Annotated in this window: 61 protein-coding genes (2 of these 61 cut by a window edge); 42 read left to right on the top strand and 19 right to left on the bottom strand. The window is 50.6% G+C overall.

Going from position 1 to position 56,373, the window contains the following annotated elements:
• Both DB847_RS11090 and DB847_RS11095 read left to right on the top strand, forming a co-directional pair.
• Positions 1-277: the 3' end of an ABC transporter substrate-binding protein gene (locus DB847_RS11090; protein WP_159084544.1), read on the top strand. It extends 560 nt beyond the left edge of the window; the window shows 277 of its 837 coding nt (coding positions 561-837); the start codon falls outside the window, past its left edge; it ends in the stop codon at positions 275-277.
• A gap of 62 nt (positions 278-339) precedes the next feature.
• Positions 340-519 carry a hypothetical protein gene (locus DB847_RS11095; RefSeq protein WP_108650737.1) on the top strand — a complete coding sequence of 60 codons (180 nt, stop codon included), beginning with the start codon at positions 340-342 and terminating at the stop codon, positions 517-519.
• An 18-nt stretch (positions 520-537) separates the two neighbouring features.
• Here DB847_RS11095 and DB847_RS11100 read toward each other — a convergent pair whose 3' ends face one another.
• The 3 genes from DB847_RS11100 to rimO form a co-directional block, all read right to left on the bottom strand.
• Complete coding sequence (locus tag DB847_RS11100) at positions 538-1,848, bottom strand: ATP-binding protein (RefSeq protein ID WP_159084545.1); 1,311 nt, start codon at positions 1,846-1,848, stop codon at positions 538-540.
• Positions 1,849-1,907: 59 nt separating this feature from the next.
• On the bottom strand, positions 1,908-2,582 hold the full coding sequence (locus DB847_RS11105; RefSeq protein WP_108650739.1) for a response regulator: 675 nt from the start codon (positions 2,580-2,582) through the stop codon (positions 1,908-1,910).
• 266 nt (positions 2,583-2,848) lie between these two features.
• Positions 2,849-4,177 (bottom strand): 30S ribosomal protein S12 methylthiotransferase RimO, encoded by a 1,329-nt coding sequence (gene rimO, locus DB847_RS11110; protein ID WP_108650740.1) that lies wholly within the window; start codon positions 4,175-4,177, stop codon positions 2,849-2,851.
• Positions 4,178-4,471: 294 nt separating this feature from the next.
• Here rimO and pheS point away from each other — a divergent pair, with 294 nt between their 5' ends.
• From pheS to DB847_RS11140, 6 genes are all read left to right on the top strand, one after another.
• Positions 4,472-5,455 (top strand): phenylalanine--tRNA ligase subunit alpha, encoded by a 984-nt coding sequence (gene pheS / locus DB847_RS11115; protein WP_108652959.1) that lies wholly within the window; start codon positions 4,472-4,474, stop codon positions 5,453-5,455.
• A gap of 15 nt (positions 5,456-5,470) precedes the next feature.
• Complete coding sequence (pheT, locus tag DB847_RS11120) at positions 5,471-7,858, top strand: phenylalanine--tRNA ligase subunit beta (RefSeq protein ID WP_108650741.1); 2,388 nt, start codon at positions 5,471-5,473, stop codon at positions 7,856-7,858.
• A gap of 2 nt (positions 7,859-7,860) precedes the next feature.
• Entirely contained in the window at positions 7,861-8,157 is a 297-nt protein-coding gene (gene ihfA, locus DB847_RS11125) for an integration host factor subunit alpha (protein WP_108650742.1), read from the top strand.
• 97 nt (positions 8,158-8,254) lie between these two features.
• On the top strand, positions 8,255-8,551 hold the full coding sequence (locus tag DB847_RS11130; RefSeq protein ID WP_108650743.1) for a hypothetical protein: 297 nt from the start codon (positions 8,255-8,257) through the stop codon (positions 8,549-8,551).
• Positions 8,552-8,562: 11 nt separating this feature from the next.
• Positions 8,563-9,084, top strand: coding sequence for a response regulator (locus DB847_RS11135; protein ID WP_108650744.1), 522 nt, complete (start codon positions 8,563-8,565; stop codon positions 9,082-9,084).
• Positions 9,081-9,551 (top strand): hypothetical protein, encoded by a 471-nt coding sequence (locus DB847_RS11140; protein ID WP_108650745.1) that lies wholly within the window; start codon positions 9,081-9,083, stop codon positions 9,549-9,551. The genes DB847_RS11135 and DB847_RS11140 overlap by 4 nt, the downstream gene beginning before the upstream one ends.
• A gap of 1,146 nt (positions 9,552-10,697) precedes the next feature.
• Here the strand turns inward: DB847_RS11140 and DB847_RS11150 are convergent.
• Genes DB847_RS11150 through DB847_RS24360 form a run of 6 tightly spaced genes read right to left on the bottom strand, consistent with a single transcriptional unit; the run spans position 10,698 to position 14,712 of the window.
• The gene (locus DB847_RS11150) at positions 10,698-10,913 is read right to left on the bottom strand and encodes a hypothetical protein (RefSeq protein WP_108650747.1); all 216 of its coding nucleotides are present in this window, start codon (positions 10,911-10,913) and stop codon (positions 10,698-10,700) included.
• Positions 10,910-11,818, bottom strand: coding sequence for an ABC transporter substrate-binding protein (locus DB847_RS11155; protein WP_159084546.1), 909 nt, complete (start codon positions 11,816-11,818; stop codon positions 10,910-10,912). The genes DB847_RS11150 and DB847_RS11155 overlap by 4 nt, the downstream gene beginning before the upstream one ends.
• Entirely contained in the window at positions 11,818-12,585 is a 768-nt protein-coding gene (gene potC / locus DB847_RS11160; RefSeq protein ID WP_108650749.1) for a spermidine/putrescine ABC transporter permease PotC, read from the bottom strand. The genes DB847_RS11155 and potC overlap by 1 nt, the downstream gene beginning before the upstream one ends.
• Positions 12,578-13,438 (bottom strand): spermidine/putrescine ABC transporter permease PotB, encoded by an 861-nt coding sequence (gene potB, locus DB847_RS11165; protein WP_108650750.1) that lies wholly within the window; start codon positions 13,436-13,438, stop codon positions 12,578-12,580. The genes potC and potB overlap by 8 nt, the downstream gene beginning before the upstream one ends.
• Positions 13,425-14,531, bottom strand: a complete 1,107-nt coding sequence (potA, locus tag DB847_RS11170) for a spermidine/putrescine ABC transporter ATP-binding protein PotA (RefSeq protein WP_108650751.1) — start codon at positions 14,529-14,531, stop codon at positions 13,425-13,427. The genes potB and potA overlap by 14 nt, the downstream gene beginning before the upstream one ends.
• Complete coding sequence (locus DB847_RS24360) at positions 14,512-14,712, bottom strand: hypothetical protein (RefSeq protein WP_159084547.1); 201 nt, start codon at positions 14,710-14,712, stop codon at positions 14,512-14,514. Before DB847_RS24360 ends, potA begins: the two co-directional genes overlap by 20 nt.
• Before the next feature lie 206 nt (positions 14,713-14,918).
• Here DB847_RS24360 and DB847_RS11175 point away from each other — a divergent pair, with 206 nt between their 5' ends.
• Positions 14,919-15,716, top strand: a complete 798-nt coding sequence (locus tag DB847_RS11175; RefSeq protein ID WP_199911806.1) for a glucosaminidase domain-containing protein — start codon at positions 14,919-14,921, stop codon at positions 15,714-15,716.
• Between the two features lie 326 nt (positions 15,717-16,042).
• On the top strand, positions 16,043-16,492 hold the full coding sequence (locus tag DB847_RS11180; RefSeq protein WP_108650752.1) for a hypothetical protein: 450 nt from the start codon (positions 16,043-16,045) through the stop codon (positions 16,490-16,492).
• A 6-nt stretch (positions 16,493-16,498) separates the two neighbouring features.
• On the opposite strand, the gene DB847_RS11185 is transcribed toward DB847_RS11180, so the two are convergent.
• The gene (locus tag DB847_RS11185; protein ID WP_108650753.1) at positions 16,499-16,999 is read right to left on the bottom strand and encodes a spore coat protein U domain-containing protein; all 501 of its coding nucleotides are present in this window, start codon (positions 16,997-16,999) and stop codon (positions 16,499-16,501) included.
• A gap of 13 nt (positions 17,000-17,012) precedes the next feature.
• Positions 17,013-17,540: a spore coat protein U domain-containing protein gene (locus DB847_RS11190; protein ID WP_108650754.1), complete on the bottom strand. Its 528-nt coding sequence runs from the start codon at positions 17,538-17,540 to the stop codon at positions 17,013-17,015.
• A gap of 645 nt (positions 17,541-18,185) precedes the next feature.
• Here DB847_RS11190 and DB847_RS11195 point away from each other — a divergent pair.
• The 6 genes from DB847_RS11195 (at position 18,186) to DB847_RS11220 (ending at position 23,108) form a co-directional block, all read left to right on the top strand.
• On the top strand, positions 18,186-18,659 hold the full coding sequence (locus DB847_RS11195) for a spore coat protein U domain-containing protein (protein WP_108650755.1): 474 nt from the start codon (positions 18,186-18,188) through the stop codon (positions 18,657-18,659).
• 163 nt (positions 18,660-18,822) lie between these two features.
• A complete protein-coding gene (locus DB847_RS11200; protein WP_108650756.1) occupies positions 18,823-19,563 on the top strand; it encodes a fimbrial biogenesis chaperone in 741 nt (246 codons plus the stop codon).
• A 91-nt stretch (positions 19,564-19,654) separates the two neighbouring features.
• Complete coding sequence (locus tag DB847_RS11205) at positions 19,655-20,404, top strand: fimbria/pilus outer membrane usher protein (RefSeq protein ID WP_159084548.1); 750 nt, start codon at positions 19,655-19,657, stop codon at positions 20,402-20,404.
• 11 nt (positions 20,405-20,415) lie between these two features.
• On the top strand, positions 20,416-22,059 hold the full coding sequence (locus tag DB847_RS11210) for a fimbria/pilus outer membrane usher protein (RefSeq protein ID WP_108650758.1): 1,644 nt from the start codon (positions 20,416-20,418) through the stop codon (positions 22,057-22,059).
• Entirely contained in the window at positions 22,056-22,535 is a 480-nt protein-coding gene (locus DB847_RS11215; RefSeq protein ID WP_108650759.1) for a hypothetical protein, read from the top strand. The genes DB847_RS11210 and DB847_RS11215 overlap by 4 nt, the downstream gene beginning before the upstream one ends.
• A gap of 48 nt (positions 22,536-22,583) precedes the next feature.
• A complete protein-coding gene (locus DB847_RS11220) occupies positions 22,584-23,108 on the top strand; it encodes a spore coat protein U domain-containing protein (RefSeq protein WP_159084549.1) in 525 nt (174 codons plus the stop codon).
• A 34-nt stretch (positions 23,109-23,142) separates the two neighbouring features.
• Here the strand turns inward: DB847_RS11220 and ttcA are convergent, their stop codons facing one another.
• The 4 genes from ttcA to rne all read right to left on the bottom strand — a co-directional run bounded on the left by ttcA (position 23,143) and on the right by rne (position 29,082).
• On the bottom strand, positions 23,143-24,054 hold the full coding sequence (gene ttcA / locus DB847_RS11225; protein WP_108650761.1) for a tRNA 2-thiocytidine(32) synthetase TtcA: 912 nt from the start codon (positions 24,052-24,054) through the stop codon (positions 23,143-23,145).
• 88 nt (positions 24,055-24,142) lie between these two features.
• Positions 24,143-25,066: a universal stress protein UspE gene (uspE, locus tag DB847_RS11230; RefSeq protein WP_108650762.1), complete on the bottom strand. Its 924-nt coding sequence runs from the start codon at positions 25,064-25,066 to the stop codon at positions 24,143-24,145.
• Between the two features lie 43 nt (positions 25,067-25,109).
• On the bottom strand, positions 25,110-25,874 hold the full coding sequence (locus DB847_RS11235; RefSeq protein ID WP_108650763.1) for an FNR family transcription factor: 765 nt from the start codon (positions 25,872-25,874) through the stop codon (positions 25,110-25,112).
• 115 nt (positions 25,875-25,989) lie between these two features.
• Positions 25,990-29,082, bottom strand: coding sequence for a ribonuclease E (gene rne / locus DB847_RS11240; RefSeq protein WP_108650764.1), 3,093 nt, complete (start codon positions 29,080-29,082; stop codon positions 25,990-25,992).
• Between the two features lie 373 nt (positions 29,083-29,455).
• On the opposite strand from rne, the gene rluC reads away from it, so the two are divergent.
• Together rluC and DB847_RS11250 are read left to right on the top strand one after the other, a co-directional pair.
• Complete coding sequence (rluC, locus tag DB847_RS11245; RefSeq protein ID WP_108650765.1) at positions 29,456-30,415, top strand: 23S rRNA pseudouridine(955/2504/2580) synthase RluC; 960 nt, start codon at positions 29,456-29,458, stop codon at positions 30,413-30,415.
• Positions 30,415-31,056: an HAD family hydrolase gene (locus DB847_RS11250; protein WP_108650766.1), complete on the top strand. Its 642-nt coding sequence runs from the start codon at positions 30,415-30,417 to the stop codon at positions 31,054-31,056. Before rluC ends, DB847_RS11250 begins: the two co-directional genes overlap by 1 nt.
• Positions 31,057-31,231: 175 nt before the next feature.
• On the opposite strand, the gene DB847_RS11255 is transcribed toward DB847_RS11250, so the two are convergent.
• Positions 31,232-31,651: a hypothetical protein gene (locus tag DB847_RS11255; RefSeq protein ID WP_108650767.1), complete on the bottom strand. Its 420-nt coding sequence runs from the start codon at positions 31,649-31,651 to the stop codon at positions 31,232-31,234.
• Between the two features lie 180 nt (positions 31,652-31,831).
• On the opposite strand from DB847_RS11255, the gene DB847_RS11260 reads away from it, so the two are divergent.
• Positions 31,832-32,608, top strand: coding sequence for a substrate-binding periplasmic protein (locus tag DB847_RS11260; RefSeq protein WP_108650768.1), 777 nt, complete (start codon positions 31,832-31,834; stop codon positions 32,606-32,608).
• A gap of 77 nt (positions 32,609-32,685) precedes the next feature.
• Here DB847_RS11260 and DB847_RS11265 read toward each other — a convergent pair whose 3' ends face one another.
• The 3 genes from DB847_RS11265 to DB847_RS11275 all read right to left on the bottom strand — a co-directional run bounded on the left by DB847_RS11265 (position 32,686) and on the right by DB847_RS11275 (position 37,990).
• Positions 32,686-34,740: a two-partner secretion domain-containing protein gene (locus tag DB847_RS11265; protein ID WP_234418561.1), complete on the bottom strand. Its 2,055-nt coding sequence runs from the start codon at positions 34,738-34,740 to the stop codon at positions 32,686-32,688.
• A 298-nt stretch (positions 34,741-35,038) separates the two neighbouring features.
• Positions 35,039-37,099, bottom strand: coding sequence for a filamentous hemagglutinin N-terminal domain-containing protein (locus DB847_RS11270; RefSeq protein ID WP_234418562.1), 2,061 nt, complete (start codon positions 37,097-37,099; stop codon positions 35,039-35,041).
• Positions 37,100-37,393: 294 nt separating this feature from the next.
• Entirely contained in the window at positions 37,394-37,990 is a 597-nt protein-coding gene (locus DB847_RS11275) for a Maf family protein (protein WP_108650771.1), read from the bottom strand.
• Positions 37,991-38,114: 124 nt separating this feature from the next.
• On the opposite strand from DB847_RS11275, the gene DB847_RS11280 reads away from it, so the two are divergent.
• The 23 genes from DB847_RS11280 to DB847_RS11390 form a co-directional block, all read left to right on the top strand.
• On the top strand, positions 38,115-38,636 hold the full coding sequence (locus DB847_RS11280) for a YceD family protein (RefSeq protein WP_108650772.1): 522 nt from the start codon (positions 38,115-38,117) through the stop codon (positions 38,634-38,636).
• Between the two features lie 20 nt (positions 38,637-38,656).
• Entirely contained in the window at positions 38,657-38,830 is a 174-nt protein-coding gene (gene rpmF, locus DB847_RS11285; protein WP_108650773.1) for a 50S ribosomal protein L32, read from the top strand.
• Between the two features lie 9 nt (positions 38,831-38,839).
• Positions 38,840-39,865 carry a phosphate acyltransferase PlsX gene (gene plsX / locus DB847_RS11290; protein WP_108650774.1) on the top strand — a complete coding sequence of 342 codons (1,026 nt, stop codon included), beginning with the start codon at positions 38,840-38,842 and terminating at the stop codon, positions 39,863-39,865.
• A gap of 6 nt (positions 39,866-39,871) precedes the next feature.
• Entirely contained in the window at positions 39,872-40,831 is a 960-nt protein-coding gene (locus tag DB847_RS11295) for a beta-ketoacyl-ACP synthase III (RefSeq protein WP_108650775.1), read from the top strand.
• A gap of 12 nt (positions 40,832-40,843) precedes the next feature.
• Complete coding sequence (gene fabD, locus DB847_RS11300; RefSeq protein ID WP_108650776.1) at positions 40,844-41,782, top strand: ACP S-malonyltransferase; 939 nt, start codon at positions 40,844-40,846, stop codon at positions 41,780-41,782.
• A gap of 11 nt (positions 41,783-41,793) precedes the next feature.
• Positions 41,794-42,528 (top strand): 3-oxoacyl-ACP reductase FabG, encoded by a 735-nt coding sequence (fabG, locus tag DB847_RS11305; protein WP_108650777.1) that lies wholly within the window; start codon positions 41,794-41,796, stop codon positions 42,526-42,528.
• A gap of 153 nt (positions 42,529-42,681) precedes the next feature.
• Positions 42,682-42,918: an acyl carrier protein gene (gene acpP, locus DB847_RS11310; protein WP_108650778.1), complete on the top strand. Its 237-nt coding sequence runs from the start codon at positions 42,682-42,684 to the stop codon at positions 42,916-42,918.
• An 81-nt stretch (positions 42,919-42,999) separates the two neighbouring features.
• Positions 43,000-44,238, top strand: a complete 1,239-nt coding sequence (fabF, locus tag DB847_RS11315; protein WP_108650779.1) for a beta-ketoacyl-ACP synthase II — start codon at positions 43,000-43,002, stop codon at positions 44,236-44,238.
• Between the two features lie 235 nt (positions 44,239-44,473).
• Complete coding sequence (gene pabC, locus DB847_RS11320) at positions 44,474-45,265, top strand: aminodeoxychorismate lyase (protein WP_159084552.1); 792 nt, start codon at positions 44,474-44,476, stop codon at positions 45,263-45,265.
• Positions 45,247-46,257 (top strand): endolytic transglycosylase MltG, encoded by a 1,011-nt coding sequence (gene mltG, locus DB847_RS11325; RefSeq protein ID WP_108650780.1) that lies wholly within the window; start codon positions 45,247-45,249, stop codon positions 46,255-46,257. Before pabC ends, mltG begins: the two co-directional genes overlap by 19 nt.
• Entirely contained in the window at positions 46,254-46,877 is a 624-nt protein-coding gene (gene tmk / locus DB847_RS11330; RefSeq protein WP_108650781.1) for a dTMP kinase, read from the top strand. The genes mltG and tmk overlap by 4 nt, the downstream gene beginning before the upstream one ends.
• Positions 46,871-47,845 (top strand): DNA polymerase III subunit delta', encoded by a 975-nt coding sequence (gene holB, locus DB847_RS11335; protein WP_108650782.1) that lies wholly within the window; start codon positions 46,871-46,873, stop codon positions 47,843-47,845. The genes tmk and holB overlap by 7 nt, the downstream gene beginning before the upstream one ends.
• A gap of 91 nt (positions 47,846-47,936) precedes the next feature.
• Entirely contained in the window at positions 47,937-48,359 is a 423-nt protein-coding gene (locus tag DB847_RS11340) for a bacteriohemerythrin (RefSeq protein ID WP_108650783.1), read from the top strand.
• Positions 48,360-48,807: 448 nt separating this feature from the next.
• A complete protein-coding gene (locus DB847_RS11345; protein ID WP_108650784.1) occupies positions 48,808-49,602 on the top strand; it encodes a TatD family hydrolase in 795 nt (264 codons plus the stop codon).
• A gap of 159 nt (positions 49,603-49,761) precedes the next feature.
• Positions 49,762-49,953 carry a hypothetical protein gene (locus DB847_RS11350; protein ID WP_108650785.1) on the top strand — a complete coding sequence of 64 codons (192 nt, stop codon included), beginning with the start codon at positions 49,762-49,764 and terminating at the stop codon, positions 49,951-49,953.
• Between the two features lie 217 nt (positions 49,954-50,170).
• Positions 50,171-51,850, top strand: a complete 1,680-nt coding sequence (locus DB847_RS11355) for a DUF2813 domain-containing protein (RefSeq protein ID WP_108650786.1) — start codon at positions 50,171-50,173, stop codon at positions 51,848-51,850.
• Positions 51,851-51,917: 67 nt separating this feature from the next.
• Positions 51,918-52,148 carry a hypothetical protein gene (locus DB847_RS11360; protein ID WP_108650787.1) on the top strand — a complete coding sequence of 77 codons (231 nt, stop codon included), beginning with the start codon at positions 51,918-51,920 and terminating at the stop codon, positions 52,146-52,148.
• A 50-nt stretch (positions 52,149-52,198) separates the two neighbouring features.
• On the top strand, positions 52,199-52,630 hold the full coding sequence (locus tag DB847_RS11365; RefSeq protein ID WP_159084553.1) for a hypothetical protein: 432 nt from the start codon (positions 52,199-52,201) through the stop codon (positions 52,628-52,630).
• Between the two features lie 110 nt (positions 52,631-52,740).
• Positions 52,741-53,436 carry a septal ring lytic transglycosylase RlpA family protein gene (locus tag DB847_RS26375; protein WP_108650789.1) on the top strand — a complete coding sequence of 232 codons (696 nt, stop codon included), beginning with the start codon at positions 52,741-52,743 and terminating at the stop codon, positions 53,434-53,436.
• A 772-nt stretch (positions 53,437-54,208) separates the two neighbouring features.
• Positions 54,209-54,460 carry a Flp family type IVb pilin gene (locus DB847_RS11375; protein ID WP_108650790.1) on the top strand — a complete coding sequence of 84 codons (252 nt, stop codon included), beginning with the start codon at positions 54,209-54,211 and terminating at the stop codon, positions 54,458-54,460.
• Between the two features lie 32 nt (positions 54,461-54,492).
• Positions 54,493-55,038 (top strand): A24 family peptidase, encoded by a 546-nt coding sequence (locus DB847_RS11380; protein ID WP_159084554.1) that lies wholly within the window; start codon positions 54,493-54,495, stop codon positions 55,036-55,038.
• A gap of 41 nt (positions 55,039-55,079) precedes the next feature.
• Positions 55,080-55,940 (top strand): CpaB family protein, encoded by an 861-nt coding sequence (locus DB847_RS11385; RefSeq protein WP_108650792.1) that lies wholly within the window; start codon positions 55,080-55,082, stop codon positions 55,938-55,940.
• 234 nt (positions 55,941-56,174) lie between these two features.
• Positions 56,175-56,373, top strand: partial view of a type II and III secretion system protein family protein gene (locus tag DB847_RS11390; protein ID WP_108650793.1) — the start only. The gene runs 1,034 nt beyond the window's last position; the window shows 199 of its 1,233 coding nt (coding positions 1-199); it begins with the start codon at positions 56,175-56,177; its stop codon lies beyond the right edge, outside the window.

Consider the following 56,373-nt stretch of genomic DNA (forward strand, 5'->3'; position numbering starts at 1 on the left):
TCGACTCGCAGATACAGACTGGAGTAAGGCTGAGTCATATAGGAAGTCGATGCAGTTGCTTGATCGCTACCCACAGACAAGTATCATCTGGAGCGCCAGTGATCTCATGTCCCTGGGAGCTGTCAAGGCGATCAAGGAGTTCCACAAATCTCTGGGCACAGAGATCTTAACCGGTGGTATCGACTGGACGGCACAGGGGATCCGTGCTCTGCAGTCCAAGGTGATCTCAGGGACTGTGGGTGGCCATTTCATGGAGGGGGATGGGCTCTGGTTCTGATCTATGATTATCACCATGGCCGGGATTTTGCCGATGATCCCGGAACCATTATAAAAACCCGGATGTATCCACTCACCCGCTCTAACATCAATCGCTATATCCGGCTGTTTGGCCAAAGGGACTGGCAGCAGATCGATTTCAGGCAGTATTCAAAGGTACTTAATCCTCAGCTCAAAGCTTATGACTTTTCTCTGGAGAAGCTTATCAGCCCCCGTCAGAAAGGGGAGGTTGCAGCTCAATGAGTTAAGCTGCAAAACCTGTTAGTTATTACTGAGGTGGATTCGCATCAGGGCTCCCCCCAACTCGGAGTCCTCGATGGTGAGCGAGCCTGCATAACTGTCGATGATTTCATGGACCACTGCCATGCCTATCCCCTGTCCCGGGGAGGTATCGGCGCGAACCCCTCGCTGCAGCACCTTATCCCTTAACTCGACTGGGATCCCAGGTCCGTCATCCTCTATGATGATGAGCAGGTGATCGGTCTCCTGGCGGACTGTGATGCTGATCTGGGAGATGGCAAACTTGAAGGCGTTGTCCAGCAGGTTGCCGAAAAGCTCCATCAGATCATTGGGATCGCCGATAAAGGAGGTGTCATCTCCAAAGTGAGTCGTGACCTGCACCCGCTTATCGCGATAGACCTTTTCCAGGCTGGTCAAAAGCTTACTTACCAGGGGGATCACGTCGGTTTTATGATCCGAGAGACCCTGGCGCCCGGCAACGGCCCGCCTGAGTTGATAGAGAACGATCTGGTTCATCGCCATGATCTGCTCATCAAGCTGCTGAGTAGCCTCGGGGCTCAGCCCCTGTTCATGGGCGGTGATCCGAATCAGTGCCAGCCGGGTCTTCAGGCTATGGGCCAGATCATTCATCGCATTCTGATAGCGGGTTCGCTGTTGTCGTTCGTTTTGCAGCAATTTGTTTAAAGAGCTGGTCAGGGGTTGTAGCTCCAACTCATAATCTTCGCTGAGCAACTGGCGTTTTCCCTTACGGATCTCCCCAATCTGTCCGGTGATCCGGTTCAGAGAGCGCAGGCTCCAGCGGGTGGTGATGATCAGGAAAAACAGGACAAAGATATAGTGAGCTATGGTGCGGATAATCACCGTCTTCACATAGTTCATTACATCCTGATCAAAGGGTTTCTTGGATGTCAGTAGAATAAGATCATAGCTAAAACCCGGGAGCGGCGGATTATGCTGAAAGCGGGTGCGCAGGACAAAGTAACTATCACTGCCCGGCAGGTCGAGTACCGAGGTCGGGAAGGGAACATTGTCCGGTGCCGCCTGCATGCTCAACAGAGGACAAAGTTGGTTTTTATAGGATCTCAGTTCCGGGTTGTGGATATTACTCTCAACCAGCTCGGGCTGATCGCCGTAGTGACAGACCAGAAGATCGACATCCTTCGGCAGATCGGGGTTTTTCAGCACCAGATCCAGATTGATCTGTGAAATATCGGACAAACCCTGCAGCGAGGTTTTGACCACCCGGGTCAGGGTTTGGGTCAGCTTATGGTTATAAGCCCGCTGCTGTGAGCTGATGTAGGCTCGGATCTGAAAAGATGCCAAGCCCATCATGATCAAAAAAATCACGATAAATGAAGAAAGAAGCAGCTTAAAGTGGAGTGAGCGTGAGATCAGCTGCATGACAGGTTAAAAATATACCCCTGGCGGCGAATGGTTGAGATCGGATGGATAGTCCCCTGGGGATCAATTTTTTTACGTAGCCGGCTCATCATCACCTCAATGGTGTTGGGATCACCTTCGTTGTCACCATATAACTGATCCAGCAGCTGCTGTTTAGAAACCACCTGTTTGCTGTTGCGCATCAGGTATTCCAGGATCGAGTACTCGAATGAGGTTAGGGTAATAGTGTCTTCGTTCATCAACAGGGTTTTACTGGAGAGATCCAGGGTATAGGGATCGGCGGTGACCTTAGGAGAGACAAAGCCACTGCTACGGCGCAGCAGTGCATTCATCCGGGCCTTGAGCTCCTCATGCTGGAACGGCTTGACCATATAGTCATCGGCACCAGCTTCCAGACCGTCGACCTTATCCTGCCAGTTGCTGCGAGCGGTGAGGATCAGGATCGGAAAGCTGATTTTCTGGGCGCGCAGTTTCTTGATGAGGCTGATCCCATCACTATCAGGAAGGCCGAGATCGATGATAGCGATATCGATAGGATATTCACTGGCGTAGTAAAGCGCCTCTTTACTGCGATCGGTTGTCAGTGTCTGATGACCTTGCTCACTCAGAACTGAGCTTAGGTGGTGGGCAAGTAACTGGTCGTCTTCAACAATGAGTATCTTCATGGTGCTTGGGTCGACTCCGGTGATCCTGAGATTAATGATAACAGTCTATTCATCAGGACTGAATCTGCGCTGAATCGTTTTTTTTGCACTAAAATTGAGAGGAGTAATCTTTCCCCCGGTTGGAGGTGGCATCCGTTCGGTTCACCTCCTTTTTTAAGCCTGACTTTTAATCTCTAATCCTACCCATGGCGCCTCGAAAAAGATAGAGGCTTGTTTTATCTTAATAAAAAGCCAGCCCGGCGGGGCTGGCTTTCGGGGGGGCATCGTTAACCGAGCGACTCTTGAGCGATCGAGCCCCAGAGATCATAAGCATCTGAGTGCTCAATGGTCACAGGGTAGATTTGACCGACCTCAAGCTTGGTTGTGCCGTTGAGATATACCAGGCCATCAATCTCAGGTGCATCTGCCATGCTGCGACCGATCGCTCCCTCTTCATCAATCTCATCGATGATGACCGGCAGGGTCTTACCCACCTTCTCTGCCAGCTTTTCGGTCGAGATCTCTTGCTGCAGCGCCATGAAGCGGTGGAAGCGCTCCTCCTTGACTTCGTCGCTGACAGGTTCAGCTATGTCATTCGCTCTGGCACCCTCAACCGGGCTGTACTGGAAGCAGCCAACCCGATCCAGGCGAGCTTCGCGGATAAACTCCAGCAGCTGTTCGAAATCGTCATCGGTTTCACCGGGGAAGCCGACAATAAAGGTTGAGCGAATCGTCAGATCCGGGCAGATCTCCCGCCAGCGTTTGACCCGCTCCATCATCTTATCGACGTTACCGGGGCGCTTCATATTGCGAAGCACGCCGACGCTGGCATGCTGCAGCGGAATATCCAGATAGGGCAGGATCTTCCCCTCGGCCATCAGTTCGACCAGCTCATCGACCATGGGGTAGGGGTAGACATAGTGCAGACGCACCCAGATCCCGAATTTTGCCAGCTCTTCACACAGCTGACGGAGGGTACTCTTCACCGGGCGACCGTCCCAGAATCCGGTGCGGTAGCGAATATCGGCGCCATAGGCAGCAGTATCCTGGGAGACGATCAGCAGCTCCTGAACTCCGGCATCCTTGAGGCGCTTGGCTTCACTCAGCACATCGCCGATGGGGCGGCTGTCCAGCTTTCCTCGCAGCGAGGGGATGATGCAGAAGGTGCAGGCGTGATCACAACCCTCGGCGATCTTGAGATAAGCGTAGTGACGAGGAGTCAGTTTAACTCCCTGCTCCGGCAACAGCTTCTCATAAGGGTTATGGGTTGGCTGCGGGACATGACGATGCACCGCATGCATCACTTCCTGATAGGCATGGGGGCCGGTGATCCCCAGTACCTTAGGATGAACCTCACGAATGGCCTCTTCTTTGGCGCCCAGGCAGCCGGTCACCAGAACCTTGCCATTTTCGGCAAGGGCCTCTCCAATGGTTTCAAGTGATTCTTGTACCGCACTGTCGATAAATCCGCAGGTATTAACGATCACCAGTGCGGCATCTTTGTAGTCGGGCGTGATTTCGTAGCCCTCAATACGCAGCTGGGTCAGGATCCGCTCTGAGTCGACCAGGTTTTTAGGGCAACCAAGACTGATAAAACCAATGGCTGGATTTGCCATCCTACTCTCCACTACTTGCTTAAATCTGTTGAAAGGCGCCAAGTCTACCCTAATTCCGCCGCCCCCTCCACAGATCCACCTTTGCAGATAGATGTTGCTACAACGCACTCGGATGTGAATATCGGGTTTCAATTGGTGAAGGTTTTGATTCTCCCGACTGCGGTGGGTGCATTATTTGTCAAAGATTGCCCATTTAGGGGGCTCAAGCTAGCCAAACCCGTTAGTTTTCAGTACTATTTGCCCCTTTGTATCGAACATGAACAACCTCTGCAAAGGGGAGGAAATCAGACTGCCATGCCACACCTTGAAGATGTGATTGCAAAAGCGCTGCAAGACATCGAAAAATCGATGGACAGCCAAGCACTCGAAGATATTCGCGTGCATTACATGGGTAAGAAAGGGGTATTAACCGATCAGCTCAAACAGCTGGGTAAATTACCTCCTGAAGAGCGCCGTGAGGCGGGCCAGGTGATCAACCAGGCGAAGCAACAGGTGCAGCAGGCGATTCATGCGCGCCGTGAGGCCCTGCAGCAGGAAGCTCTGAATCAGAAACTTGCCTCTGAAACCATTGATGTAACCCTACCGGGACGTCGCCTGGAAAATGGCGGGCTGCACCCTGTGACCCGTACCATTGAGCGGATCAGCAGCTTCTTTGGGGAGCTGGGCTTTTCTGTGGCAACCGGTCCCGAAGTGGAAGATGATTTCCATAACTTTGATGCGCTGAATATCCCCGCCGATCACCCGGCGCGTGCGGATCACGATACCTTCTTCTTCAATCCTAAGCTGATGCTGCGGACTCAGACCTCCGGGGTGCAGATCCGCACCATGGAGCAGCAGCAGCCTCCTCTGCGGATCATCTCTCCGGGGCGGGTGTATCGTAATGATTACGATCAGACCCACACTCCCATGTTCCACCAGGTCGAAGGCCTGCTGGTGGATGAGAAGGTGAGCTTTACCGAGCTCAAAGGGATCCTCCACGACTTCCTGCATAACTTCTTTGAGGAAGATCTGCAGATCCGCTTCCGTCCCTCCTATTTCCCATTCACAGAGCCTAGTGCCGAAGTGGATGTGATGGGTAAGAATGGTAAATGGCTCGAGGTCTTAGGTTGCGGCATGGTTCACCCGAATGTCCTGCGTTCGGTCAATATCGACCCGGAGCGCTATAGCGGCTTTGCGTTTGGAATGGGAGTTGAGCGCCTGACCATGTTGCGTTACGGCGTCTCCGATCTGCGGGCATTTTTCGAAAATGATCTTCGTTTCCTCAGACAGTTCAAATAAAGAGGCAGAGTAGTTATGAAATTCAGCAAAAGCTGGTTACAGGAATGGGTGAAGCTGGACAAGACTGCCGATGAACTGGCAGAGCAGATCACCATGGCCGGTCTGGAAGTGGATGAAGTAGCCCCTGTCGCTGGTGAATTCTCAGGGGTGGTTGTCGGTGAGGTGGTTGAATGCGGTCAGCATCCGGACGCCGATAAGCTGCGAGTCACCAAGGTCAATGTCGGCGCTGAAGAGCTGCTGGATATTGTTTGCGGCGCATCAAACTGCCGCCTGGGTCTCAAGGTTGCGGTTGCCTGTGTGGGCGCGGTACTGCCAGGTAACTTTAAAATCAAGAAAGCCAAGTTGCGTGGCCGGCCCTCTTTCGGCATGCTCTGCTCCTACACCGAGCTTGGCATCGATGTCGAATCCGATGGGATCATCGAGCTGCCCCAGGATGCGGCGATCGGTACCGATATTCGAGAGCTGTTGCAGCTTGATGATCAGGTGATTGATGTTGACCTGACCGCAAACCGTGGTGATTGTCTCTCCATTGCCGGGATCGCCCGAGAAGTGGCGGCCCTGAACCGCACCTCTGTGTGCGAGCCCGAGTTTAGCCCGGTTGCTCCGAGCCTGGATGATCGCATCGAGATCCAGCTGGCGGCCCCGGCTGCCTGTGCCCGCTACCAGGGACGAATCATTCGCAATATTAACCTCAATGCAGCAACTCCACTGTGGATGCAGGAAAAACTGCGTCGCTGTGGGATCCGCTCCATCGATCCCGTGGTTGATGTGACCAACTATGTATTGCTTGAGTATGGTCAGCCGATGCATGCCTTTGATCTCAATACCCTCAAGGGTGGGATCACGGTGCGTCAGGCCGAGGCGGCCGAAAAATTGGTGCTGCTGGATGGTAAAGAGATCACGCTTGAGCCGGATGTGCTGGTGATCGCCGATGATGAGCGTGCGGTGGCGATGGCCGGGATCTTCGGTGGTGAGGCGACCTCAGTAACCGAGTCTACCCGCGACATCCTGCTGGAGTGTGCCTGGTTTAACCCGGATGCGATCCGCGGTCGTGCCCGTCGTTATGGCCTGCACACTGACTCCTCACATCGCTTTGAGCGTGGAGTGAATCCACAGCTGCAATCCCATGTGATGGAACGTGCAACCGAGCTGCTGGTGAGCATCTGCGGGGGTGAGGTCGCACCTGTCTGTGAAGCGGTCAGTGAGCAGCATATACCCCAGGCTCAGCCCATCGAGCTGCGCCGGGAAAAGCTCAATGCCCTGATCGGGTTTGAGTTCAAAGATGAAGATGTGGTCTCTATCCTCAACTGTCTGGGAATGCAGGTTGAGGCTCTTGAGCAGGGCTGGCGAGTCGTGGCTCCCGCCTGGCGTTTTGATATGGCGATTGAGCAGGATCTCATTGAAGAGGTTGCGCGCCTGTATGGCTACAATAACCTGCCTTCGGTCGCTCCGGCTGCTGATCTCAAAATGACGAATCATCGTGAAGCTGAGCTACCCCTGAGCCGCCTGCGGCAGCTGCTGGTGGACAGAGGCTATCAGGAAGCGATCACCTATAGCTTCGTTGACCCGAAACTGCAGCAAAAGCTATTCCCTGAGCAGGAGGCGCTGATCCTGCCGCATCCGATCTCCGAAGAGATGTCGGCGATGCGTCTGTCTCTGCTGCCGGGTCTGCTGGATGCGGCCCTGTATAACCAGAACCGTCAGCAATCACGGGTACGCCTGTTTGAATCGGGTCTGCGCTTTGTGCCGGATGCGGATGAAGCATTAGCTGTTAAACAGCAGCAGATGCTGAGCGTGCTGGTGATGGGTTCAGTCAGTGATGAGCATTGGGATCTGCCTACTCGCGCGGTCGACTTTTTCGATCTCAAGGGCGATCTGGAGGCTTTAATTGATCTGACCGGCTATGCCGATCGCTTCGAGTTCCGTGCCGTGACCCACAGTGCTCTGCACCCGGGGCAGTGTGCCGGGATCTTCCTGGACGAGCGTCAGGTTGGAGTCATCGGGACTGTGCATCCGGCACAGCAAAAAGCCGTGGGTCTTAAGTCTAAGGCGGTCGTGTTTGAGATTGAGCTGGAGGCTTTGACGGAGCGTCTGGTCCCCGAGATTGAGGCTGTTTCTAAATTCCCGGCAAACCGTCGCGATCTGGCGTTGATCGTTGATCGTGAGGTTGCAGCAGGAGATTTGTTACAAGCGATTAAAAAACTTGGTCAAAATCATATAGTTGGAATAAACTTATTTGATATATACCAGGGTCAGGGTGTTGCTGAGGATAAAAAGAGCGTAGCCATCGCTCTGACGCTTCAGGATCAGTCCCGGACGCTGGAGGAGCAAGAGATCGCTGAAACTATCGATTGCGTAGTGGAAGCACTCAAAGCGGAGTTCAATGCGACCTTGAGGGTTTAACTATGGCGCTGACCAAGGCCGATCTCGTAGAACATCTGTTCTGCCAGCTAAAAATTAGTAAGCGTGAAGCCAGGGAGTTGGTTGATGCTTTTTTCGAAGAGATCCGTGAGGCTCTCGAAAATGGTGAGCAGGTCAAGCTTTCAGGATTTGGAAACTTTGATCTGCGAGACAAGACCCAACGACCTGGGCGCAATCCTAAAACCGGGGAGGATATCCCCATTTCGGCTCGTCGAGTGGTAACATTTCGACCCGGTCAGAAGCTCAAATCCAGGGTAGAAGACAGCAAGCCTCAGGATTAGCCTGAATCTTTTAAAAAGCCAGCAAAAGCTGGCTTTTTTATTGCCTGAAATTGGAGTAAATTCGAGATTATCAGGAGTAAAGAGGCTGTAGGATCGAATGAACCATGAGAGGCTGACCCCAGAAGAGCTTGAGGCGCTATTGTTTGAAGATGACAATGGTGTGGAGCAGATCGAGCCTGTGCAGTTTAACTGCCTGGATGATGCCTCAATGAGCTGGGCTGAGCATCATTTTTCAGATACGCCTGAGCTGATGATCCGGCGCTGGCTCGATCCCGAGCAGTGGCTGGCCAGTCGCTTAAGCGGCGAGCATCTGATAGCCCTTCATTGCCAGCCTCTTCCCGAAGCGTTAGAGATTGGATTGAGGCAAGCTGTAGGAGGGGGGTATGGTCCGTAGCCTCTCCTGAGGTGCGAAGCCAGGTTGAGCAGGCAAGGCAGCGATTACTGGGGGCCTGGCATGAGTGGTTGGCTTGCCAGAGAGTCTTGTTGTTCGAAGATCATCCTTTTCAGGGCAAGATGTTGCTTCATCAACTCAAGCAGGTGGGGTTAAAGCAGTGTAGCTGGCAAAAAGGTGATCCCCGGGAGGTCGCAACCTGCGCCCGGGAGCCCTGGGATCTGATGATCTGTGATCTCTGGTTGGGTGGGGAGGATCTGTTGAGCTGTCTTGAGTCCTGGAAAGACAGTGAGACACGCGCTCCCTTATGGCTTCTCAGTGGCCAGGAGTCTCAGGTACTGCAAAGCATAGCCGATCTGTTGAGCCGCCAGGGCTGGCCTGTTGTCGCGGCGACCTCTAAACCTGTGGATGAACAGGGGATCAAGCGGGTTCTGCTTTTTCACTACCTGTCTCAAACCCTGCGCAGTCAAACACGCTTTATCCAGTCCGGGGGATCAGCAACTGGTATGGTGATGAGGAGGGGCGCTATCTTTTGAGCCTGGCTGAACAGAGCCTGGCTGAGAAGCTTTGTGAATCTTCGGATGGTTTAGTGTTTGTGCATCACAGACTGTTTCCACAGCAGCATTGGCCTGAGCTTCGGGATTGGCTTGCTGAGCTCTCTTTTGATCTTTCGCGCCTGGTGATTTTGCTCGATGACAGCTTCAGTCTGCAGCAGGATCTGGCGCTGTATGCCCTGGTGTTACAGGCACGTTTATCCGGGGTTCGCTTAGGGCTGATGGTTAATCACGGTGATCGATTGCCTTTTGCGCTGCTCGATACCCTGCCACTGGAATACCTGTTTCTGTCTGCGGTGGCGACTCGTAAACTCTCGACCCTTAACTCAGAGCCTCTTAAGCGCTTATTAGAGAGCGCCCTGCAACAGGGTATCGGTGTGTATGGCAGCGGTCGGGGAATCGAGTCCCGGCAGCTGGCGCAACAGTCTGGTCTGAGTGGGCAATGGTGAGTTTGTGGCTCTTTGTCCTTCGGACTGAGTATTTGTGCCTGTGGCACAATCGTCCGGCAGCGGATGCTGCACAAGGATGTGCGAATGCAGCGGAAGCCATGGATGGCGTAAGCTACCTACGGGTCAGGGGAACTGCTCACCCAGTTCCCCTAACAACCCCGAGGGTGCCCCTCGATTCGTGGAGATCCTGAAAATCACTTACTCCTTGAAGCTCAACATAGACACGCCGCATACCATCCATGATATGCCTAACCAGTTCGATATCCCTATCTCTCGCTCTGTCTCTCCGGGAGAGACTTCACCCCTGGCGTGGCTATGCACTCATGGCGTCCTGCCATTCGGCTTCACTCGCATTATGATTTTCAGGCGCGAATCAAAGGGGAAGTAACACCCGTGAGCAAGTGCCTAGGCAAACTATAAAACCACTATTTTTGTTTTCGAGGCACGATGCCGAGCACCGGAGCTTGATGGAGGGACCCATCACGCGAAGGGAGCTTTTGATTACTTTTGGCGGTTCAAAAGTAATGTGCTGCCGGCACCCCGGCATATCTGTGGCGAAGCCACAATATTAGCTGCATGCAATGCTATCAAGTTCGCTTTTGGTACAAAGCGAACCAGGATAGTTTGACCTGCGGTCAGATTTTTGTGCCTGTGGCACAATTGTCCGGCCGCGGACTGCGGGTCAGGGGGACTGCTCACCCAGTCCCCTAACAACCCCGAGGGTGCCCCTCGATTCGCGTTGATCCTCAGAGCCACTGGTTTTATGAGATACGCAGAAACGAGCCATCCATGGCTCGACCCTGCTTTCAGGATATCCATATCCTTCAATCTCAAACACCAACGTGACCCTTCGGTGCGAATCAAAGGGGAGTTTAAACCCCGTTAGCGAGCTCCGAGGCGAACGATAAACCCACTATTTTTGTTTTCGAGGCAGGATGCCGAACTGCGCAGCTCTGCGGAGGGACTCGCAGCGCGGAGCGAACTTTTGGTTACTTTTCTTGACAGAAAAGTGACTCGCCGGTCGGGCGATACCGACAATTGCCACATAGTGGCAAATAGCCATCCGCAGGATATATAAAAGTTCGTTATTGGTACAAAACGATCTGAAGAAAAAGGCTGATTGCACTGCAATCAGCCTTTGGAGGGTTACTGGTTTGCTTTGAGAAGCTGCCAGTATTTCTGGTAGAGCTGGTTGGCCTTATCGCCAACATCTTGCTGGAATTTGCCGTGCTCGATGACGCTTTCAGGCGGGTAGAGGGCCTGATTGTCGATCACCTTCATCAGCTGAGCAAAATACTGGTGTTGCTTGCCCTTTTTGTCATCCATGGTTTTTTGGTAGTTGACCTTGATGTATTCCATCATCGCCTTGTTCGGGATCGGCTCCCCAGATCATGGAGGATCTTGGCGGCAATGTCCGGGCGCAGGATGAAATTGATGAACTTGTAGGCTGCATCCACATGCTTGGCGTTCTTTGGAATGGCCAGAGTGTCACTCCAGAAGATCGCACCCTCTTTGGGGTAGATATATTTAAGATCCGGCATATCCTTGAGCGCTTTGAATGCAGAATCACTCCATAGCATTCCCAGGCCTACATCGCCTGAGAGATAGGGCATGCGTGGGGTGTCGGCATTAAACAGCAGAACGTTTGGCATCAGCTTTTTAAGGTATTCATAGGCCTGTTTGATCTCGGCGGGATCTTGACTGTTCGGATTAAGGCCCAGAACCATAAGCGCCATCTGGAATACTTCGCGGGGATCATCGGTCAGTAGCAGTTGGCCTTGCCACTTTGGATCCCAGAGTTGTTTCCAGCTGTCGATGTGAGTATCAGGCAGGATCTCAGGGTTGAGGCCGATGGCGGTACTGCCAAACACATAAGGAACACAGTATTGGTTGCCCGGATCATAGGGGCGATTGAGCACCTGAGACTCTAAATTTTTAAGATTTGGGATCTTGGCGTGATCCAACTTGTGCAGCATCCCCTGGGCGGCCATGCGCTGCACATAATAGGTTGAAGGGCCGATGAGATCGAAGCTCTCTTTAGCATCGCTTTTTTGCAGCAATTTGAGCTTGGAGAAAAGCGCTTCGTTCGAGTCAAAGGTGGAGACATGAACCTCAATTCCGGTCTCCTTGGTGAACTCCTGATAGACAGACTGCGGGATATAGTCTGCCCAGTTATAGATAGTCAGGACCTTGCTCTCTGCGGCATGTGCCAGGGATGCCAGAGAGCCCAAGAACACGAAGGCGAGTGTTCCGATCAGTTTTTTCATCATTTTTTGTCCTTTAACAGTAACTGTGCCAGCACCACCAGGAATAGTGATGCGACGAGTAACAGGGTCGCCAGAGCATTTACATCGGGCGATACCCCAATCTTAACCATGGAATAAATTCGAAGCGGCAGGATCTGATAATCCGGGCCGGTCACGAAGGAGCTGATGATCACATCATCCAGTGACAGGGTAAAACTCAATAGCCAGCCTGCGGCCACCGCCGGGCGAGCCAGTGGGAAAATGATTTTCCAAAAGGTGGTCCCCTCGGTGGCACCCAGATCCTTGGCGGCTTCCAGCATGTTCTTATCAAAACCATTGAGCCTGGAGTAGACGGTGACCACCACAAAGGGCAGGCAGAAGGTGATATGGGCTGCCAGCAGAGACCAGAATCCTAAGGAGAAGCCAAGAGCCAGGAACAGGGTCAGCAGGGCAATTGCCATCACGATATCCGGTGACATCATCACCACAAACAGCATGCCATTGACCATCGCCTTAGAGCGAAAACGGTAGCGGTATAGTGCGACCGAGGTCAGGGTGCCGATGGCGGTCGCGGCTGTGGCACTGAGCAGGGCAATGGTGATCGAGTGACCCGCCGCGGTCAGCAGCGAGTCATTATTAAACAGCGCCTCATACCAGCGCATCGAAAACCCCTGCCAGTGAAAGCCAAAGCGCGACTGGTTAAAGGAGTTTGCGATCAGCACGATGATCGGAATATACAGATAGGCGTATAGAACAAACAAGAAGCTGGACTTGAAGAGCTTAGTCATGGAGTTCCACCTTCTTGTTGAGGAATTTACCAACCCGGTAATAGATAAAGACTAAGAGGGCCATCAGCAGGGTCAGCATCACACTCAGTGCTGAGCCAAAGGGCCAGTCGCGGGTATCCAGGAACTGGCTCTTTATCACATTACCGACCAGCAGGTTCTTAGCCCCTCCCAGCAGATCCGGAATGTAGAACATCCCCATCGCCGGAATAAAGACCAGTAGGCATCCGGCGATGATCCCGGGCATGGTCAGGGGAATGACAATTCGCCAGAAAGTTTGTAGCTTACCTGCACCCAGATCATGAGAAGCCTCCAACAGACGTTTATCGAGCTTCTCAATCGAGGAGTAGAGGGGAAGCACCATAAAGGGCAGCAGTATATAGATGAGTCCGATGATGACCGCAGTTTCGGTATAGAGGATCCGGATCGGGTGATCGATGATCCCAAGGGACATCAGACTCCAGTTAAACAGGCCACGCATTCCAAGAATGGTTTTAAGGGCATAGGCGCGGATCAGTGAATTGGTCCAGAAAGGTACGATCACCAAAAATAGAGCCAGGGGCTGCCAGCGCTTTGGCATCTGGGCAATGAAGTAGGCAAAGGGGTAGCCAATCAACAGGCAAATCCCGGTGGCGACACAAGCCATCTTCAGGGAGTGAAATACCACCTTTAGATACAGAGGATCGAATAGCCTCAGGTAGCTGTCCAGACTAAAGGTATACTGGATCAGATTGACATCATCTCGTGTCAGGAAGCTGGTGACCAGGATCATCAGGTTAGGGACGAACACGAACACCGCCAGCCAGCCGACGATCAGGGTGATGGCAAAATTACGAAAGGTGTTAGTGTGCTTCATAGGGCAGAACCACCTCCCAGCTATCGACCCAGGTGATTGAAACCTTCTGGCCCAGGCTATAATCGAAATCCGGATCGTCTTCGTCAAAGAATTCACTGATCATCAGCTGCTGACCCGATTCAAGCTCAACCACAGAGTCCAGGGTCGCACCCTTATAGTTGCGTTCGGTGATCTTCCCTACAATTCCCTCTGCCTGCTCGTTTTGCGCGATCTCCTCCATCCTGAGATCTTCGGGGCGCAACAGGACACAGATCTTATCGCCGACCTTAAAAGGCTCCTGAGTATGAACGATGCAGTTGCGCCCTTCGACTCTGGCTTTCCAGGTCTTATCATCGGTTTTTTCCAGCAGCTCACCATCCATGATGTTGCTCTCGCCAATGAAGCGGGCTACAAACAGGTTGTTAGGCGACTCATAGATATCGCGCGGGCTACCCTGCTGCTCAATGCGCCCGTCACGCATCACCACGATGCGGTCAGCCATCGACAGGGCTTCCTCCTGATCGTGGGTCACAAAGATAAAGGTGATCCCAAGCTGACGTTGCAGCCGCTTGAGCTCGATCTGCATCTGTTTACGCAGTTTATAATCCAGAGCGCTCAGGGATTCATCCAGCAGTAACACTCTGGGTTTGTTAACCACGGCACGGGCAATCGCAACGCGTTGTTGCTGGCCACCGGAGAGTTGGTGAGGCTTGCGCTGAGCCAGGTGATCGAGCTGCACCATTTTCAGGGCCTCCATCACTCTGGGTTTTATCTCCGGCTTTGCAACCTTTTGCATCTTAAGACCAAAGGCAACATTGTCGAAGATGGTCATATGTGGGAAGAGGGCGTAGCTCTGAAAGACCGTATTGACATGGCGCTGCTCAGCTGGCTGCTCAGTAATAGTCTCGTTATCCAGGGTGATGGTGCCGGTATCGACCTGCTCTAAACCTGAGATCAAACGCAGTACCGTTGTTTTACCACAGCCGGACGGGCCAAGAATGGTGAGAAATTCACCATCATAAATTGTTAAATCAAGCTGTTTTACTACAGGCTTGCCGTCGAAGCTCTTGTTTACACCCTGGAGGGTGACGATGCTATTTTTCGCAGCGCTCATCAATAGCGGCTCTCCGTGTTGGACCATGAAAATAAGGATGGCGAATTTTAGTTGCCATCCTTGTGAAATTAAAGCGTTTTTTTACACTAGATCGCAGAAATTTTTCCATAGCCTTGTTGTTGTGGTGCTCCCCTGATTTTGAGCCCTGTCTCTCTTGTTGTTTATCATCAATTTTGCCCATAAATTGAGCACTTGGTTATGAGTTTAGCCTCTTGTCACCTTTATTTAGCAAGCCTCTCTATTTCCGTGATGGTGTGAGGTCTAAATGAGCCCTCCCTGGGTTGATTTTTAATCAGGGCTGATTTTTGTTAGTATGTCGAATTCTGACGGAGCCTGTTGGCATTGAGCATGGAAGTCTGGCTTTTCGAGAAGGTGATATACGAGCATATGAAACGACTTGTTTGTACTGGCGTCGCAGCCCTGATTCTGGCTGCTGGTTGTAGTCCCGTAACCAAAGAGCCCCAGAGTTCGATTCTGGCGACATCTGCCGATCAGCGTCCGGCTGTGGTAGAGCAGGATATAAAGGCGCCTGATTTTTCACAGATGGGATCAACTAAGCTTCGCAAGAAAGCTTTTTTTGATTTTTTGCGTCCTTTTTATCAGCAGATCTCCTCTCAGATCCTGGCCGAGCGCCAAAAGGTGATGATATTGCAGCAGCGCTTCGAACAGGGTGAACCCCTTGATGACTCTGAGCACCAATGGCTGGCACAGTTGGCGAGCCAGTATGGGTTACGCTCTGAGCCTCTGAGTCAGTCCCATTTTGATCAGATCCTCCTTCGGGTGGATACGCTGCCTGAGGCTCTGGTGTTGAGCCAGGCTGCAAATGAGAGCGGTTGGGGAACCTCTCGCTTTGCTCGCCAGGGAAATAACTATTTTGGCCAGTGGTGCTATAGCCAGGGCTGTGGACTGGTCCCCCTTCAGCGTAGCTCTGGGGCGATTCACGAGGTGAAGGTGTTTCCTTCCGCTTATGATTCGGTGAAGGCTTACTTCAGTAATGTGAATACCAATGCCGCATACAGAGATCTGCGAGCGATCCGTGCAAAGCTCAGAAGTGAAGGGAAGCCTCTCAATCCTCTGCAGCTGGCCGAGGGCCTGAATCATTACTCTGAGCGCGGCCAGGCCTATGTAGTCTCGATTCAACAGTTTATCGAGCAGAATCAATCCTACTGGCAAGTGACCGGTTAAACTAAAGAGCCAGCGTAAGCTGGCTTTTTTGTGTCTGCTATTTTCCTGCTCTGCGCTGCATCCGACCCGGCGCAGTCAAATATCTCCAAATACCATTAAACAATCTTCTGTTTGTGTCGAACTTGCAGTTCATCTATCGGCTGATTGCTTATAGATCACACTTCATGTCAACCTGGCTTGCTCGGTTGCTTTGCATCTGCTTATTATCATTAGAGGTGAAGTGCTGTTGTATCGACTTCCTGAGGCCTAAGGAAAGGCGGGTCGCGCAGTAGTAGCTTGATGTTTAAGCATGAGCGGCTTACAGACCTGTAAAGGTATAAGCGTTTATGAAAAAACTTGGATATTTAGTGGTGGCATCCAGGCTGCTGGCTTTGTCGGTCATGGTGCCAGGCATCGCTCTGGCGGGATCTGCTCAGAGCACCCTGGAGGTTTCGGCCCGGGTGATTGACTCATGCCTGATGGCAAGTCATCCGGTAAACATAGGGTCTCATAATGACTCACAGGGCGGGGTAAAGCTCAGGTGCACCGGAAGAACACCTCAAGTTGATGTGTCTATTTCGGCGGTGAAGATCATGCCGCTTCAGGATAAGAGAGTCGATATTACTTCCGAGGCCTATGAAGAGTTTCGCCAGGAGCGCTTGTTATCAAAAAAGCTGCAACAATTGCCGCTGACCAGGGGGCAGGGAAGAGTTCTGGTGGACTCGGATATTCGAGCCAGATTACTTGAGGAAAAGCAGAGTGCATATAGAGCCGTCAGGGTTAACCTTGAATATTAGGCGCAGTTAATAGCTGACTTCGACTCTCAGCGTCTGACTGTAACGGCCAGCAGGAACTCTCTGATCCGCAGGGATATGGCCGTTAAAGATAGCCTTGCCTACGCCCCTGTTATTGATGATGACTGAGTGCTCCGGGGTACTCCATGAGCGGCTTTGATGATCATGCAGGGAGTAGCGAAGGTGGTAGCTCCGCGCCTTAGAGTTATTGGCATGCATCTGAAAATATTGTTGTTGATGCGCCCCTGATATAGAGACTTTAACAGCTTGTCCCTCAAGGCCGGGGCAGGAGATACGCAGGGTGGCTTGCCCATCTTTGCCTGCCGGATCCTGTGGGTTGTAGTTGCCAAAACGTAGAAAGGCATCTGAGTTGATCCAGCAGCTTCTTTTCAGGGAGAGGCTGAGATTCATAATGCCCGAGCTATGGCAGGCAGCCAGGCAGGCATGGGCGTAACTTCCCAGCAAGATCAGGATGAGAGTCGGGAGTTGACTTAAGTATCTGTTGCTCATATTGATTTTCCTATCAATAATGCACAAACACTCTCAGGGTTGTTTTGTATTGTCCTGCGGGCACGTATTGGTGGGCGATGATTTTGCCGTGTAATCTAATGTGGTTATTATCAAAGAATTTCAGGTTTATGTCTTGATCCTTTCCATCTTTAAAGATGATTTTATTACCCCACCAGCCATGGTGAGTATAGAGCGAAAACTTTAGAGGGTTTTCACCGGGTGAGCCATTTTTATACATCTTGTATGTTGGCCTGCCACTGGGTGAGTCAGAAGAGATAGACAGCTCTGCAACTCTTGGCCAGAAGCCAACACAGTTAATGTCAATGCCAGTTACTGCTTTTGTTGGTTTGGTATCTTGGGGGTTATACCTTCCAAAGTTCATGTCCCCATCTACGGTGACTTTACAGCTTGAAACTACTGTCGCTGAAACATGTAGTTCTGCGTTGGCAGTATTTGACTCTTGCGCGATCGCAGGAGATGTGTTCAATAAGCATAATCCAACAGCGATGGTGGCTGCTCTAAAGGAGTTAGTTACATCCATTGTTGAAACCTGTTGTTAATCATATTTCCGTAGGCCTGATATGGCCAGCGTAGATGGGACTGCCCAAATTTAAATCGATGCATATATTACGTATAAAAAGACATAAATCAATAAAAATAGGATTATTGTTGAACATGAATTAGAGTTTTATTGCTGTGTTATACGATTAATAATTGTGCGTTCCGGAGTCTTTTCTTTATTTGGCAAAGGCTTAGCTAAGGATCCATTCGAATCATATTTGTTAAATTTATTATTTTAAGCTTGGTTAAATGAAGTTAGTTGGTTTTTTATTTTTCTATAATAATGATTAAAATCAAAAGGCGCTGGATTTATTTGGGTCTGATTGGCTAAAAATTTAATGTAAGCTCAGGCAAATGCCTTAGTTTTATTAAAAAAACCATGTAAAACATAATCATAAGGTGGTTTATGAAGGGGGCTCATCGATTTATTCCTATAGTCTTGTTGCAAAGATTTTTTTGCTCGGTATGATTCGCAGCGAAATATTGGTCTGGGTCATATCGGTGCGTCAATAAATGGCGGAAGATTTGGTTGGACACTTTTTACTGTTAGCTCTTGTATAGGGCTTGGTATTTTTTATTACAAACTGTTGGTGTTTGTGATTTTATTTTTAGCACGGAGTTATTTATGAAAATCAAAAATATTGCGCTGGCTATCTCTGCCGCAGCGGTTATGTCTGCTGGTTTTGTTGCTTCTGCGAATGCAGCAGGTACTACGCATAATGAACTCGAGGTGAAAGCTGAAGTAGTCTCAAGCTGTAAGATTGATGCTGGTACTATTGATATGAAGCAGTACTCTCCAACAGATCCACAAGTTTTCCCTGGGACAATGAAAATCTCGTGCGTTGGGACGAAACAAGTATCCGTATCAATTGATGCTAAGTCTGGTGCAATGACTAATACCGATACCGGTGAGGTTATGACTTATCAACTGGCTGATGATAAAGGTATGGCAAACTCTTGGTTTGGTGGTACTCCACATGCTGTTGACATGACAAATGGTAGTGGGGATGCCCAGTTCTACGCTCAGGCTGATAAAGAACAATGGGGACTGTCTGCGGGTAATTATAGCCAATCTCTAACAGTGAATGTAAAATATTAATATTTAACATTCACTGTTGATAAATAGAAGCTCATTAGTTGGGTGATTGGTGGCCGATTTAATTATCGGCCTTTTTATATTTAGTTTAACCTGTGTGTATTTAATTATATCTATAGGTTTAACATGTGAGAATGTTGTAATTTACTATTTGAGGGTGTTGAATATGCTTCGTTATATATATGCAATAACAGCAGGAATCTTTTGGCTAAATTGCACAGTAGCTCAGGCGGGCAGTTATGGTGTATCACCTACTTTAATTAAGCTACAAAATAGCCAACGTCAACAATCCCTATCAGTAACCAATGTTGGTAATAAGCCAATAGCCCTCCAGGTCGCCGTGTATAAGTGGCAGATCGAGAATGGCAAGGACAAGCTTACTGCTGCTCCTGAGTTTTTCGCATCCCCGGCCATGCTGCATGTGGCGCCGCAGACCACTCAAACGGTTCGCCTGGGCTATTTCTCCTATAACAGCACAAAACAGATTCAAACTTATCGGGTATTGCTCAAGGAGCTGCCGGATCAGGTAAAACCAACTAAAGATGAAAAAAATAACAGCCAGGTGGTGATCTACACCGATACCTCGGTGCCTCTATATGTTTATCCTAAAAATAAACCAATTTCTGACTACAGATGGAGCCAAAAGCTCACAGCAAAAGGGCTGCAACTTACCCTGAACAACGTTGGTGGTACAGTAGCCAAGGTTGCAGGTATTGAGCTGGGCAACAAGGCAACCCTGATTAAAGGTCAGAAAATACTTACAGCTACCAAGATAATCAAGACCTTTAAATATGTTTTGCCAGGTCAGACCCAAAGTTGGTTGGTTCCTGGTGCTAAGCAAGTCTTTAAGCTGCTTAGCCCTAAAATTGCGGGCGAGGATAAGCAGAGCATTGTTTCCATCCGTTAAGCCGAAAAGCAACTTCAAGCTTTTAAAAGTGTCAGCCCGGAGTATTTCCGGGCTGGCATTTTCGCGCTTGTGATTTGAGTGAGATTAAAGGGTGATGGGTAAGCAGGGGATATTACTCAGCAGCTCACGAGGACTGGCGGCTGGCTGTAGCCTACTGTTACTGCCAGGGCTTAGCCACGCCTTCTCGCTGACTCCGCAGGATTGCCTAGAAATGCAGGCGCAACCCATGCTGGTTGATATCAAGCTTAACGGCCAGAGCAAGGCTCATGGCTTAAGTGGCAAGTTGGTGTGTATGCTGCCGGATCAACAAGTGCTGATAACGTATGAGGGGCTAAAGCAGCTCGGTGCTGTGAACCTCAAGCTTCTTCCGCATAAGCAATATCAACAAAAGAGTCTGATACAGTTTCCTTTGGGCAAGAAGCCTGGTTATACACTCAATAACCTCACCCAGGAGCTGATGCTCAACCTGCCGATTGCCAATCTTCCCAAGGGAAGTCTGGATGCCGGAGGGGATAGCTATGGCAAGGTGAGGCTGGATGAGACCCCGGGAGCCTACCTTAACTACAATCTGACCGGAACCAGTGGCAGTGATCAGGATAGCACCACCAATCTTTATGCTACCCTTGGCCAGTTTGGAGGGCTCCCAGGACTGCGTAGTAGCAGCTTTGCCTATAACCATACTGCTGAGGATTCAGAGCTTATTCGCTACGATACAAGTTGGCGGCTGGATGATGCGAGCTCACTCATTACCCGGGAGTTTGGGGATACCACCACGGTTGCACCCACCTGGGGGGGAATGCGCGCCTTGCCGGATACAAAATCTATAAAAACTATGATCTGAATCCTAAGTTTGTGACCTATCCTCTGCCATTTGTACTGGGGCAGGCGACTACCCCTACTTCGGTGCAGCTGACCCTGGATGGGGTGCCTATCAGCAATGGTTATAGCGTCAATCCAGGGGCTTTTCAGATCAATAATATCCCTGTGGTTAGCGGTAATGGCACGATTCAAGTCAAGCAAACAGATATTTACGGCAAAACCACCACCTATGCGATCCCCTATTTTGTCAATACCAGTCTACTCAAGGCGGGGCTAGATTCTTATGACTTCGAGGCCGGGGTGCTGCGGGAGGATTATGGGACAAAAAGTTTTGACTATGGCCAGGCAGCAGTGGCTGGTTCTTATGGCTATGGGATGAACTCGAAGTGGACCAGCCGTTTTCATGGGGAGCTTCTTTCTGAACAGCAAACCTTTGGTACAACCCAGCAGTTCCAATTGGGTCTTGGGATCGCCAGTTTAAGCAGTGCCCTGAGCCACAGCTCGTCGGGTGCCGGGATCCTGGGGCAGCTCGATTATCAGTACTCAAAGGGCGGATTTAGCGCCGGGGGCTACTACAAACTCACCTCAGATCATTTTACCCAGATTGGTGAGTTGGGCCAGAATATACTGTCCGCTCCTCGGCAGCTTGGTTTATCGATAGGTTATGGGGATGAGAGGCTTGGTAGCGTGAGTGGAGCCTATAGCTCTACGAGCTCGGGTGAGAGTTTCACAGCCAGCTACAGCAAATCGATAACCGAACAGCTGAGCCTTTCGCTGAGTCAGCAGCTGGACTTTGGCAATGTGAATAACTGGAATCTTGGTTTGTCGGTGAGCTGGAACTTTGCATCCAATGATAGCCTGAGCTTTGATTCAACCCGCTCCTCCTCGGATAATGACCTGAGCCAGCAGCAGAGCATGAGCTATTCCCACAGTAGTGGCGATCTCTATGGGCTTTCTTATAACCTGAGTGCTGTCCGAAACCAGCAGGAGCAGGAGGACTCACAGAACAAATATAATGGCTCGATGCAGCTGCCTACTTCTAAGGGGACTCTTTCAGGAATGTTTGCCACCCAGCAAAATAGCAATAGCTATTCGCTGAATTATTCCGGAGGACTGGTGTATATGGAAAAGCAGCTCTTTATTGCGCCGGAGATCTATGACAGTTTTGGGGTTGTGAGTACCGATGGGGTGGCTGGACTCCCCATCTACTCCAATAATCAGTTTCTTGGTAAAACTGACAGAAATGGCTATCTGCTGGCGCCCAACCTTCAGTCATTTTATCAAAATAGCATTGAGATCCAGCCCAATGATCTGCCGATGGATTACCGGGCCGATAGCTTTAAGAAAACTGTGGTATCCGGCTATAACTCGGGGAGCTTTATCGACTTTGGGGTACATAAAGAGCGGCAGGGCCTCATTACCCTCAAGCGTTCAGACAAAAAATCGATCCCGGCCAGTAGTTATGTTGAGTTAACCGGAGATGGTAGCTTTAAATCTCGTGGCAGTTATATGGGGATGGATGGGGTGCTTTATCTGTCTGAAATCAGCTCTAAGCAGAAAAAGCTAGAGGGTAGGGTATCCCTTAAAAAAGGTAAGAGCTGCAAATTCTCAGTCAACCTGAAAAAATATAAAACGGATCTCTTTCGAGATGAGATCGCCTGTGAGGTGAGTCAATGAAAACCCACTCCTGTGCCCTGATGGTATCTATGTTGCTCCTTGCCAGCAAAGCTTATGGATTAAGCTGTAACTGGCACAGTCCCGAGATACGATTTGGCATGCCGGATATACTTCAGATAGAGAACTCAGGGCTAAGCTCATTGGGGCGTGCCTATATCAGCTGTGCGGGAGGTAAGCCGGGAGATAGGGTCTATTACTCGATTCATTTAGGAAACAATGGCCGGCAGCTTCATCAACTGAAGACGCCTCAGGGACGGCTTGATTACTACCTGGCCAGAGTCAATCAGCCCACTGTCGCTATTACGGCTCTTCGCGGAGTCATGATCTTGGATGGCAACGGTTATGGACGTTCCAGCTTTACCCCGTTGATTGCGGTGATCCCTAAGCAGCAGGTCAATGGGTTTGGTCATTACCAGGCGGCGCTTCCCTATACCCTTTATTATGGAATGGACCCGAAAGATCCAGATTTGCAGTAAAACAAATCGGTTATGAAAGGTTTTAATATCTCTTTACAGGATGTACTGATGAAATATGCCGTATGCATGCTATTGGCTGTTTGCCTGACCGGTGTCTGTCAGGCAAACTCTGAGCTGAAAGGACCGCAGGAGTATGTCAGCATCACACCTGCTTTAACCTTATCATCACCCCATTACTCAGCTGCTTTGCAGGTAAAGGCCAGGGTGGTAACCCTGTGTCTTATTCGAGATAAGAAGTTTAAATTTCATGATTATGATCCTCTGTCGCACAGCGGTTCGCAGTTTAAGGGAGAGCTGCTGGTTCGCTGTATGGGGGATGCCCGCCTTAAGATCACATTAAGCCCCAAAGGAGGGGCTGATGAATTTGTGATGCGAGCCATTCAGGGGGGAGAGGAGCTGAACTATCAGCTTCTTAATAGTGCAGGGCAAAACTGGGTTCCGGGGCAGAGCTATCCAATAAAGCTCGATGATGGGAAGATCGGACGGATCCATTTAAATGGTGAGATCCCTCCCGGACAGTTTGTTCCGGACGGTATCTATCGCCAATACCTGTTGGCCAAGATCACTTTTTAGGCTAAGAAAAAGCCAGCTTGCGCTGGCCCTGTGTTCAGGATATCTCTTTTATCATCAATTCAGAAGCTCCCTCAGGAACCTCATAGGAGGCAGGAGAGGGGAGTTCAACGGGATCAAAGGCGGTATCTCCACCTTCAACCAGAGGCTGATCTTTGCTGAGATCCTTAAAGTTGAAAAGGGAGTGATCCAGCATATGGCTTGGTGTGATGTTTTGCACTGCGCGGAACATGGTTTCAATCCGGCCCGGGTAGTTTTTATCCCAGTCTCTGAGCATCTTTTTGACTTCCTGACGCTGCAGGTTTTTCTGTGAGCCACACAGGTTACAAGGGATGATCGGGAACTCTTTGATCTCAGCATACCGCTCAAGATCCTGCTCCTTGCAGTAGGCCAGAGGGCGAATAACTATGTGCTCGCCATCATCGCTCATCAACTTGGGAGGCATAGACTTCATCTTGCCTCCGAAGAACATGTTTAAGAACAGAGTCTCCAGAATATCATCCCTGTGGTGTCCCAGGGCTATCTTGGTGGCACCTATCTCTTTTGCGGTGCGATATAGGATCCCGCGGCGCAGTCGTGAACACAGGGAGCAGGTGGTCTTTCCCGCTGGGATCTTGTCCTGGACAATCGAGTAGGTGTCTTCTTCAACGATTTTGAAAGGTACGCCGGTAGATTCAAGGTACGCAGGCAGGATATCTTCCGGGAATCCTGGCTGCTTCTGATCCAAATTGACCGCAAAGATCTCAAAGTTGATGGGAGCATGCTGCTGCAGGTTTCTCAGGATATCCAGCATACCATAGCTGTCTTTACCGCCAGACAGGCATACCATCACCCGATCACCCTCTTCAATCATATTAAAGTCAGCGATCGCTTCACCGACATGACGGCGCAGGCGTTTCTGGAGTTTGTTGAAGTTGTACTTCTGCTTTGCGTTGAGATCCTGTTGCATTACTCGATTATCACAGCCAAAAAATTAAGATGGCTATTATAGCCGTGTTCCCCCTCTGAGCAAGGGGGATTCGGCCGATAAGGCAGGTTCAGGAGTTTGTTTGGGGGGCAAGCTTGAGCACCAGTAGATCGCAATCGATTCGATCGACGACATGCTCCGCGGTATTTCCGACAATGGCTGCGGCCCAGCCGGTTCGCCCCTGGCACCCTAGGACGACAAGCTCGGCATCCAGATTGCTGGCAAGCTCAGGGATCACCTCTTCGGGCAGGCCCTCTTCAACATGGGTTTGCGAAAGTGGTAGCTGGTATTTCTGGGCATGCTGCTGCATCTCTTTGAGATGGAGTGCTTTCACATCCTCTGTGTATTGCTGGGGCTCTATCTGGGGAAGCTCTGTCATCATATGCATCGGCATGCCTGGATAAGCATTGACCAGGTGAGGTGTCGCCTCCAGAGTTTGAGCCAGGGAGAGGGTCAATTCAGTGATCTGCTGATTGAGCTCCTGATGAAAAGGTTCGTGACTGCCGCAGTGGATCGCTGCAAGAATGGCTCCCTGTTTGGGCCAGTCATGCTCTTTCACTAACAGGACGGGGCAGGGGGACTCTCGAAGCAGGTGCCAGTCGGTTGGGGTAAAAATAAATTTTTGCAGCAGTGAGTGCTGGTGAGTGTTTTTCAGAACCAGATCATGCTGATCGTCATTTACTTCCTGGATGATCGCTTCAAAGGGGCGGTAATGCCAGACGACCTTGACCTCATACTGGGTTTTGTCGATGGGAAGAGGCTCCAGCAGATCAGCAAGCCAGCAGCTACGTTGCTCAATCACCTGCTGACGCATCTGTTCATGTTCATCCGCTGAGATCAGGGAAGTGATCTCATAGGAAAAATCATAAATGGGCAGAAAAAACTTGAAGCGGATCCCCGGTAACAATGATGCAAGTTTGACCGCCCTGTGTAGCGCTGGCTGATCGTCCATAAATGGGTCGATAACCACAAGAATGTTTTTATATTCTTCCATATCGATTTCCTTCCCTGAATCGCAATTACTTATTGGTCTGTGCCTATGGTGTATTGGGATCAAAACGACGAGAGGCACCGGCAAGAATAGCCAGTTGCTCCGGCTCGAGGATCGTGATGTACTTCCCCTTTACTGTAATCATCTCGCTCTTTTGGAAGCGCCCCAGTAAACGACTGATGGTTTCGACCGTGAGACCCAGATAATTACCTATATCTCCACGGGTCATGGTGAGGCGAAACTCCCGGGAGGAAAATCCTCGCTGGGCAAAGCGCATCGAGAGATTAAACAGAAAAGCCGCAAGACGTTCCTCGGCATTCTTTTTGCTCAGTAGCAGGATCATCTCTTGATCATAAACAATCTTATTGCTCATCAGGCGCATCAGTTGCTGGCGCAGCTTAGGCATTTTACCCGAGAGCTCATCCAGAACTTCGTAAGGGATCTCACATACCATGGAGGTCTCAAGGGCCTGGGCAAAACTTGGGTGGCGATGATCATTGATCGCATCGAAACCTACCAGATCGCCCGCCAGGTGAAAAGCGGTGATCTGTTCATCACCCTGCTCGGTGATGGTGTAACTCTTGATACTTCCAGAGCGGATGGCAAACAGAGATTTAAGCTCGTCACCAGCTTTGAATAGCTCTGCGCCTTTTTGGATGGGCTTTTTACGCTCGATAATATGATCGAGAAGATCGAGCTCATTTTCATTGAGGGTAAATGGAATGCACAACTGACTGATGCTGCAATCCTGGCATCGGATTGGGCAGCCTCCGGATTGAATGCGTCTGCCAGTTTTTTTTTCTTGAGTCATCTGCTTCGACAGCCTTTTGATTTATATCAATATCTTATCACTATTCTTTTGAATTTGTGTAGCACTCCTCCAATCGGAGGAGTGCTTGCAAGTTCATGATCTAAACCGGCTTAGTTTAGGCTTGGTTTTGTGGGCTGACGGGCTGGCTGGAAGCATACTCCCGGGCCAGGCTTGAGCCTGCGGCTCGACCGACATTATCGATGGCTGGGCGTAGCTCCTCGGCATATTCAGTGATATTCCATGGTGCTTCGCGAACCGGAAGCGACTCACAAGGAACATGAGTTGCAACCGCGTTAACCATCAGTGAGCGCACTATGATCCCGGACTGGGTCACAGTATCCTGGAGTGGCTGTGCATCAGCTTTCTGCTCTGGTGCTTTCCGGGCAGGCTCTGAGCTCTCCGGAGCTGGCTGCTGACTCTCTGGCTGCTGAGCCTGAGCTACTTCAGCTGGTTCTGGTTGTTGCACCGGCGCAGCTTCAGTGATGACTGGAGTCTGCTCAACCTGCTCAACCTGCTCAACCTGCTCAACCTGCTCAACCTGCTCAGTTTTAACCTGAGCTGTTTGGGAAGCCTGTGGTGCAGATTCTTGTGCAGGCACGGCTTGCTCAGCTGGCAGCTGCTCAGTGTTCACACTCTGTGCTACGATTTCCTGAACCTCTGGCTTAGACTGCTCCTGGGTAGCAAATGGTTGCTGCTCTTCAGTAGCTGGTTTCTCCTGTGCTACCTCTGAATCCTCCACTTTTTGGCGGCGTGCTTCTTCATTGATCCGCTTGCGACGCTGAGCATGGGATACCTGATGGCGCGGCGTGCGACGGCTACGACGAGGCTCTGCATCCTGGCCATTTTCTGCCTGTGTGTTGGCAGCGACCTGGGCAGGCTTACTCTGCTGTTGAGCCTGCTGCGTTTCAACGGCTTCCTTGTTGATTTCTGTCGCTTTAGAAGAGGTCTCCTGGGCAGGCTTAGCGCTGCGTGGTGACTGGTTCGTCTCCTGTTGTGCCCGGTTCTCCCGAGTTTCGTTGTTGCGTGGCTGGCGTGCTTGACGCTGTGGTCTGCTGCTCTTCTCCTGTACCTGAGCTTCAGACTCAAGGGCTGGCGTTGACTGGGCCGCAACCTCGGTTTCTACCGCTTGCTCAATCCGCACCTTCTTGCGAAGGTTCCGGCGTTGTCTGCGTTCAGCAACCTGTTGCTGCTTTTCCTGTTGCTTCTCTTGCTGTTTTTGAGCCGGAGTCGCTGCTGTATCCTGAGTCCGCTCTGCGTCACGGTTTGTATTGCGTGCCGGGCGGCGGTTTTTCGCCTGAGTTTGAGGACGCTCACGATTGGTACGTTGTGGTTTGTCCTGGGTTTTTTCCTGGGATTGACCTTGCTGGCGATTGGCTGCACGATCCCGGCCGGGCTTGCTTTCGGAGCGGCGATCGCGCCGACGATTGCTGTTGCGGTTTGTGCTTTCGGAGCGGCGAGACTGGTTACTGCTGCTGTGGTTAGCCGCAGGCTTCTCTTCAGCCGCAGGTGCAGGAGCTGCTTCTGCCTTGAACAGGCTGGCAATCGCCGAACCAATACGGGCCAGCAGCCCTGGTTGAGCCTGCTTTACAGGTTGAGCTGATGGTGCTGGTTTGGCTGCCGGAGCACTCATCCCCTGTAGAACCGGTTGCTCACTCTTGAGAGCCTGAGCCTGTTTCGGCGTGTACTGCTTGAGCTCAACTTCACTCTTCATGGCATAGCTGGAGCTTTCGAGCTCTTCGCCATTGCGAACTCGGGTCAGCTCGAAGTGAGGTGTATCAAAATGCTCGTGAGGGATGATGTAGATATCAACCTTGTAGCGCTTCTCCAGCTTACTGATGGCCTGACGTTTTTCGTTGAGCAGGTAGGCGGCAACGTTTACCGGAACCTGAGCATTGACCTGCTGGGTATTATCCTTGATGGACTCCTCTTCGATGAGGCGCAGGATAGACAGAGCCAAAGACTCGTTATCACGAATACGGCCACGACCCTGACAGCGAGGGCAGAGGTGAGTGGAGGTTTCCCCCAGAGAGGGGCGCAGACGCTGGCGGGACATCTCCATCAGGCCGAAACGGGAGATCCGACCCAGCTGGATGCGAGCTCGATCCTGGCGAACCGCCTCGCGCAGGCGATTTTCAACTTCACGCTGGTGACGGACCGGGGTCATATCGATAAAGTCGATAACGATCAGGCCACCCAGATCTCGCAGACGCAGCTGACGAGCGATCTCCTCGGCGGCTTCCAGGTTGGTTTGGAATGCGGTTTCTTCGATATCGCCGCCCTTGGTGGCACGGGCGGAGTTAATATCGATAGAGGTCAGAGCTTCGGTTGGATCGATGACGATACTACCACCGGATGGCAGTTGTACCTCTCGCTGAAAGGCTGACTCGATCTGGCTCTCGATCTGGAAGTGACTAAACAGTGGGATCTCACCATTGTAGCGCTTGACCTTCTGCAGAGCGTCCGGGCGAACCAGCTCGATGTGCTTGGTCGCACGATCAAACACCTTCTGGTTGTCGACCAGGATCTCTCCGATATCGCGGCGCAGGTAATCCCGAATCGCGCGAACGATGACGTTGCTCTCCTGATGGATCAGAAACGGTGCAGGCTGGCTCTCCGAAGCTTGCTTAATCGCATTCCAGTGGTTCAGCAGGATGTTGAGATCCCAGGCGAGTTCATCGGAGGATTTGCCCACACCTGCGGTACGGACAATCAGCCCCATCCCTTCGGGAAGCTTGAGCTGACTCAGAGCTTTTTTAAGCTCTGTGCGCTCTTCACCTTCGATGCGTCGGGAGATTCCACCGGCTCTGGGATTGTTTGGCATCAGCACCAGGTAACTACCCGCAAGACTGATAAAGGTAGTCAGGGCCGCGCCTTTGGTGCCGCGCTCCTCTTTATCAATCTGGATAATCACTTCCTGGTTTTCTTTGATCACATCCTTGATGTTGATGCGACCACGGGGAGTAAAGTTTTCTGGAAAGTAGCTGCGGGCAATCTCTTTTAGAGGCAGGAAACCGTGGCGTTCGGCGCCATAGTCGACAAAAGCGGCTTCCAGGCTGGGCTCAATACGGGTGATTTTCCCCTTATAGATGTTCGCTTTTTTCTGCTCGTGTCCCGGGCTTTCAATATCCAGGTCGTATAATTTTTGCCCATCAACCAGGGCGACTCGCAACTCCTCTTCCTGAGTTGCATTGATTAGCATTCTTTTCATCGATAACTCGTGTTGTTATGTAACGATTGTGTCAATAATCACGGTGTTATTGAATGCAGGCCCCGGGTTTAATCAGCGGAGCCTCACGGCTGCTTTGGGGTGGGGCGCTGTTGTTGTATGCATTCACGACACCTGACTTTTATGGTGTTTCATTTGGAGAATAGTTCTCCGAGCGAGAATTAACCTGCTTTTTTTATGGGCTCCCGGTCTGTTTTTACCGGTTTCGTTTCTTTTTTGAGCCATTTGGATTCGTTATTCTGCAACAGGCTGGAAAATCTCAGAAAATCCGGCGCATTATCCCATTAGTTGGCCGAATTTCGCAAGCCGCTATTTTTCCAGACACCAACTATAACTCATGCTAGAATTTCACGCCATGAATGAAGTAAATCAAACGGTCCGCCTGCTCGCAATTGATGCTGAGAACGAGGGGCAGCGGATTGATAATTTTTTAGTCACTCAGCTCAAAGGGGTTCCAAAGAGCCGCATCTACCGCATCCTGAGAAAAGGGGAGGTCCGGGTCAATAAGAAACGGGTCAAACCTGTGTATCGTCTGTGTGCCGGAGATGAGGTCAGGATCCCACCGATTCGTGTTGCAGAAAAAGATGAGTCGATTCAGCCCTCATCCCATTGGGACTGGGTACAAAATCTGCAAAAATGCATCCTGTATGAAGATGATCACCTGCTGGTGATCAATAAACCTTCTGGCATGGCGGTCCATGGCGGAAGCGGAGTGAATGCCGGGGTGATTGAGGGGCTACGGGCATTGCGTCCGGAGGCTCGCTTTCTGGAGCTGGTGCACAGACTGGACCGGGATACTTCCGGATGTCTGCTGGTTGCGAAAAAGCGCAGTGCCCTGCGCCACCTGCATGAGCAGTTGCGTGATAAGACAGTGACCAAAAAATATTGGGCGCTGGTTCGCGGTCGCTGGCAGTCGGATAAGAAGGTGGTGAATGCGCCACTTCGCAAGAATGTTCTTAAATCTGGCGAGCGTATGGTCCGGGTCGATGCGGAAGGTAAGCCTTCCCAGACCCGCTTTAAAATTTTGCAAAACTACCAGGAGGCTACTCTGGTTGAGGCATTTCCTGTGACCGGACGGACTCACCAGATCCGGGTGCATGCCCTGAGCCAGGGACACCCCATCGCCGGTGATATGAAGTATGGTGATGAAGGCTTTGATATTCGAATGAAGCGTAAGGGGCTGGAAAGACTATTTCTGCACGCGCATCAGCTGATTTTTACTCATCCCAACAGTGGTGAAAAGCTGGAAGTGATTGCACCTCTTGAGGAAAGTCTCGAACAACTCCTGGCACAGCTGGTAAAGGTAAAACACTAATGCGTTATAAGCTGGTTATTTTTGATTGGGATGGCACCCTGATGGATTCGCTGGAGCGGATCGTTTCTTCGATGCGTCATGCTGCAAAGAAAACCGGTTTACCCCTGCCTCAGCCCGCAGCGGTTCGCGATATCATAGGGCTCAGCTTTGAGTCCGCACTGCCTAAACTATTTGGTGATGACTGGCAGTTACATGCCCCCGATTTTATCGAACACTATCGATCCTTCTATCAGGAGATTGATGAGACGCCATCTCCTCTCTATCCGGGTGCTGATTTGGTGGTGCAGGGGCTTTATCAGCAGGGATACCAGCTTGCAATCTCAACGGGGAAAGGACACAGGGGGTTGAGCCGGGTCCTGAAATCCTCAGGGCTTGAACATTACTTTCATGCTACCCGGGGAGCTGATCAGGCACGCTCAAAACCCGACCCCCTGATGCTTGAGCAGATCTTGCAGGAGCTTGATCTGACTGTAAGTGATGCCGTCATGGTCGGGGATTCCCGATATGATATGGCAATGGCTGAGGCGATCGGTATGGACAGGATCGCGGTTACCTATGGGGTCCATGGTCCCGAGGAGCTGGATTCTCATCAGCCTGTCGCCTATCTCAATGATATCAGGGAGTTACCTGGCTATCTGTAGGGTGGTAGTGCTTGTTCACCTTACATAAACCTTCTTGTGGCCTTTTAGTTTTTTAGTGATGGAGCAAGCTTGCCCGGTGTTACCAAAGTTGCAACGATAGGGAGCTGATCCGTCTGTTTATGGTATACTGCTCACCCTTTGAACAATTATCTGTTTTTCCCCGTAAAGGGTCAGCTTATCTGATGGGCTTGAGCTCCAAACGCAACCACTCAAGTGCTGCGCTCTCGCAGGTGAAATACTCTATTTTGCGCTGGGACTCTTTAACTTTCTCCCCGTAGTGGCTCACGATCGCTTTCTGTATGTTAGTGCTTGGCAAGAAGGCTTCGCGGTATAAACCGATTTTTACCAGCTCCTGCACGGTCCAGTCAAAATACTCAGTGACATCAGGAGTGCATAGCTCCCATTTGCGGGCATCACTCAGCATCCCCCATCGAGAGCCCTCCAAATGCTCTTTATGAATATCACACTGCTTATTAAACCACTGTGTTGCTGCTTCAAGGTTCCACGAACCAAAACCTCGTCCGATAATAATCCCCTCAGAAATATAGGACAGGTCAAATTCATAGGTCCCGTGCGCATTTTTTTGGTAGTCCATAATCAGCCCCTGTTAGCAAACAATGAACAGTTGAAATCACTTTTATCTATTCAAAGTTAATCAGATGTCACGACCAATGCAAAACCGCTGGGCTGCAATCGAATAGCTACCTGACAAGTTTCCTCTTGGTGAGGACCCCTCAGCTTTCGTCTAAACTTACAGCAACACAGGCTAGAGGGCATGATCTTGAGTCAACTGCTGCGATTATTCATCCTACTGCTCCTGGTCGGAGCGCCGTTAACTTATGCAAAACCTGTTGTGAAGGCTTGCGGCCACCATGACTATGCTCCCTGGAATTGGCGAGTCGGTGATCAGATTGTCGGTGCCTGTGCCGAGGTAACTAAGACGCTTTTTGAAAAACTCGGAGTCACGGTCGATTTGAGTTACCAGGGGAACTGGCAGCAGTGTCAGAGCAAAATCAAAACCGGAGAGGTTGATGTAAACATCTGCTCTTTTATTAACAGTGAACGCCAGCAATACTCTCGCTTTATTCAGACTCCGATGGGTTACAACGAGAATGCAGCCTTTGTAAATCAGAAGGTCCCCTTCAAATTTTCCAGATGGAGTGATTTTGATGGTCATACGGTCGGTATGGTGCAGGGAGTTAGTATTGGGCAGAAGTTTGATGATTTTCTAAGACAACACACCAAGGTTGTACGGGTGACAGATTACCGTAAGGCATTTGAGTTTCTGGCGGCCAAGCGTGTCGACTTTGTGCCGGTTGGGCGGTACAGCGGTTATGCGATGATCAAGGCTTTTAAGCTTGAAAAACAGCTTACCGATCTTCCCAAGTCAATCCTGACCGGCAAGCTTTATATCTCTATGTCTAACAAATCAAAATATTTGCATCTGCTTCCTGAGGTAGAAAAGCAGATCCAGAAACCCGGCTATTACCCCTGGCTTTCTGAGCTGCTGCAAAAGTATGCTGACGAGTATGGGGATCAGTTTGCGGAGTAGTCCCAAAAACTTAGCCGGCGTATTCAAGATCAAGGGCTGGCTCATTTCTTTGAGGCTTACATCATTCATCAGTTGGTTTAGCTGGTCGGACATTCACTGATCTCTGTGGTGGTGTTGCCTGCGTCATCCTGGGTTGTATTGATACAGGTTCCCTGGTCTTTCTTTTGAGTATTTTGCTTGTCATTGCTTTTAGATAAAACCGATCTTTTTTCCCGGTTTTGTACGATCAGCTTATCTTGTGAATACAGCTCAAAACTTGGGTCCACAGGGGGAGGCTCGATGCCAAGATCAATGTAGGGATCGATAAATTGCTCTAATCCGCCACTGTTGGAGTTAAGATTACTGCGATCGGGGGCTCGCACGATAAGCCGCTTTGCAGTGATATTCGATGAGATATAGCTGATCCCTGTGAAATTACTGTAGGTGAGACCTTCTCCGTCTCTGAGCTCGAAGAGAACGGTCCCCTCACCGGCATCGATTATAGTGGCGACCGAGATCAAGGCGGGATAGGGGCTACGTTCTTCATCAATAACTCCGCTTGCTAACCTGTCATTTGCGATCAGTGTGAGATCACCACCATCCGTGATAATTTCACCGGTTATGAGCTGAATGGCATTACCCGATTGAAATGTTAGTGAAGCTTTTACTGGATTCGGGTTATTTACAACAATGTTGCCAGTGAAGCCTATATAGTCGCTGGCTTGTAGAGTAACAGAGACCCCCTGGTTCAGCAGGTTTTGAATATCGAGATCCAGGATGCTGATTGACTGGTTACCCGGGTCATCTTGGTAACTGTAGTGTCCCGATGAGGGAAAAAGGATATCACTGGGGAATGCACTAATATCGATGGTTTCGGGATCCAGCAGCAGGGTCCCACCTGAACCCGGAGTTACGCGACTTAACCCAGCATCAAGCAATTTGTTGGCCGAGGATATTTCAACAAAGCCTCCTTTCATGCCTTGAGTATCAATGGATCCGAGCTGGGTCGTGTGTTGATCGGACCAGATCACCACGGCGCCACCGGAACCCGCAGATGCGGATGCATCGATTCGGCTTGCATCATTGATGAAGGTGTTGCTGGCATTTTTTAGGGCGGGCCTATCTGCAAACTGGCTTCGAAACTCAGAGTGGCGATCATTAGCAGGTGCTGGCTTTCCACCCTGAAAACTGCCACCGATCCGGATCTTACCACCTTGGGTGTGACCGGAAGCATTCAGGGTTGAACTCAGTAAACTTACAGAGTCAGCGCTAAGGTCTATCTCACCGCCTTGTGCTCTGTCACCCTTAGCCTGGTAGTTGGCTGAAGTCCGAAGCTCTTGGGTTGCATCTACCCGGATACTCCCACCACTGGCACCATCTGCATTGAGGGTGCCGCCCATGGCTACAGACTGCCCATGAACAGAGATATTTCCTCCACTGGTTTCTCGTACTCCAGCGACATCCAGAGTGCCACCATTACTGATGTTGCCGCCTTCAAGGATTATTCTGCCATCTTGGAGGCTCAGACTGTGGGCCTGGATGATTCCTGAGTTATTAACAGCTCCCGTCATCAGCTCACGGGTAGTATCAGTGCTGAGCATAACGAAGCCACCTTCAGCCTGAATTAACCCTTTATTGTCAATAAGGGTATTGAGCCTTGCTTTGTCTACTTTTAGTTTGGCCAAACCATCTCCATAAAAATCCAGAGTGAGAGCGTCAGCAGCGCCAAGCAAAATACTGTTTTGATCTGCCCTTAGCTGACCCTCGTTACGGACAATCGGGGAGAGCAGGGCGATATGGCCTGATTTAGCTGTGATCGTTCCCTGGTTGAGTAGCTCGGCAGAAGGGTTGGTTGCTTTGAATTGATAACGCCCCTCTAAAAAAGCCTGATCACTAATATTGAGAGTTGAAGCGGTGATGGCACCTACATTGACCTGGCTGTGTGGACCAAACAGGATCCCGGAGGGGTTTATTAGCATGACATGACCATTGGCATTCAGTCGCCCGAGTATTTGAGAGGGGCTTTGCCCTGTCACCCGGTTGAGAGCGACGCTGCCTGAGCCTGGCTGCTTAAAGGTGACCGAGGCATCCTGACCGATATTAAAGCTCTGCCAATTGGTGATAAGCTTATCGCTGTGCTGATGGATGGCCATGGCAGATCCCTGTTGAGTGATCTGGGCAGAGCCAAATTTTACATCCGAGCCTGAGGGCAGAGCAGGGGATGCTGCTGAGGAAGTAGCAAACGCTATATTTAGGATCACAAAGAGGTAAGCCACCACCCTTCGGCGTGGTATAGCGATTGTGGTACAAGTATGAAGGTCACCATTCATAGCACGACCACACATTTACCTTGGGAGGAGCCTGTTGGTGTCACAGTATCTCTTATGAACTACAGCTACACCTTTAATTTAAGCAGATCCGGTTTAAGTTACCGAGCTTATAGGGTTTGATTTAGCTCGTTGGGCACGCACCGATCTCGGTAGTGGTATTTCCGGTATTATCCTCTTTGGTGCGGATGCATGTTTCATCTTTCTTTTGTCTTTTAGCTTCTGTTGATTTGCTTACACGGATACTTTCAAACGAGTCTTCGTTGTGGTGTTTGAGGAGATACTCGTTTTGAGAGTGCTGCTCAAAATTGAGGTCTATATGAGGAGGCTCAATCCCTAAATCGATATAGGGATCGATAAATGTATCAGGTACATCTGGCTCTTGCTCATCTGGCGGAGTTATTACTGTAATCGAATTTGCGATGATACTTTGTCTATCAATGATTATGCTGCCGAAATCATTAGAGCTAAGGCCTTCCCCAGTACGGAGTTCAAAATATACGTTACCAGTTCCAGCATTGAGTGTTACGAAGCCTCCTTCCATTAAAATGATTGCCGTAAGGTGAGACTCCTTATCTGAGTCGATCACGCCACTGGTTGCATGATCGTTTGCAATAAAAGTGAGATCTCCATTATCTGAGTTGATGCTCGCATCTATGATAATTCCGCCACCTGAATGCAGAGATAAGTTGCCCCCATCTCCATAGGGGTTATCTACATTGATGGGAGCATTCACTGTGATATTGTTACTGGCTTGTAGAATCACATCGGAGCCGCTGGCAAGCAGGGTCTGCAGCTCAATATTGTCTATCTTGCTATTCTGGCCTGAGTCTTCCGCATAACCGTATAACCCTGATTGTGGATTTGCGTTGTTACTGTTAGGAAAAAGACCGATCTCTATCTCTTTAGGATCCAATAGTAATGTCCCGCTGGGGCCAGGCATGAGCCGACTGAATTCTACATGTTGTAACTCTCTGGCAGAGGATATCTCGATAAAGCCTCCTTTCATGCCCTGAGTATCAATCGACCCCAGTTGAGTTGTTCGTTGATTAGACCAGATCACTACAGCACCACCCGAGCCATTAGATGCGGATGCATCGATTCGGCTTTCATCATTGATGAAGGTGTTGCTGGCATTTTGCAGGGGTGGGCTATCGGAAAATAACGCGCGAAACTCAGGGTGAAGATCATTGGCAGGTACAGGCTTTCCACCCTGAAAACTGCCGCCGATCCGGATCTTACCGCCTTGGGTGTGACCGGAAGCATCCAGGGTTGAATTCAGTAAACTTACAGAATCAGCGCTGAGGTCTATCTCACCGCCTTGTGCTCTGTCACCCTTAGCCTGGTAGTTGGCTGAAGTCCGAAGCTCTTGGGTTGCATCTACCCGGATACTTCCACCGCTGGCTCCATAGGCACTGAGGGTGCCGCCTGTGGTTACAGACTGCCCATGAACAGAGATATTTCCTCCACTTGACCCAACTGCTCCTGCGACATTCAGAGTGCCACTGTTACTGATATTGCCGCCTTCAAGGATTATTCTGCCATCTTGGAGGCTCAGGCTGCGAGCCTGGATGATTCCTGAGTTATTGACAGCTCCGGTCATCAGCTCACGGGTTGTATCAGTGCTGAGCATAACCAAGCCACCATCGGCGCTGATGACTCCTCGATTTTCAATCAGGCTATCAAGTTTTGCCTTGTCTACTTTTAGTTTGGCTAAGCCATCCCCATAAAAATCCAGGGTGAGAGCGTCAGCAGCGCCAAGCAAAATACTGTTTTGATCTGCCCTTAGTTGACCCTCGTTACGCACAATCGGGGAGAGCAGGGCGATATGGCCTGAGTGAGCGGTGATTACTCCCTGGTTGAGTAGCTCGGCAGAGGGATTGGTTGTTTTGAATTGATAACGCCCCTCTAAAAAAGCCTGATCACTAATATTGAGAGCTGAGGCGGTGATGGCACCTACATTGACCTGGCTGTGTGGACCAAACAGGATCCCGGAGGGGTTTATTAGCATGACATGACCATTGGCATTCAGTCGCCCGAGTATTTGAGAGGGGCTTTGCCCTGTCACCCGGTTGAGAGCAACGCTGCCTGAGCCTGGCTGTTTAAAGGTGACCGAGGCATCCTGACCGATACTAAAGCTCTGCCAATTAGTGATGAGCTTATCGCTGTGCTGATGGATGGTCATGGCTGACTCTTGTTGACCGATCTGAACCGTCCCCTGGATGACCTGAGGTTGTGCCGGAAGAGTCGTGGTCGGGACGGATGATGCAAGGGCGGATGCCGGGAAGAGGCACAATAGCAATACTAGTATTAAATTGCAGAAAGGCCTGGCAGAGCCTTCATCAGGAGTGAGGCTCTGAGGGAGATAAATTTGAAGATGACCATTGCGCCCCATAACCAGCCTTTATTTTGACACCTTTGTTAATTACAGCATAAAAAGAGCCAGTTTATGGGGGATGAGGTATTTAGCTTCAGCCGTTTACAGTCTGCTGGTGGAAAGCAGAGGATCAAGGCCTTCCTTTTCTAAGAGTTCTCGCAGTGCAATGAGCGGCAGGCCGGTGAGGGCATTAGGATCACGACCCTCCATGGCATCAAACAGCAGGATCCCTGCCGCCTCATTTTTAAAGCTTCCGGCACAATCGAAAGGCTGATCCAGATCCAGATAAGCCTCTATCTGAGCCAAGCTGAGCTCTCTGAAATGAACCTTAAAGGGTTCGACATGGGAGTGCAGCTTTTTTGTGTTGCTATTATAGAGGGCGATGCCGGTCAGAAATGTCACTGCCCGGCCGCTGGCCAGTCGCAGTTGCTCAATCGCTTTATCTCGTGTGTGAGGTTTTCCCAGGATCTCGTTATCAATAGAGCAGACCTGATCACTGCCGATAATCAGTGCATTCGGATATTGCTCGCCAAGCGCTATGGCTTTAGCGATGGCCAGGCGCTCAACCAGAGCTGTAGCATCTTCTCCCGGTAACTCGGTTTCATCGATATTGGGGGCAACGGTAACAAAGGGCAGGTTTAATCTCTGCAGCAGGGATTTACGGTAAGGAGAGGTTGAAGCGAGGATGATTTGGTTCATGCTGATCCTATTTAGAGCAAAGTGATGAAATTTTAAGTGAAATAGCCAGTTGAGGCGATATTTTTATGGGGAGAGACAGTTTTCTTTTGACTATCTTCGGCATCATAGATATCATGCGCGCCCTATGCAAAAGCTGAAATTGCCGAATAAAATTAACCCGTCCCGCTGCGCTTCCCGAGAAGCAGTCTATGAGGCTGTGATCGAAAAAGAGCAGTTGGAACGGCTTGATGCTTCGTCACAGGGCATCCAAAGTGATGTCTCTGTGAAGCTGACCTTTGAAGTGGGGCAATCGCGACGCCCCTTGATCCGGGTTGATGCGAATACCCAGGTCATGCTTCAATGTCAGCGCTGTGGTGGTTCCTTCAGTCATCCAATTGAAATTGCTGATGGCTGTTACCAGGTGGTTCGCGACTTGTCGCAAGAGCTGCCCGAAGGATATGAACCGGTTGAAACAGATGAGGATGGTGAGCTGGATATTTTCCAGTTGATCGAGGATGAACTCATTCTTTTGCTGCCGCTGTCTCCGATGCATGATGATGCCGACTGCCCGATGGCTGATGCGTCTATGAGTTGGGGAGAGATAGCAGAAGAGGAGGAGCGACCCAATCCATTTTCTGTTTTAGAACGATTGAAACGTAATAACTGATCTTAGGAGAGTTAGGGGCAATGGCCGTACAACAGAATCGTAAAACACGTTCCAAGCGTGGCATGCGTCGTTCTCATGATGCACTGAGCGCACCAGCTGCGCTATCAGTTGACCAGACTTCTGGTGAGCTGCACCGTCGTCACCATGTGACAGCTGACGGCTTCTATCGCGGTAAAAAGGTTATCAGCAAGTAAGGGCGACCTTTGGCTGATCTAACCATCGCGTTAGATGCAATGGGGGGCGACCATGGCCCTCGGATCACAGTGCCTGCCGTAAGGGAGGCGCTGTTTTCCTGTTCTGAGCTTCATATCATCCTTGTCGGCCCTCAGGCTGAACTACTCCCGTATCTCTCTCAGTGTGGTCTGGACCAACATCCCAGGATCTCTGTGCACCACTGTAGTGAAGTGGTTCCCATGGATGCCAAGCCTGCTGTAGCATTGCGTGCATTCAAAGATTCATCGATGCGCAGAGCCCTGGAGCTGGTCAGAGATAAATTGGCGGATGCCTGTGTGAGTGCAGGAAATACGGGGGCGTTGATGGCGATGGCTAAGCATATTTTGCGGCCATTGTCCGGGGTTAATCGTCCGGCGCTGATTAAGCCACTGCCTCAGGTGGCAGGGCAAACCTTTTTGCTGGATCTTGGGGCGAATGTGGATTGTGATGCAGGTACTCTGTTTCAGTTTGCGCTGATGGGGAGTGCCTTAGCCAATACGGCGGGGCTCCGACAACCAAAGATAGCCCTGTTAAACATAGGTGAAGAGGCTAACAAGGGCACGGAAGCGGTTCGCTCCTGTGCGAAACGCTTGAGCGCCTGCTCTCAGGTGAACTATGTTGGTTACCTGGAAGCCAGTGCCCTGTTTAGTGGCAAGGCGGATGTGGTAGTTTGTGATGGATTTGTTGGCAATGTGGCACTGAAGAGCTGTGAGGGCACGGCACGTTTCATGTTGCAGATGGGGTTGGCCAGGTCAAAAGGTGGGCTGTTTGATCGTCTTTTGAGCCGCTGGTGGAAAAAGCGTTTGATTTTGTCCTCAATGAGTCTGAACCCCGACCAGTATAATGGCGCAAGTCTGTTAGGATTGCGCGGCATTGTGGTGAAAAGTCATGGAAGTGCCGGACAAGAGGCCTTCAGTCATGCCATTCATCAGGCAGCTGCTGAAGTAAAGGGGCAGCTCACAACAAAAATAATGGACAGATTGAATACTGTCCTTCTCGACGACGGGCGCAGTTGATCATCTATGTATACAAAAATTTTAGGTACTGGTAGTTATCTTCCAGATCAGATCCGTACCAATGCTGATTTAGAGAAGATGGTTGAGACCAGTGATGAGTGGATCGTGGAGCGGACCGGGATCCGTGAGCGTCGCATCGCTTCACAGGATGAGAGTGTCGTAACCATGGCACACCAGGCTTCTCTCAAGGCTCTTGAGATGGCAGGTGTGAGTGTGGATGAGATAGATCTCATCATTGTGGCAACTACGAGCGCACCCAATGCTTTCCCATCTGCAGCCTGTGAGCTCCAAGAGCGACTGGGTATTGCCGGATGTGGCGCTTTCGATGTAGGTGCTGCCTGCGCGGGTTTCACCTATGCATTGAGTGTGGCTGACCAATTTGTTCGTACCGGATACTCGAAGCGAGTGCTGGTGGTTGGGGCGGATGTTCTGGCACAGACCTGTGATCCAACCGATCGAGGCACCATCATCCTGTTTGGTGATGGTGCAGGAGCAGTGGTGCTTGGGCCGAGTGAAGAGCCTGGGATCCTGTCGACTCACCTTCAGTCTGACGGGCGTTATGGCGATCTTCTGAAACTGCCGAACGCACCTCGGGGTAAGGTTGGGTCTCCTAATAGCTGTTACCTCTCCATGAGAGGCAACGAAGTATTCAAACATGCGGTTCTGGGATTAAGCAAGATAGTCACACAGACCCTTGCTGCCAACCAGATAGACAAATCGGAATTGGACTGGTTGATACCGCATCAGGCGAATTACCGCATTATCAAGGCGACTGCCAAGAAGCTCGCAATGTCTGAAGATCAGGTGATCCTGACACTGGCGAAGCATGGTAATACCTCGGCAGCCTCGGTGCCGATCGCTCTGGATACCGGTGTTCGTGATGGCCGGATTGAACGGGGCCAGCTGCTGCTGCTTGAAGCGTTTGGTGGTGGGTTTACCTGTGGTTCGGCTTTGGTTCGTTTTTAAAGGAGCAGACGAATGACTCAATTTGCAATGGTGTTCCCCGGACAGGGATCACAGACAGTTGGCATGCTGGCAGAGCTTGCCGAAAACTATGATGTTGTTAAACAGACTTTCGCCGAGGCGAGTGAGGCTCTGGGTTATGATCTTTGGGCCCTGGTACAAAATGGCCCGGTCGAGGAGCTGAACAAGACTTTTCAGACCCAGCCGGCGCTGTTGACCGCTTCGGTTGCCATCTGGCGGGCCTGGCTGCAGCAGGGTGGGGCCAAGCCTCAACTGATGGCGGGTCACAGTTTGGGTGAATATTCTGCACTTGTGTGTGCCGGTGTTCTGGATTTTCAGGATGCGGTGAAGCTGGTTGAACTGCGTGGTAAGGCGATGCAGGAAGCTGTACCGGCCGGAACCGGAGCAATGGCGGCGATCATCGGTCTGGATGATGCGACCATCATCGCCAACTGTGACAAAGCCTCCCAGGGGGATGTGGTTTCTGCGGTAAACTTTAACTCGCCGGGTCAGGTAGTGATCGCAGGCTCCAAAGAGGCTGTTGAGCGTGCATCTGCCCTGATGAAAGAATCTGGTGCCAAGCGCGTGATGCCGTTGCCAGTCAGTGTTCCATCTCACTGTGCCCTGATGGAGCCTGCGGCGAAGAAGCTGGCCGATGCTTTGGTCCATGTGGAGCTAAAGCAGCCACAAATTGCTGTGATCAATAACGTGGATGTAGCTCAGCCAAGTTCACCCGAGGCGATTCGTGATGCCCTGGTGCGCCAGCTGCATAGCCCGGTTCGCTGGAGTGAGACGGTTCAGGCGATGGCGGATGCCGGTGTTGAGACTCAGGTTGAGATGGGACCGGGTAAGGTACTGTCTGGTCTGGTTCGCCGGATCAACAAACAGTTAAGTGCATTGGTTGCCAATGAGAGTACCGGCTTGTCTGACGCGATTGAAAAGACAGGCCAATAAGAGGAATGATGATGAATTTTCAAGATAAAGTCGTGCTGGTAACCGGCGCAAGTCGTGGAATTGGCCGTGCTATTGCCGAAGCATTTGCAAATGCAGGGGCTACCGTGATCGGGACTGCGACCAGTGAGCGTGGTGCCGAGGCGATCTCGTCTTATCTGGCGGATAAGGGTTGTGGTCTGGTTCTGAATGTGACCAGTCAGGAGTCAGTTGACGCCCTGTATGCGACCATCAGCGAGCGCTATGGCAGCGTTGATGTACTGATCAATAATGCAGGGATCACCAAAGATAACCTGATGATGCGGATGAAAGAGGAGGAGTGGTGCTCTGTCATCGATACCAACCTGACCTCTTTGTATCGTCTGTGTAAGCCGGTTCTGCGTGGCATGATGAAAAAGCGCTGTGGCCGGATCATTAGCATCGGCTCTGTGGTTGGTGGCATGGGTAATGCCGGGCAGGCAAACTATGCAGCGGCTAAAGCTGGACTGGTTGGTTTCACCAAGTCGCTGGCTCGTGAAGTTGCTTCCCGCGGTATTACTGTGAATGCGATCGCCCCCGGTTTTATCAGCACCGATATGACAGAGGCGATGACAGACGAGCGCAAGGCTCAAATGACGGCGCAGATCCCGGCAAACCGTCTTGGTACCGTGGATAATATTGCCCAGCCGGTTCTGTTTTTAGCTTCAGAAGGTGCCGACTACATCACGGGTGAGACCTTGCATGTCAATGGTGGCATGTATATGATCTAACCCTTGTGGTTATTGAACTTGGTCAGGCTAGGAATTGTTCATTCGGAACAAATTTTTGGTTTGACCCTCATTGAAGGGCTTGCAAACTTCAATGAAATGAATACACTACTGCAACGAACGCAATATGCGAAAATCTAAAGGAAAAATCAGGTCATGAGTAACATCGAAGAACGCGTTAAGAAGATCATCGTAGAACAACTGGGAGTGAAAGAGGAAGAAGTTAAATCTGAAGCTTCATTTGTTGATGATCTGGGTGCAGACTCTCTGGATACTGTTGAGCTGGTTATGGCTCTGGAAGAAGAGTTTGACACTGAGATTCCTGACGAGGAAGCAGAAAAGATCACTACTGTTCAGGCTGCTATTGACTACGTCAACGCAAACCAGGACTAATCCCTTTTCTAACCAGGGTGAACTTGTTCACCCTGGCTCTTTTTTATTCTATCTATCCCCACTCCTTTCGGAGGCTATTAAGTGTCAAAACGCAGAGTTGTTGTGACCGGCCTTGGAATGCTGTCCCCCGTTGGTAATACTGCAGAGTCATCCTGGCAGGCTGTGCTGGAAGGCCGTAGTGGTATTAGCGAAATTGAGCATTTCGACGCGAGCGGTTTCCCGGTAAAATTTGCTGGTATGGTTGATGGGTTCAATGCCGAAGATTACGGTATTACCCGCAAAGATCAACGTAAAATGGATCTCTTTATTCAGTACGGTATTGCGGCCGGCCTGATGGCTTTGGAAGACTCCGGCCTTGAGATCACCGATGAGAACGCCAAACGAGTTGGTGTTGCTGTGGGTTCAGGGATCGGCGGTCTGGGACTGATCGAACACCACCACAGCGCGCTGGTTAAAGGTGGTCCGCGTAAGATTGGTCCTTTCTTTGTTCCATCGACCATCATCAACATGGCGGCAGGTCACCTGTCGATCGTGAAGGGGCTGCGAGGCCCGAATATCGCGGTTTCAACCGCTTGTACCACGGGTACTCACTGTATCGGTATGGCTGCTCGTATGATCGCTTATGGCGACGCCGATGCGATGTTGGCCGGTGGTGCCGAGAAGGCATCAACTGAACTGGGTATTGGTGGTTTTGCTGCGGCAAAGGCACTGTCGACCCGCAATGATGAGCCGCAGAAGGCAAGCCGCCCCTGGGATAAAGACCGTGATGGTTTTGTTCTGGGCGATGGTGCTGGCGTGATGCTGCTTGAAGAGTATGAGCACGCTAAGGCGCGTGGCGCGACCATCTATGCCGAGCTGGTTGGCTTTGGCATGAGTGGTGATGCCTACCATATCACTACTCCAAGTGGTCTTGGTGCACGTGATGCAATGGAAAATGCGATCAACGATGCAGGCATCTGTGTTGAGCAGGTCGGCTATGTGAATGCCCATGGTACCTCGACGCCAGCCGGCGATATGGCAGAGCTTCAAGAGGTGAAGAACCTGTTCGGTGAGCATGCGAAAAATGGCATGATGGTCAGCTCGACTAAGTCGATGACAGGCCACCTTCTGGGGGCTGCTGGCGCGATTGAAGCGATCTTCACTGTGCAGGCCCTGCGCGATCAGATTGCACCACCAACCATCAATCTGGATAACCCAGAAGAGGGTTGTGATGTGGATCTGGTTCCTCATACCGCTAAGAAAGGGGAGTTCGAGTACGCACTCTCTAACTCTTTCGGTTTTGGTGGGACCAATGGGACACTGATCTTTAAGCGAGCCTGATTGGTCAGAACCTCGTTGTAAAAAGCCTGATATGGAAAATATCAGGCTTTTTTTTTGCTGCTCTACACCAGAGGCGATCATTGTGCTGAGTTTTGTCACACCCGAGAGCCAATAGAGTATTGAGATCTGAGAGTTGGTGTTATCTTGAGTCGCTGTTTTGATGATGCACCTGCCATGGGTGGCTTTAATCGGCAGAACACTACACTCGGAGCTATTGCATAGGGAGGAGAATAGGGTGAGTTGTGAATTATCTGCGAGTGATCGTGGACTCCTGTATGGCGATGGGATATTTACCACCATCTGTTTTAAGGGAGGGGCTTTACAGCTCTGGCCCTATCATCTTGAGCGTTTGCAGCAGGGCTGTCGACGACTATCGATCCCTGAGCCCGGGGAAGAGGAGCTGCTTGCACAGCTTGAGCCTTTTCTCAGCGCCGGAGAGGATCGGGTCGTTAAGATTATCATTACCCGGGGTACAGGAGGGCGGGGCTATTCAATGCCCAGTGAAGCATCACCCAGCGTATTGATCAGTGAGCATCCTCTGCCTGGCCATTATTCTCAGTGGCGTCAGCATGGGATCCGTCTGGGGGTATGTCGGCAGCATCTCGGCCATCAGCCAATGCTGGCAGGCCTTAAAACCCTCAACCGCCTTGAGCAGGTGCTGCTTAAAAAAGAGCTCGATGACTCCGGCTTCGATGAGGCACTGGTACTGGATCTGGATGCCAAGGTGACCGAGGCCGTATCTGCCAATATTTTTTGGCGTCACCAGGGACAGATCTATACCCCAAACCTTGAGCTTTCTGGAGTTTGTGGGGTGATGCGTCGCTGGGTGATAGAGCTCTGTGAAAAATATGGGCGCAAGGTTCGAGAGGTTCGCGCCTGCGTTGAGGAGCTTGCTGCAGCAGATGAGATCTGGCTGACCAATGCGCTCCTCGGAATTGCACCGGTCCGCGAATTTACTAAGCGAAGCTATGTTGACTGGTCGGTCAGTCGTTGGTTACAGGAGCAGCCATGCGTCGCGCTAACCTGATTAAGATCATTGTTTTGGTTGTCGTGTTGGGAGCTGCGGCAGGTGTTGGTTATGTGGGGCATCAGATTGCGCGAGTCGAGCAGCCGGGAGTCGTGACTCAATCACAGCTTTTTACCGTCTCCCGGGGGGAGTCTGCGCGCTCGGTGGCCCGGCGTCTACTTGCCGATAAGCCAGGGATCTCCCCTTTTTGGCAGGAGCTGTGGCTACGCTTTCATCCGGGATTATGGGCGATCCGGGCCGGGACTTACCAGCTGGATGCTGGCTGGAGTCTTCCTCAGGCGTTAGATTGGCTGGTTAATGGCTCACAATATCAGTTTCGGCTGACTTTTATTGAGGGTAGCGAGCTCTCTGAATGGCTCAAACAGCTGCAGGGAGCCTCCCATCTTGAACATCCACAACCTGCCCTGACGGCTCCTGCGATCGTCAAGGCTTTGGGGGCGAGTCATACTAATCTTGAGGGTCTGTTGCTCCCAGATACCTACCTGTATGTTGATGGGGAGACGGAGCTGGATATTCTCCGCCAGGCTTATACCCAGATGCAGCAGTTCTTGCAAAGTAGCTGGGCAGATCGCAGTTCCGGGTTACCCTATAAAACCCCTTATCAGGCACTGATCATGGCCTCGATGATTGAAAAAGAGACCGGGGCTAGCCAGGAACGTTCGCTGATCGCCTCGGTGTTTGTCAATCGCCTGAGACGAAATATGCGTCTTCAGTCTGATCCAACGGTGATCTATGCCCTGGGGAATAGTTACGATGGTCGTTTGTCACGGCGTGACTTGCGGGTAGCAAGCCCCTACAATACCTACCGGGTGCGAGGGTTGCCTCCAACTCCGATCGCCATGCCCGGACGGGCCTCCATTTTGGCGGCCTTGCATCCGGCAAAGAGCGCCTATCTCTATTTTGTGGCAAAGGGGGATGGGACACACTATTTTTCTAAGACCCTGGCCGAGCATAATCGGGCGGTACGTCGTTACATTCTGAATCGAAAATGAAAGCAAAATTTATTGTAGTTGAAGGCCTGGAAGGGGCCGGTAAGAGTAGCCTGATGCCTGCGGTGGTGAACTGGTTAGAGCAAAGGCTCAAGGTGCGGGTGATCACGACCCGGGAGCCCGGAGGAACCAAAATTGCGGAGCAGTTGCGCTCAATTATCAAGCATGGGATAGAGGAGGAGCACTTAAGCCCCATGGGTGAGGTACTGCTTCTCTATGCCGCACGATTGCAGCTGATCGAGCAGGTGATCAAACCTGCCCTGGAGCAGGAGATCTGGGTGGTTGGTGATCGCCATGATTTCTCGACTCTGGCTTACCAGGGAGCCGGGCGCTCACTGCCTTTTGATCAGTTGAAGCAGGTGCGCGATGTAACCCTCGGGGATTTTCGACCCGATCTGACCCTTTACCTGGATCTGGATCCAGAACTCGGGATGCAGCGGGCGCGTAGTCGCGGAGAGCTGGACCGGATTGAGCGTCAGCATATCGATTTCTTTCATCGGGCCCGGGCCCGCTATCAGCAGCTCGTCGCTGAGGAGCCTAAGGCTGTGACCATAGATGCCTCACAGACTCCGGAGCAGGTCCAACAGTCGGTGCTGTCGGTGTTGGAGCAGAAATTTTGCTGAGTTATCCCTGGCTGGAAGAGCCCTGGCAGCAGCTATTGACTCAGAAGAACAACCAGCGCTTCCCCCATGCACTGCTGTTACAGGCTCCGGATGGAATGGCGCACCAGGAGCTGCTTAAGCAGTTAGCAAAGCTGCTGCTGTGTGAGGCTCCAACTCCTCAGGGGTATTGTGGTCAGTGTCACTCTTGCCGCTTGTTTGAGGCGGGTAATCATCCGGATCTGTTGCAACTTGAGCCTGAAACTAAAACCATAGGGGTGGATGTGATCCGGGTTTTAGGCGAGCGCTTTGCCAAGCGTCCAACCCTTGGGAGGGCTCAGGTCGCACTCATTGAGTCCGCCGGGCGGCTCACCGAGAATGCGGCTAATGCCCTGTTGAAAACCCTCGAAGAGCCGGTTTCGGATAGCTACCTGTTTTTACATTGTCAGAGCCGGGATCAGCTATTGCCGACCATTACCAGCCGCTGTTATCAGCAGATCCTGACGGCCCCGGCGGAAGCCATAACCCAGAAGTGGCTTGCACAGAGGCTGCAGCACCCTCCTTCCATGACTGAGCTGCGTCTTAATCAGGGGCTGCCACTTCGAGTGCTTAGATTTTGTGAAAAGCAGGGTGGGGAGGAGCGCAAGCTGATAGAGGCGATTGGCAAACTTGCTGACTCACCGCAGCAGGTGATGGTTATTCGGGATCTCATTGCCGAGGAGTTTGAAGAGCGTCTCAATTGGTTGCTCTATTTCATTCAGGATCTTCAGCGTTACCTGCTGGGTTGCTCCAGCGAGAGCTGGGTGTGGCAGCAAGCCAAAGCATCGGTTGAAAGCCTGGGGAAACGGTCGTCACTGGCAAAGGTTCAGCGCCACTATCATGGGCTGCTTGAGCTTAAAAGGCAGGCGAGGCCCGGTACCCTGGTTAATCCAAAGTTGCAGCTTATGTCCTGGCTCAGTCTGTTTTATGAGGATTGCTGCTCGAGACGCTGATTCTCTACGGCTCTGTGCCGGGGTAACCACTTAGAATTCAGCAGTTAATTGGTCTACCTTGATAAAGGGAGAGTAGTCGCAGGCAAGGGCTATGGACAGCGATTCTAAAACATGTTTAACCCTGAACATTCCGATCGTTGACCGGCAACATCAATGGTTGTTTGAGCTGATTGAAGAGCTGGGACAGATGAAGCCATCCGGAACAAGTAAGCGAAAAGTGGCTATCATACTCTCAAAGCTGCTTGATTACTCCCATTATCACTTCGAGACGGAGGAGAAGCTGTTCCGGCTCAATGAATATCCGGTTGCCGAGGAACACCTGGAGGATCATGAGCACTTTGTGTTTACTTTTAATAAGCTCAGAAAGGAGTTTGATAAGGCAGAAGATAATCAGCCGGAGACAGAGGCGGAGCTTATCATCAAAATCCACCGCTACCTGCTGAGATGGTGGACACATCATATTCTAGAAAAAGACAGCCAGTATGTTGATTTTATTAAGAATACTGAGATCTAGCCGATTGCTTTAGTTGGTTTGTCACTTACCCGGATATTATTTTATGACAGGCATCCCCCTGTATGCTCGATGCCATTGCTTTCGCTACGTCACGAGGCAGCAACGGCGATGCTGGCGATGGGTCTAAATGCTCCCCGAACAACCTCCTTCGATATAAAACCTATATAGGCCCTCGTGCTTGTTATCCATGACGCGGTTCATACCTATCAAGCATGGGGGTCGTTCAGCCAGGATCTCACTGCAGCAACGGCTTCACATAAAGCACATCCGTCCTCCCCTGAGATCTTCAATCCAACAGCTTACGTTCGCATTATCTGCAGATGAGCTTTTCACCGCCTTAACTCCAGTTAGAAAGTGGGCTGTGATTGCTATAAGATGCTTAGTCATGATTTGAAGTTATGAGCAGCGATAAATGAGCTGCGGTTATTCATTTTACCAGGAGTGTTAGGTGTTACTCGTTGATTCACATTGTCATCTCGATCGCCTTCTTTATTGTGACGAGCTTCCCTCACTGGAAGCGGCCCTTAAGCAAGCCAGCCAGCGCGGAGTTGGATTGTTCCTCAGTGTCGGCGTGACATTGGATGGTTTTGCCGAAATGATTAAGCTGGTTGAGCCCTATCCATCTGTGCATGCATCCTGCGGCGTTCATCCCCTGAGTATCGCCGATGGGGTCGATATGGCGCAGTTACGTGAATATGCGGCGCACCCTAAGGTGGTGGCGATCGGCGAGACCGGCCTTGATTATTACTATGCGCAGAACCAGGCGGAGCAGCAACAAGCATTTGCCGGGCAGATTGAGCTGGCGGCTGAGCTGGCCAAACCCCTTATCATCCACTCCCGGGATGCCAATGCCGATACCATAGCTCTGCTCAAGGCCCATGGTGGTGAAAAAGCGGGGGGAGTGATCCACTGCTTTACCGGCGATCAGGCGATGGCTGAGCAGGCCCTGGAGCTTGGGTTTTATATTTCGTTTTCCGGGATCATCAGCTTTAATAGTGCCCAGGCGCTACGAGATGTGGCGGCTAGCATTCCACTGGAGAGATTACTGGTTGAGACTGACTCACCCTATCTGGCTCCCGTGCCATATCGGGGGCAGAGTAACCGCCCCGCTTACACCCGGGTGGTGGCAGAGAAGCTTGCCGAGCTCAAGGGGATCGGCCTCGAAGAGTTGGCTGAGATCACCACCAATAACTATCTGAAACTGTTTTCGATCCGGGATCCACAGCCCTTTGTTGTCGATTGAACCGGTAGCAGGAGGTACCTCCGTGGTTGATTTGTGAACCTGTGATCCACGGCAGTTTTTTCGCTGGGTGAAGAAACACTTTGTTACTTTTCTATGTTAGAATCGCACCACGTCTGCGATGTAATAATGCGGATTAGAAAAAACAAAGGGAATTAGAAAATGAAATTTTGTACTGACAACGGCCCAGTTGATATTGAACCTCAAGAGATCACTCAATGCTCCTCCATCGCAGGAGGCGCGCGGACCATGGTGGAGTATCACGACAGTGAACAAAACCTGTGCCGGGTGGTGGTTAATGAAAACCCTAACCAAATGCGTATGACTATGATGGCTTCGCCACAGAAGCTATAAGGTCAAATGGCACAACCTCACTTAGGTTGTGCCTGCTCCCTCCTTCTCCTTCTTTATTTTATCCAAGCCATTTCGCTGGTTTATTGCTCGCCTGTCTCTCCTTGTTCCATTATTTAATGGGGAACATAGCTAATTTTCACCCGTTGTCGGGTATCATGATCTGATGCAGGGAGTCGGATGGATAATCCTCCACAAGGACTGATTAATGTGAGGTTCAATGTTTTTAGAGCAGGTTGACGTAGTTGGTTTTCGGGGTATCAGCCGTTTAAGCCTCAAGATGAGTTCAACGACCGTTTTGATCGGTGAAAATGCCTGGGGTAAGAGTAGTTTTCTGGATCTCTTGTGCCGGATCCTGGGTCAGGATTCCGGGCTCTATCAATTCAGTGAGTCCGATTTTCATCAGCCCTGGGAGGATGAGCTGGAGTCGGCCAGTCATCTGCATGTAGTGCTCACCTTCAGAGAGCGACGCAGCGGCAGCAGTCAATCCAAACGCCTGGAGCACTTTAAGCCGGTCTGGTGTGAGAGCCGGCGCCGCGATAAATACCAGCGGATCTACTATAGGCTCTCGGCAGAGCACAGTGGGCGGGGAGTCTCCACCGAACACAGTTTTTTGGATCGCCATGGCCACTCAATTGAACTGGAAAACAGCCAGCAGCTATTGCTGGATCTGGTGGCGATGAACCCGGTGATCCGCATTCGCGATGCCCGGGCGAACCGTGAGCTGGGAGAGACCGAGCTGGAGTGCAGTCCTGAGAGTCAGGAGGACGGCTCGACCCACTCTCTGGAGCTGCGTTTGGAGCAGTTGACCCACAAGCTCAGTGAGATGCCGCAACAGCTCTCCGAGAGCGAGGTCCGTGATGGAATGCATGCGATCCGTTGCCTGCTTGAGCACTACTTCCTTTCTTTTGGTCAGCGTCATCAGCCCCAGCGGCGCGCCCGGGATATCGCGATCAAGCCGGTATCGATGCAGGGGCTGAGTAACCTGACCGATCTGGTGCGCGGCACCGACAATCGCCACGCCAGGCTTGCTTTGATGGGAGTGGTAGGCACCCTTCTCACCGAGGGACGTACCCGGATGCTGCGTCCGGATGTACGGCCGATTTTGATCGTAGAAGATCCTGAGAGCCGCTTACATCCAACTTTGTTGGCGCTGGCCTGGGGGCTGGTGGAACAGCTACCGGCTCAGAAACTGGTGACCACCAACTCGCTGGATCTGCTGGCATCCATTCCCCTTAATCAGATCCGCCGCCTGGTGCGCCATCAGCATAAGATTGAGGTTTATCGGCTGGGCAATGAGTTTTACTCGGCCGAGGATCTGCGCAAGATCGCTTTTCATCTGCGACTGAATCGTCCGGGCTCTTTGTTTGCCCGCTGCTGGCTGCTGGTGGAGGGGGAGACTGAGCTATGGTTACTCTCAGAGTTAGCGCGGGTGTGTGGCTATAGCCTGCGCGCCGAAGGTGTGCGGATCATTGAGTTTGCCCAGTGTGGGATCAAGCCACTCATTAAGCTTGCCCGGGATTTTGGGGTGGAGTGGCATCTTTTGACCGATGGCGACGAGGCTGGCCTCAAGTACGCGAATACGGTGCAGATCCGTCTGGAAGGGGAGCGGGAGAAGGATCGGCTGACTGTGTTGCCGGCACGGGATATTGAGCATTTTCTGTATAAGAACGGCTTTGAAGAGGTCTACCGAAAAGCGGCGGGCTCTGCGGGTAAGCGCAACATGCCGCAGCGACGGATCATCGAGAAGGCTATCTCCCGCTACAGCAAGCCGGGGATGGCGCTGTCGATCCTGGAGGCGATAGAGGCGCAACCTGAGTCTAGTATTGAAAAGATCCCATTGTTATTCCGCCAGCTATTTGCCCGGGTGATTAGCCTGGCAAGAAGGCAAGCGGGTTAAATTCAATATTATGCCATCATACCTATTGTTTAAACTTCAGTTAAAAACCTGTCTACAGGAGTAAAGCGTGCTTGAGAATTTCTATCAGCCCATAGCCCTCATCTTCTCCCTGATGGGCTCCGGGGCGCTGCTGATCTTATGGGTGATTATCCGCAAGGCAGAGCTTTGCCCAGGCCAGTATGGGCGGATCCTTGAGAAGCTTTTTTCGGTATGGGTATTACAGCTTTGTGGAGCTTTGTTTGGTTTGAGTGGGGAGTTAATCCCTGGGCATTGGGCTGCCTGTGTGCAAGTGGCTTAGTGGGGATAGGCTTAAGCTTTTTTCTCTCCAGGGGCCGGGCTTCTCAGAGCATGATAGATCGAACCCTGATGATTTGTGGCTTTCTGAGTTTGATTGGGATCGTAATCCTGTTAGTGGTAACACAGCTTTGGATGGGAATTCTTGTATTGCTACTGTGTGGCGGCGCTTTTGCCCATCAGCTTTTGCTTAAGGCGGGGCACCGGCTGAACGCTTTTGATCTCATCTTGCCTCTGTCTGGTCTTGTCCTTGGGATCATCATCTTGATCTCTTTGCTGGGAACTATCCTGCTTGGTAAACAACTGCTATCCGTTTCTGAGCAGCTTGAACTCTTGGTTCGTAGCCTGTTTTTGATGGCGGCTCTGCTGGTGTGGTGCGCACCTCTATTGCTACAGAAAAAAGCGGCCCCAACCCTGCTGGGGATTGTCTGTGTGTTGCTGCTTATCTCTGAGTCGACCGGTTTGCATCTGCTGTTGCAAAGTTAAGCTGTCAGTGACATTGGCTACGAGATACAAGCCGTTGGACTTTTCATTACAAGGAGGGCTCGCTATGCTGTGGGCCCGTATCACTTCTTTAAAAGAGTAAGCACTCAAAAATGACTTCCAGGCGATCTCTTCTCTCTTCTCGCAACCGAGCTGCGGTCATATTGCTCATTGCCCTTGGCGGCGCGACTCTCAGTGGCTGTAGTGTGGTGGAGGGAACCTATGATGTGGTTGCAGGAACGGTGAAGGGGGTTTACTACATCACTAAGGGGACGGTGACGGCGGTGTACCATGTGGGTAAGTTTACCTATGAGGTAGTCAAAGCTCCCATTAGTTGGGCGCTGACCAACCCTGATCTTGAGACAATCGATGGTTTGCCGGTTAAAGAGGCGATTCGCTTAGGAAAAGTCAAAGACTCTCCCTATACGGTGAAGGGTAAAAAGTACTACCCGATGAGTGTTGCCAAGGCGCAGCACTATGAGCAGACAGGGATCGCCTCCTGGTATGGGGATGAAACCCTCAACATGAAAGATGGCCACATGACGGCCAATGGCGAGGCCTTCAATCCCAATGCGCTGTCGGCGGCCCATAAATACCTGCCGCTTCCAACAAATGTGAAGGTCACCAATCTTGCTAATGGCCGCTCCGTGGTGGTGCGGGTCAACGACCGAGGGCCATTTCCCAGTGATCATAATCCGGATTCAGGTAAGCGGATCATCGATCTTAGCTATGGTGCAGCTCGTGAGCTTGGATTTGCCAAAAAGGGAACGGCCCGGGTTAGGGTCCAGACGGTGCACCTGGATAGCTGATATTTCAGGAATGAGCTTTCTGGCAGAACGATTCACCTTAGTGGCTTGGTGTTTGCCTCTGTGCTTAAGCTTCTTTATGAACTACAAGGCTTGAACGCGGTGACATATATAGCATTCACTGTGCTAAGGGAGCCCGTACCAGCTTTGAACCTGTAATTCAGGGGAGGTTAAGCCTGGTTATAGTAGTTTTGTTTTCAGAAAACTTTGGTTTCTAAAACTGCTAAGGACCTCTCTTTTTGATAGCATCGGCCTCATTGTTACGTTATGTTACATGACAGGCCTGAGCATTACATCGCTAATACCCGCCAGTCACTTCTCTTTTTAGTCATTCAAAATGAATTTTGAGCTGATTTTTTCATGGGAAAACAGCCCTAAAACCCTCCCAGATTCAAATTAAGGCATTTGACCTAGATGGAATTTTAATTCAGAAAAAATCCTTTAAAAACACTAGGTTAAATGTTGGTCGGCACTTACTTATTTTGCTCAAAACTAGTTTCAACCCTCTTTGAAAAAAATTAGCGCTTGCCTGAAAAAGCAGCGCCGAGTATCTTTTGCGCCATCAACGAAACACACTAAACAAAAATTAAATGTTTAGAGGATGACTAAGCAGTTTTGTTTATTGGTTGATGACGATTTATTTGCTGGAGTTTTTTGAAATTACTTTCAGCTATTAACCTTGACTATGGATAGTTATCGCAAGTATCTGTTTTGCGAGCTATCTATTAGCTTTTTTGTTTTTGCACAATCTCTATCTTTACCTTTGGAGTTTATAATGAAATTCGTTACTAACGCATGTACTGCTGCTTACTCTAAGACTGCTGCTGCCCTGACTACTTTTACTCGTGATGAGCGTGGTGTCACTGCAATTGAATATTCTTTGATTGGTGTTGCTGTAGCAGTAATCCTGGTTTATGCATTCAATGGTGACTCTGGCGCAATCTCTGGACCATTGAAAACACTGTTCTCGACAATTGCAACCAAAGTAAGTACTGCTAGTACTGCAACATTTTCTGGTATTAGCTAAATAAACATCATTACTGAAAAAATGTTTCAGTAGTGAACTCCAGCATCATTATATTTAGTGGTGCTGGAGGTTCCACTATTTACTTAAATTACACGAGTTATATGCCTGTGGAAATAGTCGCTTTCCTAATTATTTCTTTCATTGGGCTATATGTTTGTATTACAGACTATACTCAGAGAAGAATAAATAACAATGCTGTTTTATGTGTGTTTATACTATTGTCAGCTATAGCAATTTTTCATGATAAATATATCTCTGGGCTTGTACTGGCTATTTCTGTAATTTTCATTGGATATGTACTATTTGTTGTAAAGGTTCTTGGTGCTGGTGATGTCAAGCTTGTCGCAGCCTTTGCTCCTGCTTTAACTTGGTCCGGTGTGGTTGTAGGGCTTTTTGGTATGTGTGTGCTTGGCGGGCTGCTGGCAGCTGGTTATCTTCTCTACGGAGTTTGCTCCGGGCGTTTGAAAGAGGTTCGCCAACGAGGTATCCCCTATGGGATCCCGATAGTGATCTCATTTCTAACGGTTTTATACTTCCAGTTAGATATTGGAAACCAGTTCCAATCTTTAATGATGTAATCAATAGTTATATTTACTTCTCCGAATTAAGAGGTTTCGACATGGGTCGACAAACAATATATATCCTTGCTTTGTGCGCAATCTGTGTCGGGGCGTTTGGATTATTTAAAAACTATTTTGTGCATCCGGTAGCCCAGGCTAAACCGGTGAAAAAAGTTCAATTAGTGGTGGTTTATTCGGCTAAATATCCTTTAAAGGCGCAAACCCTGCTCAAGCGCCAGGATGTAGAACGTAAGGCGATCCCCCTTGAGAAAGCTGCTCAATTTGGGATCAAACAGGATCAAAAGCTTCCCTTTGATCAAGGGTACCTGTTGTTAAATAGTGTTGCTCAGGAGGGATATATCACCCCTGATATGTTGAGCAAGCCAGATATTAACTATTTTATGCAAAAGGCAAAACGCATGAACATGGTTGCGGTACCCCTTAAAATTAATGGAATGCAGAAGCTGGATGCGATGTTGCATGCCGGCGATCAGGTTTCACTTCTGCAAATTACCGATCGTAATCGCAGCATGGCTGCCTCCAAGGTGGAGGAGAGTAGCAGTGCACCAAGTCCTGATATTGCAGTGAGCATGCTTCAGCCAAATATTAAGCTGCTCTCAATTGAACCAATAGCTGCATCGCAGACATCGAGTTCAGATGATGCATCGCATATTCTTCCTGGTTCTCACTCTGCTAAAAAAGCGCTCCCACAATCGATGGCAGGTTATCGCTCCTATCAGGTGATTGTTGCGGTGCCCCACAGCCAGGTTTCTCGCTTACTGCTGGCTCAGAGGGTCTCTTACCTCATCATGCAGACCTATGTTCCGGGTGTAACTGATTACGCCGATATGGGTGATGTAGTTCCTGATTACAGCACTGTGACTGAGTTACGTGCTGGTGGTAAGGCTAGTGCGAGTTAAGCCCGTAGTGACCACCAGTTAGGGGCGTTAAGACGCCCCTTATTTTTGATGGATGCCATATCTAGTCGCAGTTTATTGCTCATTTAAGGCATATGACCGAGAGCCTTGCTGTTTTTTTCTCCATATACTGCGCCTCATTATCTTAGACCTTAAATAAAAGTTGCAATTTTAGGTTCACGATAAGTTTAGGTGAAATTCCATCTTGATATTGATTTAGATATTACGAGGTAGTTTATGTTTTATCGTATCGCCAAGAGCTGTCTGCTGCTGAGTGTGCTACTTGGTTCGATGGCTGTTCAGGCTCAACAACTCTTCATTGATCAGGGTGGATCGCTCAACCTTAGCTTTGAGCAAAAGGTGAAGACCGTATTTATCGCTAACTCTGCAGTTGCTGACTACAAGGTGATTAATGATCATCACCTGGTGCTGTTTG

Source organism: Dongshaea marina (assembly GCF_003072645.1).
Classification (GTDB): Bacteria; Pseudomonadota; Gammaproteobacteria; order Enterobacterales; family Aeromonadaceae; genus Dongshaea; species Dongshaea marina.

Bases quoted from the DNA above. Each gene is read 5' to 3' on its own strand.
- DB847_RS11095 (WP_108650737.1), top strand. From the start codon at position 340: ATGTATCCACTCACCCGCTCTAACATCAATCGCTATATCCGGCTGTTT.
- DB847_RS11100 (WP_159084545.1), bottom strand. From the start codon at position 1,848: ATGATGGGCTTGGCATCTTTTCAGATCCGAGCCTACATCAGCTCACAG.
- DB847_RS11105 (WP_108650739.1), bottom strand. From the start codon at position 2,582: ATGAAGATACTCATTGTTGAAGACGACCAGTTACTTGCCCACCACCTA.
- rimO (WP_108650740.1), bottom strand. From the start codon at position 4,177: ATGGCAAATCCAGCCATTGGTTTTATCAGTCTTGGTTGCCCTAAAAAC.
- pheS (WP_108652959.1), top strand. From the start codon at position 4,472: ATGCCACACCTTGAAGATGTGATTGCAAAAGCGCTGCAAGACATCGAA.
- pheT (WP_108650741.1), top strand. From the start codon at position 5,471: ATGAAATTCAGCAAAAGCTGGTTACAGGAATGGGTGAAGCTGGACAAG.
- ihfA (WP_108650742.1), top strand. From the start codon at position 7,861: ATGGCGCTGACCAAGGCCGATCTCGTAGAACATCTGTTCTGCCAGCTA.
- DB847_RS11130 (WP_108650743.1), top strand. From the start codon at position 8,255: ATGAACCATGAGAGGCTGACCCCAGAAGAGCTTGAGGCGCTATTGTTT.
- DB847_RS11150 (WP_108650747.1), bottom strand. From the start codon at position 10,913: ATGATGGAATACATCAAGGTCAACTACCAAAAAACCATGGATGACAAA.
- DB847_RS11155 (WP_159084546.1), bottom strand. From the start codon at position 11,818: ATGAAAAAACTGATCGGAACACTCGCCTTCGTGTTCTTGGGCTCTCTG.
- potC (WP_108650749.1), bottom strand. From the start codon at position 12,585: ATGACTAAGCTCTTCAAGTCCAGCTTCTTGTTTGTTCTATACGCCTAT.
- potB (WP_108650750.1), bottom strand. From the start codon at position 13,438: ATGAAGCACACTAACACCTTTCGTAATTTTGCCATCACCCTGATCGTC.
- potA (WP_108650751.1), bottom strand. From the start codon at position 14,531: ATGAGCGCTGCGAAAAATAGCATCGTCACCCTCCAGGGTGTAAACAAG.
- DB847_RS24360 (WP_159084547.1), bottom strand. From the start codon at position 14,712: ATGGGCAAAATTGATGATAAACAACAAGAGAGACAGGGCTCAAAATCA.
- DB847_RS11175 (WP_199911806.1), top strand. From the start codon at position 14,919: ATGAAACGACTTGTTTGTACTGGCGTCGCAGCCCTGATTCTGGCTGCT.
- DB847_RS11180 (WP_108650752.1), top strand. From the start codon at position 16,043: ATGAAAAAACTTGGATATTTAGTGGTGGCATCCAGGCTGCTGGCTTTG.
- DB847_RS11185 (WP_108650753.1), bottom strand. From the start codon at position 16,999: ATGAGCAACAGATACTTAAGTCAACTCCCGACTCTCATCCTGATCTTG.
- DB847_RS11190 (WP_108650754.1), bottom strand. From the start codon at position 17,540: ATGGATGTAACTAACTCCTTTAGAGCAGCCACCATCGCTGTTGGATTA.
- DB847_RS11195 (WP_108650755.1), top strand. From the start codon at position 18,186: ATGAAAATCAAAAATATTGCGCTGGCTATCTCTGCCGCAGCGGTTATG.
- DB847_RS11200 (WP_108650756.1), top strand. From the start codon at position 18,823: ATGCTTCGTTATATATATGCAATAACAGCAGGAATCTTTTGGCTAAAT.
- DB847_RS11215 (WP_108650759.1), top strand. From the start codon at position 22,056: ATGAAAACCCACTCCTGTGCCCTGATGGTATCTATGTTGCTCCTTGCC.
- DB847_RS11220 (WP_159084549.1), top strand. From the start codon at position 22,584: ATGAAATATGCCGTATGCATGCTATTGGCTGTTTGCCTGACCGGTGTC.
- ttcA (WP_108650761.1), bottom strand. From the start codon at position 24,054: ATGCAACAGGATCTCAACGCAAAGCAGAAGTACAACTTCAACAAACTC.
- uspE (WP_108650762.1), bottom strand. From the start codon at position 25,066: ATGGAAGAATATAAAAACATTCTTGTGGTTATCGACCCATTTATGGAC.
- DB847_RS11235 (WP_108650763.1), bottom strand. From the start codon at position 25,874: ATGACTCAAGAAAAAAAAACTGGCAGACGCATTCAATCCGGAGGCTGC.
- rne (WP_108650764.1), bottom strand. From the start codon at position 29,082: ATGAAAAGAATGCTAATCAATGCAACTCAGGAAGAGGAGTTGCGAGTC.
- rluC (WP_108650765.1), top strand. From the start codon at position 29,456: ATGAATGAAGTAAATCAAACGGTCCGCCTGCTCGCAATTGATGCTGAG.
- DB847_RS11250 (WP_108650766.1), top strand. From the start codon at position 30,415: ATGCGTTATAAGCTGGTTATTTTTGATTGGGATGGCACCCTGATGGAT.
- DB847_RS11255 (WP_108650767.1), bottom strand. From the start codon at position 31,651: ATGGACTACCAAAAAAATGCGCACGGGACCTATGAATTTGACCTGTCC.
- DB847_RS11260 (WP_108650768.1), top strand. From the start codon at position 31,832: ATGATCTTGAGTCAACTGCTGCGATTATTCATCCTACTGCTCCTGGTC.
- DB847_RS11265 (WP_234418561.1), bottom strand. From the start codon at position 34,740: ATGGCCATCCATCAGCACAGCGATAAGCTTATCACCAATTGGCAGAGC.
- DB847_RS11270 (WP_234418562.1), bottom strand. From the start codon at position 37,099: ATGACCATCCATCAGCACAGCGATAAGCTCATCACTAATTGGCAGAGC.
- DB847_RS11275 (WP_108650771.1), bottom strand. From the start codon at position 37,990: ATGAACCAAATCATCCTCGCTTCAACCTCTCCTTACCGTAAATCCCTG.
- DB847_RS11280 (WP_108650772.1), top strand. From the start codon at position 38,115: ATGCAAAAGCTGAAATTGCCGAATAAAATTAACCCGTCCCGCTGCGCT.
- rpmF (WP_108650773.1), top strand. From the start codon at position 38,657: ATGGCCGTACAACAGAATCGTAAAACACGTTCCAAGCGTGGCATGCGT.
- DB847_RS11295 (WP_108650775.1), top strand. From the start codon at position 39,872: ATGTATACAAAAATTTTAGGTACTGGTAGTTATCTTCCAGATCAGATC.
- fabD (WP_108650776.1), top strand. From the start codon at position 40,844: ATGACTCAATTTGCAATGGTGTTCCCCGGACAGGGATCACAGACAGTT.
- fabG (WP_108650777.1), top strand. From the start codon at position 41,794: ATGAATTTTCAAGATAAAGTCGTGCTGGTAACCGGCGCAAGTCGTGGA.
- acpP (WP_108650778.1), top strand. From the start codon at position 42,682: ATGAGTAACATCGAAGAACGCGTTAAGAAGATCATCGTAGAACAACTG.
- mltG (WP_108650780.1), top strand. From the start codon at position 45,247: ATGCGTCGCGCTAACCTGATTAAGATCATTGTTTTGGTTGTCGTGTTG.
- tmk (WP_108650781.1), top strand. From the start codon at position 46,254: ATGAAAGCAAAATTTATTGTAGTTGAAGGCCTGGAAGGGGCCGGTAAG.
- DB847_RS11340 (WP_108650783.1), top strand. From the start codon at position 47,937: ATGGACAGCGATTCTAAAACATGTTTAACCCTGAACATTCCGATCGTT.
- DB847_RS11350 (WP_108650785.1), top strand. From the start codon at position 49,762: ATGAAATTTTGTACTGACAACGGCCCAGTTGATATTGAACCTCAAGAG.
- DB847_RS11355 (WP_108650786.1), top strand. From the start codon at position 50,171: ATGTTTTTAGAGCAGGTTGACGTAGTTGGTTTTCGGGGTATCAGCCGT.
- DB847_RS11365 (WP_159084553.1), top strand. From the start codon at position 52,199: ATGATAGATCGAACCCTGATGATTTGTGGCTTTCTGAGTTTGATTGGG.
- DB847_RS26375 (WP_108650789.1), top strand. From the start codon at position 52,741: ATGACTTCCAGGCGATCTCTTCTCTCTTCTCGCAACCGAGCTGCGGTC.
- DB847_RS11375 (WP_108650790.1), top strand. From the start codon at position 54,209: ATGAAATTCGTTACTAACGCATGTACTGCTGCTTACTCTAAGACTGCT.
- DB847_RS11385 (WP_108650792.1), top strand. From the start codon at position 55,080: ATGGGTCGACAAACAATATATATCCTTGCTTTGTGCGCAATCTGTGTC.